The sequence below is a fragment of the Clostridium sp. CMCC3677 genome, from assembly GCF_023845585.1.
Lineage (GTDB): Bacteria > Bacillota > Clostridia > Clostridiales > Clostridiaceae > Clostridium > Clostridium aquiflavi.
In genome coordinates this window covers 1-57671 of record NZ_JAMQHS010000014.1, presented here as the reverse complement: position 1 = coordinate 57671, position 57671 = coordinate 1, and the positions used below count along the sequence as shown (strand labels likewise).

53 protein-coding genes, 1 tRNA gene, 1 rRNA gene and 1 pseudogene (1 of these 56 running past the window's edge) are annotated in these 57671 nt (G+C 26.6%); 7 read left to right on the top strand and 49 right to left on the bottom strand.

What is annotated here, in order from left to right:
- The 17 genes and pseudogenes from atpG to NG901_RS15000 all read right to left on the bottom strand — a co-directional run.
- A protein-coding gene (gene atpG, locus NG901_RS15080) for an ATP synthase F1 subunit gamma (RefSeq protein ID WP_252216353.1) crosses the window boundary here: on the bottom strand, window positions 1–241 show its start. 611 nt of this gene lie to the left of the window's left edge; only the first 241 of its 852 coding nucleotides appear in the window; the start codon lies at window positions 239–241; the stop codon falls past the left edge of the window.
- Between the two features lie 40 nt (window positions 242–281).
- On the bottom strand, window positions 282–1796 hold the full coding sequence (gene atpA, locus NG901_RS15075) for a F0F1 ATP synthase subunit alpha (RefSeq protein WP_252216350.1): 1515 nt from the start codon (window positions 1794–1796) through the stop codon (window positions 282–284).
- A gap of 10 nt (window positions 1797–1806) precedes the next feature.
- Window positions 1807–2346 (bottom strand): F0F1 ATP synthase subunit delta, encoded by a 540-nt coding sequence (locus NG901_RS15070; protein WP_252216347.1) that lies wholly within the window; start codon window positions 2344–2346, stop codon window positions 1807–1809.
- A 2-nt stretch (window positions 2347–2348) separates the two neighbouring features.
- Complete coding sequence (locus NG901_RS15065) at window positions 2349–2828, bottom strand: F0F1 ATP synthase subunit B (protein ID WP_252216345.1); 480 nt, start codon at window positions 2826–2828, stop codon at window positions 2349–2351.
- A 50-nt stretch (window positions 2829–2878) separates the two neighbouring features.
- Window positions 2879–3094, bottom strand: coding sequence for an ATP synthase F0 subunit C (atpE, locus tag NG901_RS15060; RefSeq protein ID WP_017353571.1), 216 nt, complete (start codon window positions 3092–3094; stop codon window positions 2879–2881).
- A gap of 32 nt (window positions 3095–3126) precedes the next feature.
- Complete coding sequence (locus NG901_RS15055; RefSeq protein ID WP_252216342.1) at window positions 3127–3807, bottom strand: F0F1 ATP synthase subunit A; 681 nt, start codon at window positions 3805–3807, stop codon at window positions 3127–3129.
- A gap of 1 nt (window position 3808) precedes the next feature.
- Window positions 3809–4174: a hypothetical protein gene (locus tag NG901_RS15050; protein WP_252216340.1), complete on the bottom strand. Its 366-nt coding sequence runs from the start codon at window positions 4172–4174 to the stop codon at window positions 3809–3811.
- A gap of 982 nt (window positions 4175–5156) precedes the next feature.
- Window positions 5157–6338, bottom strand: a complete 1182-nt coding sequence (locus tag NG901_RS15045) for an acetyl-CoA C-acetyltransferase (protein WP_252216336.1) — start codon at window positions 6336–6338, stop codon at window positions 5157–5159.
- Window positions 6339–6466: 128 nt separating this feature from the next.
- Window positions 6467–7615, bottom strand: a complete 1149-nt coding sequence (gene wecB, locus NG901_RS15040; protein WP_252216334.1) for a non-hydrolyzing UDP-N-acetylglucosamine 2-epimerase — start codon at window positions 7613–7615, stop codon at window positions 6467–6469.
- A 127-nt stretch (window positions 7616–7742) separates the two neighbouring features.
- On the bottom strand, window positions 7743–8237 hold the full coding sequence (locus NG901_RS15035) for a dCMP deaminase family protein (protein ID WP_252216331.1): 495 nt from the start codon (window positions 8235–8237) through the stop codon (window positions 7743–7745).
- Window positions 8238–8348: 111 nt separating this feature from the next.
- A complete protein-coding gene (upp, locus tag NG901_RS15030; protein WP_252216329.1) occupies window positions 8349–8978 on the bottom strand; it encodes a uracil phosphoribosyltransferase in 630 nt (209 codons plus the stop codon).
- Between the two features lie 45 nt (window positions 8979–9023).
- Window positions 9024–9473: a ribose 5-phosphate isomerase B gene (gene rpiB, locus NG901_RS15025; protein ID WP_252216325.1), complete on the bottom strand. Its 450-nt coding sequence runs from the start codon at window positions 9471–9473 to the stop codon at window positions 9024–9026.
- A 123-nt stretch (window positions 9474–9596) separates the two neighbouring features.
- Window positions 9597–10646 (bottom strand): L-threonylcarbamoyladenylate synthase, encoded by a 1050-nt coding sequence (locus NG901_RS15020; RefSeq protein WP_252216324.1) that lies wholly within the window; start codon window positions 10644–10646, stop codon window positions 9597–9599.
- 18 nt (window positions 10647–10664) lie between these two features.
- Window positions 10665–11252 (bottom strand): hypothetical protein, encoded by a 588-nt coding sequence (locus NG901_RS15015; RefSeq protein ID WP_252216388.1) that lies wholly within the window; start codon window positions 11250–11252, stop codon window positions 10665–10667.
- 81 nt (window positions 11253–11333) lie between these two features.
- Window positions 11334–12416: a peptide chain release factor 1 gene (gene prfA, locus NG901_RS15010; RefSeq protein WP_252216321.1), complete on the bottom strand. Its 1083-nt coding sequence runs from the start codon at window positions 12414–12416 to the stop codon at window positions 11334–11336.
- Window positions 12417–12681: 265 nt separating this feature from the next.
- Window positions 12682–14446 (bottom strand): annotated as a pseudogene (prmC, locus tag NG901_RS15005) (peptide chain release factor N(5)-glutamine methyltransferase).
- Window positions 14447–14475: 29 nt separating this feature from the next.
- Entirely contained in the window at window positions 14476–15063 is a 588-nt protein-coding gene (locus NG901_RS15000) for a thymidine kinase (protein WP_252216319.1), read from the bottom strand.
- Window positions 15064–15240: 177 nt separating this feature from the next.
- On the opposite strand from NG901_RS15000, the gene rpmE reads away from it, so the two are divergent.
- Both rpmE and NG901_RS14990 read left to right on the top strand, forming a co-directional pair.
- Complete coding sequence (gene rpmE, locus NG901_RS14995; RefSeq protein ID WP_252216317.1) at window positions 15241–15450, top strand: 50S ribosomal protein L31; 210 nt, start codon at window positions 15241–15243, stop codon at window positions 15448–15450.
- Window positions 15451–15589: 139 nt separating this feature from the next.
- Window positions 15590–16693 (top strand): MGDG synthase family glycosyltransferase, encoded by a 1104-nt coding sequence (locus NG901_RS14990; protein WP_252216316.1) that lies wholly within the window; start codon window positions 15590–15592, stop codon window positions 16691–16693.
- A 47-nt stretch (window positions 16694–16740) separates the two neighbouring features.
- Here the strand turns inward: NG901_RS14990 and rho are convergent, their stop codons facing one another.
- The 13 genes from rho to NG901_RS14925 all read right to left on the bottom strand — a co-directional run bounded on the left by rho (window position 16741) and on the right by NG901_RS14925 (window position 32194).
- Window positions 16741–18273: a transcription termination factor Rho gene (gene rho / locus NG901_RS14985; RefSeq protein WP_252216315.1), complete on the bottom strand. Its 1533-nt coding sequence runs from the start codon at window positions 18271–18273 to the stop codon at window positions 16741–16743.
- 381 nt (window positions 18274–18654) lie between these two features.
- Window positions 18655–20256: a CTP synthase gene (pyrG, locus tag NG901_RS14980; protein WP_252216314.1), complete on the bottom strand. Its 1602-nt coding sequence runs from the start codon at window positions 20254–20256 to the stop codon at window positions 18655–18657.
- A gap of 184 nt (window positions 20257–20440) precedes the next feature.
- Window positions 20441–20740 (bottom strand): hypothetical protein, encoded by a 300-nt coding sequence (locus NG901_RS14975; protein WP_252216313.1) that lies wholly within the window; start codon window positions 20738–20740, stop codon window positions 20441–20443.
- Between the two features lie 130 nt (window positions 20741–20870).
- Window positions 20871–21293 carry a YwiB family protein gene (locus NG901_RS14970; protein ID WP_252216311.1) on the bottom strand — a complete coding sequence of 141 codons (423 nt, stop codon included), beginning with the start codon at window positions 21291–21293 and terminating at the stop codon, window positions 20871–20873.
- A gap of 64 nt (window positions 21294–21357) precedes the next feature.
- Window positions 21358–22350, bottom strand: a complete 993-nt coding sequence (locus NG901_RS14965) for a tRNA 4-thiouridine(8) synthase ThiI (RefSeq protein WP_252216310.1) — start codon at window positions 22348–22350, stop codon at window positions 21358–21360.
- A gap of 30 nt (window positions 22351–22380) precedes the next feature.
- Entirely contained in the window at window positions 22381–23013 is a 633-nt protein-coding gene (spoIIR, locus tag NG901_RS14960; protein ID WP_252216302.1) for a stage II sporulation protein R, read from the bottom strand.
- A gap of 61 nt (window positions 23014–23074) precedes the next feature.
- A complete protein-coding gene (gene ispE, locus NG901_RS14955) occupies window positions 23075–23917 on the bottom strand; it encodes a 4-(cytidine 5'-diphospho)-2-C-methyl-D-erythritol kinase (RefSeq protein WP_252216295.1) in 843 nt (280 codons plus the stop codon).
- 180 nt (window positions 23918–24097) lie between these two features.
- A complete protein-coding gene (cphA, locus tag NG901_RS14950) occupies window positions 24098–26716 on the bottom strand; it encodes a cyanophycin synthetase (protein ID WP_252216284.1) in 2619 nt (872 codons plus the stop codon).
- Window positions 26688–27533: a cyanophycinase gene (locus NG901_RS14945; protein WP_252216279.1), complete on the bottom strand. Its 846-nt coding sequence runs from the start codon at window positions 27531–27533 to the stop codon at window positions 26688–26690. Before NG901_RS14945 ends, cphA begins: the two co-directional genes overlap by 29 nt.
- A gap of 223 nt (window positions 27534–27756) precedes the next feature.
- Window positions 27757–29319 (bottom strand): DUF3794 and LysM peptidoglycan-binding domain-containing protein, encoded by a 1563-nt coding sequence (locus NG901_RS14940; RefSeq protein WP_252216276.1) that lies wholly within the window; start codon window positions 29317–29319, stop codon window positions 27757–27759.
- A gap of 401 nt (window positions 29320–29720) precedes the next feature.
- On the bottom strand, window positions 29721–29963 hold the full coding sequence (locus NG901_RS14935; protein WP_003369318.1) for a Veg family protein: 243 nt from the start codon (window positions 29961–29963) through the stop codon (window positions 29721–29723).
- 188 nt (window positions 29964–30151) lie between these two features.
- On the bottom strand, window positions 30152–31015 hold the full coding sequence (yabG, locus tag NG901_RS14930) for a sporulation peptidase YabG (protein WP_252216273.1): 864 nt from the start codon (window positions 31013–31015) through the stop codon (window positions 30152–30154).
- A 177-nt stretch (window positions 31016–31192) separates the two neighbouring features.
- Window positions 31193–32194 (bottom strand): CotS family spore coat protein, encoded by a 1002-nt coding sequence (locus tag NG901_RS14925; RefSeq protein WP_252216266.1) that lies wholly within the window; start codon window positions 32192–32194, stop codon window positions 31193–31195.
- A 109-nt stretch (window positions 32195–32303) separates the two neighbouring features.
- On the opposite strand from NG901_RS14925, the gene NG901_RS14920 reads away from it, so the two are divergent.
- Window positions 32304–33446, top strand: coding sequence for a glycosyltransferase family 4 protein (locus tag NG901_RS14920; protein ID WP_252216264.1), 1143 nt, complete (start codon window positions 32304–32306; stop codon window positions 33444–33446).
- A 206-nt stretch (window positions 33447–33652) separates the two neighbouring features.
- On the opposite strand, the gene NG901_RS14915 is transcribed toward NG901_RS14920, so the two are convergent.
- The 3 genes from NG901_RS14915 to NG901_RS14905 form a co-directional block, all read right to left on the bottom strand.
- Window positions 33653–34696, bottom strand: a complete 1044-nt coding sequence (locus tag NG901_RS14915; RefSeq protein ID WP_252216261.1) for a CotS family spore coat protein — start codon at window positions 34694–34696, stop codon at window positions 33653–33655.
- Window positions 34697–34789: 93 nt separating this feature from the next.
- Entirely contained in the window at window positions 34790–35515 is a 726-nt protein-coding gene (locus tag NG901_RS14910) for a spore coat protein (protein WP_252216258.1), read from the bottom strand.
- Between the two features lie 19 nt (window positions 35516–35534).
- Window positions 35535–36551 carry a CotS family spore coat protein gene (locus tag NG901_RS14905; RefSeq protein WP_252216255.1) on the bottom strand — a complete coding sequence of 339 codons (1017 nt, stop codon included), beginning with the start codon at window positions 36549–36551 and terminating at the stop codon, window positions 35535–35537.
- A gap of 146 nt (window positions 36552–36697) precedes the next feature.
- Here NG901_RS14905 and NG901_RS14900 point away from each other — a divergent pair, with 146 nt between their 5' ends.
- Window positions 36698–37819: a glycosyltransferase family 4 protein gene (locus NG901_RS14900; RefSeq protein WP_252216252.1), complete on the top strand. Its 1122-nt coding sequence runs from the start codon at window positions 36698–36700 to the stop codon at window positions 37817–37819.
- Window positions 37820–37821: 2 nt separating this feature from the next.
- Here NG901_RS14900 and NG901_RS14895 read toward each other — a convergent pair whose 3' ends face one another.
- The 6 genes from NG901_RS14895 to tsaD form a co-directional block, all read right to left on the bottom strand.
- Window positions 37822–38958 (bottom strand): ABC transporter substrate-binding protein, encoded by a 1137-nt coding sequence (locus NG901_RS14895; RefSeq protein ID WP_252216249.1) that lies wholly within the window; start codon window positions 38956–38958, stop codon window positions 37822–37824.
- 25 nt (window positions 38959–38983) lie between these two features.
- Window positions 38984–40066 (bottom strand): ethanolamine utilization protein EutH, encoded by a 1083-nt coding sequence (gene eutH / locus NG901_RS14890; RefSeq protein WP_252216246.1) that lies wholly within the window; start codon window positions 40064–40066, stop codon window positions 38984–38986.
- A gap of 314 nt (window positions 40067–40380) precedes the next feature.
- Entirely contained in the window at window positions 40381–40797 is a 417-nt protein-coding gene (locus tag NG901_RS14885) for a carboxypeptidase-like regulatory domain-containing protein (protein ID WP_252216243.1), read from the bottom strand.
- A 162-nt stretch (window positions 40798–40959) separates the two neighbouring features.
- Window positions 40960–42147, bottom strand: a complete 1188-nt coding sequence (locus tag NG901_RS14880) for a S1C family serine protease (protein WP_252216240.1) — start codon at window positions 42145–42147, stop codon at window positions 40960–40962.
- Between the two features lie 161 nt (window positions 42148–42308).
- On the bottom strand, window positions 42309–43313 hold the full coding sequence (locus NG901_RS14875; protein ID WP_252216237.1) for an alpha/beta fold hydrolase: 1005 nt from the start codon (window positions 43311–43313) through the stop codon (window positions 42309–42311).
- Window positions 43314–43315: 2 nt separating this feature from the next.
- Window positions 43316–44335, bottom strand: coding sequence for a tRNA (adenosine(37)-N6)-threonylcarbamoyltransferase complex transferase subunit TsaD (tsaD, locus tag NG901_RS14870; RefSeq protein WP_252216234.1), 1020 nt, complete (start codon window positions 44333–44335; stop codon window positions 43316–43318).
- Window positions 44336–44655: 320 nt separating this feature from the next.
- On the opposite strand from tsaD, the gene NG901_RS14865 reads away from it, so the two are divergent.
- The gene (locus NG901_RS14865) at window positions 44656–45273 is read left to right on the top strand and encodes a RusA family crossover junction endodeoxyribonuclease (RefSeq protein WP_252216229.1); all 618 of its coding nucleotides are present in this window, start codon (window positions 44656–44658) and stop codon (window positions 45271–45273) included.
- Window positions 45274–45288: 15 nt separating this feature from the next.
- On the top strand, window positions 45289–45852 hold the full coding sequence (locus tag NG901_RS14860) for a GDSL-type esterase/lipase family protein (protein WP_252216226.1): 564 nt from the start codon (window positions 45289–45291) through the stop codon (window positions 45850–45852).
- Here the strand turns inward: NG901_RS14860 and NG901_RS14855 are convergent.
- Window positions 45849–46805: an NAD(P)/FAD-dependent oxidoreductase gene (locus tag NG901_RS14855; protein WP_252216223.1), complete on the bottom strand. Its 957-nt coding sequence runs from the start codon at window positions 46803–46805 to the stop codon at window positions 45849–45851. The genes NG901_RS14860 and NG901_RS14855 overlap by 4 nt on opposite strands.
- A gap of 30 nt (window positions 46806–46835) precedes the next feature.
- Window positions 46836–47414, bottom strand: a complete 579-nt coding sequence (gene yedF, locus NG901_RS14850) for a sulfurtransferase-like selenium metabolism protein YedF (protein WP_252216221.1) — start codon at window positions 47412–47414, stop codon at window positions 46836–46838.
- 183 nt (window positions 47415–47597) lie between these two features.
- On the opposite strand from yedF, the gene NG901_RS14845 reads away from it, so the two are divergent.
- The gene (locus NG901_RS14845; RefSeq protein ID WP_252216219.1) at window positions 47598–49448 is read left to right on the top strand and encodes an LTA synthase family protein; all 1851 of its coding nucleotides are present in this window, start codon (window positions 47598–47600) and stop codon (window positions 49446–49448) included.
- A gap of 204 nt (window positions 49449–49652) precedes the next feature.
- Here the strand turns inward: NG901_RS14845 and NG901_RS14840 are convergent, their stop codons facing one another.
- From NG901_RS14840 to NG901_RS14805, 8 genes are all read right to left on the bottom strand, one after another.
- Window positions 49653–50996, bottom strand: coding sequence for a TldD/PmbA family protein (locus NG901_RS14840; RefSeq protein ID WP_252216218.1), 1344 nt, complete (start codon window positions 50994–50996; stop codon window positions 49653–49655).
- A gap of 3 nt (window positions 50997–50999) precedes the next feature.
- Entirely contained in the window at window positions 51000–52382 is a 1383-nt protein-coding gene (locus NG901_RS14835) for a TldD/PmbA family protein (protein WP_252216217.1), read from the bottom strand.
- A gap of 269 nt (window positions 52383–52651) precedes the next feature.
- Window positions 52652–54109 carry a hypothetical protein gene (locus NG901_RS14830; protein WP_252216213.1) on the bottom strand — a complete coding sequence of 486 codons (1458 nt, stop codon included), beginning with the start codon at window positions 54107–54109 and terminating at the stop codon, window positions 52652–52654.
- Complete coding sequence (locus NG901_RS14825) at window positions 54106–55503, bottom strand: ATP-binding protein (RefSeq protein WP_252216212.1); 1398 nt, start codon at window positions 55501–55503, stop codon at window positions 54106–54108. The genes NG901_RS14830 and NG901_RS14825 overlap by 4 nt, the downstream gene beginning before the upstream one ends.
- Before the next feature lie 4 nt (window positions 55504–55507).
- Entirely contained in the window at window positions 55508–56197 is a 690-nt protein-coding gene (locus tag NG901_RS14820) for a response regulator transcription factor (protein ID WP_252216211.1), read from the bottom strand.
- 104 nt (window positions 56198–56301) lie between these two features.
- Window positions 56302–57249 (bottom strand): polysaccharide deacetylase family protein, encoded by a 948-nt coding sequence (locus NG901_RS14815; RefSeq protein ID WP_252216209.1) that lies wholly within the window; start codon window positions 57247–57249, stop codon window positions 56302–56304.
- A 183-nt stretch (window positions 57250–57432) separates the two neighbouring features.
- Window positions 57433–57507 (bottom strand) — tRNA-Asn (locus NG901_RS14810).
- Between the two features lie 59 nt (window positions 57508–57566).
- A 23S ribosomal RNA gene (locus tag NG901_RS14805) occupies window positions 57567–57671 on the bottom strand; the annotation flags it as partial.

Sequence of the window (57671 nt, the reverse complement as noted above, 5' to 3'; positions counted from 1 at the left end):
ATAATTTATACTTACTTTTGTTAGATTTAAAATAAATATTATCATCATCTCCTGAAATAGTTGATGCAAGCTTTTCTATAATTTTTTTAGTTTCTTCAAAAAACTTTTTATTTGTCAATAATTCTTTTCTAGTTTTTCTTAACTTAGAAGTGGCAACAAGTCCCATAGCATTAGTTATTTTTCTTGTACTTTCTACTGACTTTATTCTTCGTTTAATTTCTATAAGTCCAGCTGAACCCATACTTTCTACCTCCTAAAGAAGGGCATAGCTTAAAACTAAGCTATGCTTCTTGTAAAAATATCTTTTTAAACTCAACTATCGCTACTTCTAATTTAGCTTTTATTTCATCTGTTAAAACTTTTTCTTCAGCAATTTGTTTTCCTAATTCTCTATAATGAGTATCTACATATTCTAACAATTCTTTTTCAAATTTCTTTATATGTTCTACTTTTATATCAGATAAGAAATCATTAACTGCTGTATATAATATAACAATTTGTTTTTCAACTTCTAAAGGTTTGTACTGATCTTGTTTTAATATTTCTACCAATCTCTTACCTTTTTCAAGTCTCTTTTTAGAATCTTTATCTAAATCTGATCCAAATTGAGCAAATGCTGCTAATTCTCTATATTGTGCAAGTTCTAGTCTTAATGTACCTGTTACTTGCTTCATTGCTTTAATTTGAGCATTACCACCAACTCTTGATACTGATATACCAGCATTAACAGCAGGTCTTTGTCCAGAATTGAATAAATCAGATTCTAAGAATATTTGACCATCTGTAATTGATATAACATTTGTTGGTATATATGCTGTTATGTCTCCAGCTAGAGTTTCTATTATAGGAAGAGCTGTTAGTGATCCTCCACCTTTTTCATCTGATAATTTAGCTGCTCTTTCAAGCAATCTTGAATGAATATAGAAAACATCTCCTGGATAAGCTTCTCTGCCTGGCGGTCTTCTAAGAAGTAATGACATTGTTCTATAAGCTACTGCGTGCTTAGATAAATCATCATAAACTATCAATACATCTTTTCCTTGATTCATGAAGTATTCACCAATACTACATCCTGCATATGGAGCAAGATATTGTAATGGAGCAGAATCTGCTGCTGTTGAACTTACTATTATACTATAATCCATAGCACCCATTTCAGTTAATGTATTAACTATATGTGCAACTGTAGATTGTTTTTGTCCAATAGCTACATAAATACATATTACATCTTTTCCTTTTTGATTTAATATAGTATCTATAACAAGTGCTGTTTTTCCTGTTTGTCTATCGCCTATTATAAGTTCTCTTTGACCTTTACCTATTGGTATCATTGAGTCAATAGCTTTAATTCCTGTTTGTAATGGTTCATTAACAGAACTTCTATCTATGATGCTAGGTGCTTTAACTTCTATAGGTCTAGTTTGATTTGTGTTTATTGGGCCTTTTCCATCAAGTTCTTCACCTAATGAATTAACAACTCTACCTATTAACGCTTCACCTACTGGAACTTCAACTATTTTTCCTGAACCTTTAACAATATCTCCTTCTTTTATACCTTCTTCATTTCCTAAAAGAACACATCCGACATTGTCTTGTTCTAGATTTAAAGCCATTCCATATACATCATTTGGAAATTCTAGTAATTCGCCTTCCATACAGTTATCTAATCCATAAACTCTTGAAACTCCATCTCCGACTTGAATTATAGTACCAGAATCTACTGTTTTTATTTGTTTTTCATATTTTTCTATCTCTTTTTTGATAATAGAAGTTATTTCTTCTGGCTTAATATTCATGGATTCACCTCTATTTCTGTTTAAGCATTAAATCTTTCATTTCTTCTATTTTAGATTTGACAGTATCATCTATTACATCATTACCAACTCTTACATAAACTCCACCTAATAAATTACGATCTACTTCAGTTTCAAATAAAATATTTTTATCATATTTCTTTTGAAAAATATTTCTTAAGTTATCAAGTTCATTTGATAAAAGTGGTATAGCTGTTTTTATAATACCTTTTAATGTATTTTTTCTTTCAAGATCTATCTTTTCCATCTCATTTAATTTTTCTCTAAGATAAAGTATTCTATCTTTTTCAATTAATATAAGAAGAAAAGAAAGTAACTCTTCATCAATCTTGTTTTTAAAAATACTAATAAATGTTTTCTTTTTTTTCTTTGTACTTATTTGAGGATGTTTTATTACTTCATGAAATTCATGATTATTTTCAATAATCTCACAAATTTCTCTTAAATCTTGTAAGTATTCATCCACTTTTCCTTTTTTTTCAGCAACTTGGTAAAGTGCTAATGCATATCGCCTATCTAAGTATTCATACATAGCTACATACCTACCTTAGTAATAAAATCGCTTATAAGTTCTCTATGTTTACTTTCATCTATGTTTTCTTCTAAAGCCTTAATTGAAAGTTCTATAGCTAAATCTACTGCTTGTTTTTTTATTTCATACTCAGCTTTTTCTTTTTCACGTTGTATATCAGTTTTAGCTCTTTCTAATAAAGATTTAGCTTCTTCATTAGCATCTTCTACTATTTCATCATATACTTTATTAGCTTTTACTTTTTGATTTTCGGTAATTTTTTTACCTTCTTCTTTAGCTGATTGCAATATTCTTTGATTTTCTAGTAGATACATTCTTGCTTTTTCTGAGTCTTCATCAACTTTTAATAATTGTTCATCAACAAAATCTTGTCTTTCATTAATTATACCTTTTATTTTGTCCCAGAAAAAATGCTTTAAAATAGCAACTAGAATACAAAAGTTAATTATTGTCATCAAAATTACTGAATAATTAGTTTCCATATCCTTATCTATATCCTCCCTTCGGAGTCAATATAATCAACTCATAAATATTATTTTGTTAATATCATAAATGCAATTATTAATCCATAAATAGCTGTTGCTTCTGCAAGTCCAGCTCCTATGATTAATGCAGTTTGAATTTTACTTGCTGCTTCTGGTTGTCTTGCAATTGCTTCTGTAGCCCTTCCTGTAGCTATACCAATTCCAATACCTGCCCCTAATCCTGTTAATACAGCAATACCTGCTCCGATAACTGCTAAATCCATCGTAATTCCTCCTTAAAATAAATAATTTTTCACTAATGTTCTGCTGTTGTTTTAATATTAATTATAGTTAACATAGTAAATACTAGCATTTGGATTGTTCCATCAAACAAATCAAAATATCCATGGACTATTATTGGTAAACCAATTTGAGCTACCATGCCTATATGTCCTAATGCTTTGTATACTAAATCAACTAAAATTGTCGCTGCTAACATGTTACCAAAAAGTCTGAGTGCTAAAGATACAGGTAACATAACTCTTTCCATAATATTTATAGGTAACATACCTATAAATGGATGTCCAAAACCTTTTAAATATTTGCCTAAGCCATTTCTCTTAATTGCAGTAAAATTAATAACTACAAATGTTGTAATTGCAAGACCAACAGTTACACTTAAGTTTTGTGTTGGCGGTTTTATACCAACTAATCCTGTAAAATTTAATAATAGTAAGTAAATTATCAATGTACCTACATAGGGTACAAACCCTACATAACTTTCTCCCATAGTATTACTAACAAGTGAAGTTACTGTTTCATAAAACTTTTCTAATGCAGCTTGTTTCTTATCTGGCTTTTGTTTTAAATTCCTTGTTAGTAAATATGCCGTTATTGCTACAGCTAGAATTATTATCCATTGAACTATTACTTCTGGAATAATATCTACTGGGAAATCTCCAATTTTAAAGGAAAATACAACCTTACTGGGTTCCACTTTAAACACTTCCTTTCTTACTGTTTATACAGTTAAATGTTAAAAATACATAATGTGAGATAAAGCCACACATATAACAAGAAATGTATTCTACATTTTTTATAAAAGGTAATGATGCTAAAATTACAATACCTATTTTTAATGGTACACTCATAGTTATGTATTTATTTTTATTACTATATCCTAAAAAACTTCTGGTAATATACACATTTATCGTAAAGTTAATTAAAGATACTATAATACCTGCTAAATATATACTTGCATCCTTAAAAGAAAAAAGGATACTTATAATTAAAGATACTAAAAGTCCACCCCTTAAATCTAATTTAATCATATCTTTAAGAAGTTTAATCGGCTCTCTATTCATAACTCTCTCCTCTTGACTTCAATATGAGATATTATATAACCATATCAATGTTTAATAAAATACTATTTATAGTAATAAATTGCTTTTTATTCTCGTAATATGTGTTTATCTTCTATTTCCTTTGGTATATGCAGGTAAATTTCTCATTTAATCAGATTATCTTTAAAAATAAAATAATCAGCATCAGTTCTTGCAATTATCAGAATATTCATTTTTTTGAATATTTTCTTTTTTTTTATGGTATCGTTTTCTGATGTTATTTTACATGAATATACAAGTTTTATTAAACTTTATTCAATTTTTTTGTTGGATTTTTTTGTAATTTTGTAAAACGTTGTCGTTTTTGTTTTTGTACTAATGAATATAAAAAATTTGCTTTATTCAATTTTTTTTTTAATATTCATTGATAAACCCAGTTACAGGCTTATAATCACTTTATTAAGTAGTATTTATAATTATTTAATTCAATATTGTTCTTTACATCTTGCATATATTCTTATTACATATACCATTAAATAGAGCAAAATTTGAAATTTGTAGGAATTCATTCATAACTATTATATTTATGTTATGTAATTTTATTACCTTTTATTATAATAAATTATAATAATTTATTATTACTGTATAAAAAAAACTACACTTATAAATTAACTTTTTATTTGTAAATTACAATCTTTAAATCTTATTTATTAATTTAATTAAAAATTAATAACTAGAATTTTAAAATTATGATTAAAATCCTTAATCTTTCTAAGATAATATGCTTTAAAATACTTATTAAGAACCTTTCATTTAACTTTCCAGTCTCAATTTTCAACTAAACATTTACCTTAACCTAGATTTTATAAACCTTTTAAACTTTAAAAAACGGTATTCTAAAAGTTATCCACAAATTCTTTAATAATATAAATTCCTAAAGAATAAAAAAATTGCTATGATTAATAATCATAGCAATTTTCTTAAGAGTAATTAGTACTACTAATTATAGTCTTTCAACTATAAGAGCAGTTCCCATTCCTCCACCTATACAAAGTGTTGCTAAACCTTTTTTAGCATCTCTTTTTTCCATTTCATGAAGTAATGTAACAAGAATTCTACCACCAGATGCTCCAACTGGATGTCCTAATGCGATAGCTCCTCCGTTAACATTAACTTTTTCCATATCGAATTTTAAATCTCTAGCAACTGCTAAACTTTGAGCTGCAAAAGCTTCATTAGCTTCGATTAAATCCATATCATCTATTGTTAAGTTAGCTTCTTCTAAAGCTTTCTTAGTTGCATGGAATGGTCCATATCCCATTATAGATGGATCTAATCCTTTTGATCCGTAAGAAAGTATTTTAGCTAATGGCTTAACTCCTAATTCTGCTGCTTTTTCAGCACTCATAACAACGAAAGCTGCTGCTCCATCATTTATTCCTGAAGCATTACCTGCTGTTACTGTTCCTTCTTTAATGAAGGCTGGTTTTAATTTAGCTAAAGATTCTTTAGTTGTTCCAAATCTTGGGAATTCATCAGTATCAAATACTTTTGGTTCTCCCTTTCTTTGTGGAATCATAACTGGAACTATTTCATCTTTAAATCTTCCAGTTTCAATTGCTTTTTGAGCTTTTTGTTGAGATGAAGCTGAGAAAGCATCTTGTTCTTCTCTAGTTAATCCCCATTGTTTTGCGATATTTTCAGCAGTAACACCCATATGATAGTTGTTAAATGCATCCCATAATCCATCTTTTATCATAGTATCTGTCATTTTAGCGTCGCCCATTCTTTGGCCCCATCTAGCACCTGGTAATACATATGGTGCTGCTGACATGTTTTCCATACCACCAGCAACTATAACATCAGCATCTCCTGCTTTTATCATTTGAGCTGCTAAACTAACTGCTCTTAATCCTGAACCACAAACTTTGTTGATTGTCATTGATGGAATTTCTACTGGTAATCCTGCTTTAACAGATGATTGTCTAGCTGGATTTTGTCCTAAACCAGCTTGTATAACATTACCCATTATAACTTCTTCAACAGCTTCTGGTTTAATACCAGCTCTGTTTACAGCTTCTTTAATTACAGTTGCTCCTAATTCTACTGCTGGAACAGTTTTTAATGATCCACCAAAGCTTCCAAGAGCTGTTCTTACTGCACTTACAATAACTACTTCTTTCATGTGTAAATCCTCCTAAAAATTATATATGTTTAATATCCTTATCGTTAAATTATTAACATAACATAATTATACATTTATTTTTTTTATTAATCAAGACTTTATTGTTAAATTTTAGACAAAGTTTATATTTATATTTTAAATTCTTCAACTTCTTTTTCACTTAACTCAAAATATCTCAATATAGAATCTACTATTCTAATTGAAGCAACACCATCTCCGTATGGATTTACTGCTTTACTCATACTACTATATGCATCAACATCATTTAATAATTTATTTGCTTCACTAACTATTTTTTCTACATCAGTACCAACTAGTTTAACTGTTCCATATTGTACTGCTTCTGGTCTTTCTGTAACATCTCTTAATACTAATACTGGTTTTCCTAAATGTGGTGCTTCTTCTTGTAATCCACCTGAATCAGTCATAACTAAATATGATTTATTCATTAAATTATGAGTTTCTTTAGTATCTAATGGTGGTAATAAATGAACTCTGTCTAAATTGCCTAATTTTTCAAACACTACATCTTTAACAATTGGATTCAAATGAACTAAATATACTAATTCAACATCTTCATTATTTAAAACGATTTGCTTTAATGAATCACAAATATTATTTATTCCTTCACCCCAATTTTCTCTTCTATGAGCCGTTACCATTATAACTTTTTTATTAAAATCTATTTTCTTTAATTCATCATTTTCAAATTCATAATTTTCCTCTACTGTATACTTCATAGCATCTATAACAGTGTTTCCAGTTATATAAATAATATCTTCTGAAACACCCTCTTTTAATAAATTCTCTTTAGAACTTTTTGTCGGTGCAAAATGTAAATCAGACAAGTTTCCTGTTAGCCTTCTATTCATTTCTTCAGGAAATGGGAAATATTTATTAAACGTTCTAAGTCCAGCTTCTACATGACCAACTTTTATTTGCTTATAAAATGCTGCTAATGCTCCTGCAAAAGTTGTTGTAGTATCTCCATGTACTAATATCATATCCGGCTTTTCTTGTTCAAATATTTCTTCTAATCCCTCTAATACTTTATTTGTTATTCCAGTTAAAGTTTGTCTTGTTTTCATTATATTTAAATCAAAGTCTGGTTTTATATTAAATAACTCTAAAACTTGATCCAACATTTCTCTGTGTTGAGCTGTAACGCACACCTTAGATTCTATTTCTTCTCTTTTTTTTAGCTCTTGAACTAATGGAGCCATTTTTATTGCTTCAGGTCTCGTTCCAAATATAGTTATAACTTTCTTTTTACTCATAGTATTTCCTCCAATCTGCGATAATAGATCTTACATACTTATTTTTTATATATAAAAATCTATTAATTCTTGTTAATATTTTTTGCATTATGTTTGTATATATTCTAAATTTAATCTATATAATTTTTTAATAACCAAAGTCCTCATTTATGTTTAATGAATCATCATTTTTTACCCAATCTTCTACATCTATTTTAATGTAATCTTCTTTATCCTTTCTTATAACAACATAAGAAATTCCGGCATTAATTATAAGTCTTTTACACATAGAACAAGAATTAGCATTTTCCACATATGCTCTTGTCTTAACATCTCTTCCTACTAGATATAATGTTGCTCCAATCATATCTCTTCGTGATGCACTAATTATAGCATTAGCTTCACTATGTACACTTCTACAAAGTTCATAATGTGTTCCTCTAGGGACTTGTAATTTTTCTCTTATGCAACTATTAATATCTATACAGTTCTTTCTTCCTCTTGGAGCTCCGGTATATCCTGTTGATATTATTTCATCATTTTTAACTATTATTGAGCCATAATTTCTTCTTAGGCATGTACCTCTTTCCAATACAGTTTCAGCAATATCTAAATAATAATTCTCTTTGATTGTTCTTTCCATTTTTAATTCTCCTAAAAATAACATTATTTATGTTAATTATAACAGATAAATTTAAAAGGAGTATCTTTAAAATTTTTATTTAAGATACTCCTTTTGTAATAATATAAAATATTATTTAGTTCCGAATAATCTGTCTCCGGCATCGCCTAATCCAGGAACTATATAACCTTTTTCATTTAATTTTTCATCTACAGAAGCTACATATATATCTACATCAGGATGTTTTTGTTGTACTAATTCTATTCCTTCTGGAGCTGAAATTAAACACATTAGTTTTAAATTCTTAGCCCCTTTTTCTTTTAACATAGTTAATGCATCTGCTGCTGAACCACCTGTAGCAAGCATTGGATCTACAACTATAACATCTCTTTCTTCTATATCTTTTGGAAGCTTACAAAAATATTCTACTGGTTGTAATGTTTCTTCATCTCTATATAATCCTATATGACCGATTTTAGCAGCTGGTATTAAACTAAGAACACCATCAACCATTCCAAGACCTGCTCTTAAAATAGGCACTATAGCCATTTTCTTTCCAGAAACAACTCTACATTTTGTTTTACAAACAGGAGTCTCAATTTCTACTTCATCCATATTTATATCTCTTGTTGCTTCATAAGTTAGTAACATTGAGATTTCTTTTACTAATTCCTTAAAATCCTTTGATCCTGTATCCTTACTTCTTACCATCGAAAGCTTATGTAGCACTAATGGATGATTAACTTCAATTACTTTACTCATATTTATCCCTCCAAAATTAAATGTTTAAATATATTAAATTTAATATTATTTACTGTGTTTAGCTTCTATTTCACTAATCTTATCTATTCTCTTTTGATGTCTATCACCTTCAAACTTAGATGATATAAAAGTTTTTACTATGTCTAAAGCAAGACCAGTTCCAACAACCCTTTGACCTAATGTTAATATATTTGCATTATTATGTTGTCTTGTTGCATGTGCACTAAAAGTATCTGAACATAATGCAGCTCTTATACCTGCAACCTTATTAGCAGCAATTCCTATACCTATTCCTGTACCACAAACTAATATTCCAAGTTCGAATTCCTTAGCTACAACAGCTTCTGCTACTGGTAATGCTATATCTGGATAATCGCAAGATTCTGTTGAATGTGTACCAAAATCTTTAACTTCATGTCCTTCACTTTCTAGAAATTTTATAATTTCTTGTTTTAATTCAAATCCACCATGATCGCATCCGATTGCTAATTTCATAATCAAAACCTCCATACTATAATATATCTATTCATAAAAAAAGAAGAAAAAGCAGATTATTAAACTTTATCTTCCTCTTATTTTAAGCAATAATCAAAATCTTATTTATATATTCTTGTAAAATTATACTTCTATAATATCAAATCCAGCGGCTTTATTTAGTCTATTCATAATAGCTATTCCTACACCTTTTTCTTCATAAGCCTCTGCTAATATTACATCTGCACCTAAATCATCGCATTTTCTTAATGATTCAAATAAATTTTGTGCAACCATAAGTAAATTTTCTCTACTGCCTAGTACTACTTTGATTCCTTTATTATATTCTTTTTCATTTTCTTGTATTGTAAGTATACACACCTTTTTATTATTATCTATATAATAATCTACCATTTCTTTCATTTTTTCAATAGTTTTTTTTCTTTCACCTGAAATTATCTTAACTTTAGCTTTAGGTGCATAGTGTCTATATTTCATTCCTGGTGCTTTTGGTTTTAAATCACCAGTACTCTTTTTCATTATAGCTCCATCTATTTCTATTTTATTATCTATCTGTTTTAACATTTCTAAAGTTATTCCACCTGGTCTTAATACTAATGGTGGATTAACTGTACAATCTAATATTGTTGATTCTAATCCTATATCACTTTTATTTCCACCGACTATACAGTCTACTCTACCTGACAAATCTTCTATGCATCTTTCTACATCTGTCGGGCTAGGTCTTCCACTTATATTAGCAGATGGTGCTGCAATAACCGTATTAGACATCTCTATTAATTTTAATGCTATTTCATTATTAGGCATTCTTATTCCTATAGTATCTAAATTTGCACTAGTCATATTAGGAATTATAGACTTCTTCTTTAAAATTAATGTTAATGGACCTGGCCAATATTTGTCTATTAATTTTTGAGCTATTTCTGGTATATCTTCAACTAAATTTTCTATATTTTTTGATGCAACATGAACAATTAAAGGATTATCTTGAGGTCTTCCTTTAGCTATAAAAATTTTTTTAACAGCATCTTCATTTAACGCATCAGAACCTAATCCATATACAGTTTCTGTTGGAAAAGCAACTATGCCACCATTTTTTATTATTTGTGCTGCTTCTTTCATTTTTTCTTCATCATCAATAATATTATTAATTTTTATAATATTGGTATTCAAAATATGTGCCTTCTTTCTTTAAACTATTGTTTGTCCTCGTGCAATCTTTATATTTTGTATACTATAATCAGTATATATAGCTTTAACACAATTTCTATATATGCAGTCTAATAATAAATACTTCTTTAATCCGCCTTTTCTTACTATTTGAAAATAATAGGTTTTATTTGGATTTTTCTCCTGTATCTTATCATATTCCTTTTTTATTTTAGGATGTCTTTTAAGAAAATTAGCATCTACAGTTCTCAATAGACTATTTTTAAATGAGACACTTGTAATAATAATTATTTCCATATCATAATCCGATTTATTAGTATGTACTAAAACAACTTTGTCACATAATATTAACGATGTTGTTGTTAATATTCCTGTTTTAAACGTTAGACGATTATTATTACATCTGTATTCTACCTTATATCCATTTAATTTAATAAGTATAGAAATTACTATTAAAAATTCAATAAAGGTTAAATATATTAAATAAAATACATTTAAAAGATTAGTTATTAATAAAACTGCCGGTAGTGTAGTTGCTAATATTATCATAAATATTATAAATCTTTTTAAAGATGATTTTTCTTTCTTTATAGCAGTATAAATATCTATAACATCACCCCCTATTATTTAAAAGCCTCACATTCTAAAATGTAAGGCTATTAAATAATGTCTGACATTTAAAGCAATGTCTTACATTTCACTATTTCCCATTTTTTGCATTTTTTCTGCTTGATCTGCAGTTATTAATGCATTTATCATTTCTTGAACATCCCCATCTAAGAATGAATCTAATTTATATAATGTTAATCCTATTCTATGGTCAGTAATTCTTCCTTGTGGATAGTTATATGTTCTTATTCTTTCACTTCTATCACCAGTTCCTACTTGGCTCTTTCTATCTGCAGCTATTCCATCTGCTCTTTCTTGTTCTGCTTTTTCAAATAATCTTGATCTAAGAACTTTCATAGCTTTTTCTTTGTTTTTTAATTGAGATTTTTCATCTTGACATGATACAACAAGACCACTAGGTAAATGTGTTATTCTTACAGCTGAGTCTGTAGTATTAACGCATTGTCCACCATGACCAGAAGCTCTAAATACATCTATTCTAACATCTTTGTCTGCTATTTCTATTTCAACATCATCAACTTCTGGTAATACTGCTACTGTTACAGTTGAAGTATGTATTCTTCCACTAGATTCTGTATCTGGAACTCTTTGAACTCTATGTACTCCACTTTCATACTTTAATTTTGAGTATGCTCCATTTCCTTTAATCATAAAGACAACTTCTTTAAAACCACCAATATCAGTTTCATTTAAACTCATTATTTCTGTAGACCATCTTTGTCTTTCAGCGTATCTTGTATACATTCTAAATAAATTGTATGCAAATAAAGCAGCTTCTTCTCCACCTGCTCCACCTCTTATTTCAACAAAAACGTTCTTATCGTCATTTGGATCTTTAGGAAGTAATAATATTTGAATTTCTTTTTCTAATTCTACTTCTCTTTGAGATAAAGATGATATTTCTTCATTAAGCATTTCTTTCATTTCTTTATCGCTTTCTTCGTTTAGCATATCTTTATTAACTTCTAAATCTTCAATTACTTGTTTGTATTCTTTATATGCATTAACAATGATTTCTAGGTCAGATTGTTCTTTGCATAATTTTCTCCATTCATTTTGATTTTGCATAATTGATGGATCACTAATTTTAACTGATAGTTCATCATACTTATTTTCTATAAAGGCTAATTTATCTAATAACATTTAATCACTCCGTAATTCATTTTTACACATATCATATATAAAATATTTTTAATAATATATTTTAATTTCACTTCAAAAATTTCGTTAAATATGGTCTTATTAAATGAAATATTATTTCCTTAAATTCAAGACCACTTAGTATTATAGCATATTTTTAAACTCTTAATCAATAATCAGGTATATATAGAATGTATTCTTTAGTTAATTAAATTTATTATACCCTCTTATATAAAAATAAATTTATAATAATTTTACATTTAAGTTCTTATTTATAATATTTTCCTAGTACTACTCTATCTAATCCTGCTAAATCTTTTATTATTTTTACTTCAATAAAATTCTTTTCTTCCATTAATCCTTTTACATCAGTACCTTGATTATAACCTATTTCAAATGCTAATATTCCGCTTTTATTTAAAACACTTATACTTTCATTTATTATTCTTTTATAAAAATCTAATCCATCTTTTCCACCACTCAAAGCTGTGTGTGGTTCATAATTTTTAACATCTTCCATTAAATCATTTATTTCGCATTCTTCTATATATGGGGGATTAGAAACTATAATATCATATATCTTTGCTTCATTTATGCTTTTATTCAGTAGGTCACTCTTTATAAAACTTGCTCTATCTGAAACATTAAATTTTTCTATATTAATTAATGTAACTTTTTCTGGACTTTCATAATAATCAATTAAATCTACATTAATATCTTTTCTTAAATTAGCTAAAGCTACTCCTATGACACCTGAACCACAGCATAAATCACATATATTTTTGCTATTATTTTCATCTATATATTTTAAAACTTCCTCAACCAATATTTCTGTATCTGCTCTTGGAATAAGTACTCCTGGTTCTACATAAAAATTCATATTCATAAATTCACATTCATTTAATATATATTTAACTGGCATTTTTTCTTTTCTCTTATTAACAAGTTCCATATATATTTTTTCATTTGTTTCATCTATTTTTTCTTCTCTATGCGTTATTAAATATATCTTTTCTTTATTTAATACTTTACCTAATAATAATTCTGCATCTAATCTTGAAGTACTAATTCCACATTCCTTCAAAATAGCAGTTCCTACATTTAATAACTCACCTATATTTTTATTATTCATCATCTTCAATACCTTCCGCTGCTTTAAGTGATGCAATTGCAACTTCTATCTGAGAATCATCTGGCTCCTTTGTAGTTAAGTATTGTAATTTTAATCCTGGCCATGCAATTGCTTTTGCCAAAGAATTGTTATTCTTTCCTAACCATTTTATCAATTCATAAGTAATACCTGTAATTACAGGTATTAATACAATTCTTAATATCAATCTTTCGGTGATACTTCCCCATCCTGTAAAAGAAAATACAATTATACTAACAAACATTATTAAAAATAAAAAATTTGTTCCACATCTAGGATGAAATCTACTACACTTTTTAACATTTTCCACAGTTAACTTATCCTCATGTTCATAACAAAATATAGTTTTATGCTCTGCTCCATGATATTCTAGAACTCTATATATATCGTCTAATTTACTTATAATAAACATATAGCCTATAAGTATAATTATTCTAATAATAGCTTCTATAAAATTTAACAAAACATTAGATATAGTAAAATTTTTAAACAAAGCTGCTATACTAGTTGGCAATAATACAAAAAGAGCTATAGATATCATAAATGAAAATATTAAAGTCATAGCCATGATTAAATCATTTGATTTATCTCCTAATTTTTTATTAATCCATTTTTCAAATTTTGAAGGTTCCTCATCTTCATCAAAAAACGATGCAGAGTAATTTAATGAATTCATTCCAACTTTTAATGAATCAATTAATACAAAAAAACCTCTTAAAAAAGGAATATTTAAAAATTTATATTTTTTAGTTATTGATTCTGTTTTATCCATCTTTATTTCTATATTTCCTCTTGAAGTTCTAACAGCTGTAGCTAAACCTCTGGTACCTCTCATCATGACACCTTCAATAACTGCTTGACCTCCGACATCGCATCTTTTCATATCTCTTCTCCCCAATTATCATTTATTTTTCAATTAATCTTTTTATATTTGTAATAACATTCACCACATAAAGATTCATAATGAACATCATTTTCTTCATCTATTGCCACTTGTTGTCCTTGAAATACAAATTTATCATTAATTTTTCTACCATTTAATATAGCTTTTTTTCCACACGCACATATTGTCTTCATTTCTTCAATGCTATGTGCTAATAATAATAATCTTGTACTACCTTCAAATCCATTCATTTTAAAATCCGTTCTTAATCCATAACATATAATAGGAATATCTAATGTAACAGCAATCTTAAATAACTGATCTATTTGATTTGATTTCATAAATTGTACTTCGTCAACTAATAGACAATCAATTTTTGATTTTTGATTTATATATTCTGATACTAAATCAAAAATATTATCTTTTTCTGAAATCATAATATCTACTTTTTTTTCCACACCAAGTCTAGATACTATTTTATCTCCACCTTTATTATCAACAGATGGCTTTATAATAACTACATTCATTCCCCGTTCTTCATAATTATACGCCACTTGCATTAAATGAGTAGATTTTCCAGAATTCATTGCTCCATACCTAAAATATAATTTGCTCATGCTTAAATACTCCTCTTCTTTTAATTATCTTAATCGATTATAACATTTAATACATATGTAAAAAAGAGCTTTTTACTACCATAAATTTGTATTGACCGTCATATTACGCTATGATATAATTTAATAGCTATTTAATAATAGTAATAATAAGTTAACTTATTGGAAGAGGTGAAAAATATGAAACAAGGCATACATCCAGAATACCACACAGACGCAGTGGTTAAGTGTGCATGTGGAAACACTTTTACAACTGGTTCTGTTAAAGAAGAACTTAAAGTTGAAATATGCTCTAAATGCCACCCATTCTTCACTGGTAAGCAAAAGATCGTTGACGTTGGCGGTAGAGTTGAAAAATTCAACAAAAGATTCAATCTTGATACTAAATAGAACGTTGAGGGAAAGACTTAGTCTTTCCCATTTTCTTTTTATGCATATATAATTAAAAGCTCTATAAAATAATATTTAAAAATTATGTTAAACATGATAAACTACTTGTATGTAATTTAGTAGAAATGAGTGGAATTTAATGAAAAAAGTTTTAATTTTAACAACTTCTACGGGGCAAGGTCATAATCAAGCTGCTGATTCTATATCAGCAACATTTAAAAGCTCTGGATATGAAACTGTTAAATATGATTTCTTATATAAAGGTAGTAAATTTTTAAGTGATTTAATTGTAAAAGGATATGAAATTCTAGCTTGTAAGCTTCCATATTTTTATGGATTATTTTATAAGTTAACAGACACCAAATTTACTAATAAATTATTAAAAATAGTTTTTTTCTTTACTAAAAAGAAGTTATTTAAATTAATAAATGATACTAAACCAGACATAATAGTGGCTACTCATGCATTATCTATAAATATAGTAACAGCATTTAAAAAACAAGGATTGAATATTCCTTATATATTAATAGTTACAGATTTTAAGGCACACTATACTTATATAAGTGATTCTGTAGATGCTTATATTACTGGAAGCAACTACACAAAACACTCTTTAATAAATAAAGGAATAAATCCAGATATAATATATCCTATTGGTATTCCTATTAAGAAGATTTTTTATAATAAAAATAGTTCTCTTAAAAATTTAAATGATGAATATTTTAATTTATTATTAATGAGCGGAAGTCTTGGATTAAATACAATTTCATTAGTTTTAAAAGAATTATTAAAAAATCCTCATAAATTAAGAATAACAGTAGTTTGTGGAAAAAATAAAAAATTAGAAAAATCATTATATGATTATTGTTCTAATAATTCTTATAACAATAAAAAACTACATATTTTAGGATTTACAAAAGATATTCCTACATTAATGGATTATTGCGATATAATAATTTCAAAACCTGGCGGATTAACCGTAACTGAATCTATTGTGAAAAATATTCCTTTAATAATTCCTTTTGCAATTCCTGGTCAAGAGATGGAAAATACAGATTTTTTAGTTAAATCCGGTTACTCTCTTTACGTAAAAGATTTAACTCAATTAAATAATACTGTAAATCATTTAATTGATAATCCTATAGAATTGCAAAATTTAAAAAATAAATTAATGCTACAGTCATCTAACTATAGTGTAGATGAAATTGTAAATATAGCTGAAAATTTAACAAATAAAAAATAAGTAGAATTTTAAAACTTCTACTTATTTTTTACTTAATACATTATTTTTTATCTGTTATTCTGCTTTCTTTTTTCAAACTCTACTTTCTTAAATACATTTATAAACTCTTTATTATCTGCAGTTTTAGATAACATACCTATAAGATTTTCTGTTACATCTTCTATGTTTCCATCTCTATACATAACTTTTCTTATTGTATATGCTACTTCTTGTTCTTCTTTAGAGAATATTAGATCTTCTTTTCTAGTTCCTGATTTATAAATATCAATTGCAGGGAATATTCTTCTCTCTTGTAATTTTCTATCAAGATGAACTTCCATATTTCCTGTTCCCTTGAATTCTTCAAATATCATATCATCCATTCTAGATCCTGTATCTACAAGAGCTGTTGCTAAAATGGTTAAACTTCCACCCTCTTCAATATTTCTTGCAGCTCCAAAGAACTTTTTAGGCATTATTAATGCTCCTGGATCTAATCCACCTGATAAAGTTCTGCCTGTTGGTGTTATAGTTAGGTTGTACGCTCTTGATAATCTAGTTATACTATCCATAAGTATCACAACATCTTTACCTTGTTCAACCATTCTTTTAGCTCTTTCTAATACTATTCTTGACACTTTAGCATGATTTTGAGGCTCTTCATCAAATGTTGAATATATTACTTCTCCATTTATAGATCTCTTCATATCTGTAACTTCTTCCGGTCTTTCATCGATAAGAAGAACTATTAGCTTTATATCAGGATAATTTGTAGATATATTTTGTGCTACTTTTTTTAATAAAGTTGTTTTTCCCGCTTTAGGTGGGGCCACTATAATTCCTCTTTGCCCTTTACCTATAGGGCAGATTATATCCATAAGCCTTGATGATAAATCCTTTTCATCAGAAGTCTCAAGTCTTAATCTTTCTTTAGGGTAAATTGGTGTTAATGTTTCAAAATATTTTCTTCCTATTGCCTTTTCAGGATGTTCACCATTTACCTTTTCAACAAATAAAAGAGCTTTAAATTTTTCTCCTTCTTTTGCTTCTCTTACTTTACCTTGTACTTCATCACCTGTTCTTAAATTAAATCTTCTAATTTGAGAAGGTGAAACATAAATATCTTCACTACTAGTTAAATAATTTTTACATCTTAAAAAACCAAAATTATTATTTTCTAGTATCTCTAAAATCCCCTTAGCACTGTTAGATTCGCTTATCATGTTATTTAATTTTTCTTGTTTTAATGCTGGATTTTCCTCATTACTTTTGATACCAGTCTTATTATCTGTATTATTATTAAAACTATTACTATTATTATTAAAATTACTATTATTACTACTATTATTTGAAGCATTATTAGTAAAAGTAGTGTTATTATTAGTAACATTATTACTAATAAACTTATTATCATTTCTTACTTTTGAAGATATTTTTTCTCTTAAAATAACACCTTCTTTTTCTACTGTATTAGGTGATTTTTTTAATATTTCATCTATCAGTTCATTCTTTTTATATTTTGATATATTCTTTATTTCTAATTTTTTTGCAACATCCTTTAATTCAACTAAAGTCATGCTTTCATATACTTGCTTTGTCAAGCCAGCACCTCCAATTTTAAATTAACAAATAAATTATTGCGATAAAAATCATAATAATTTTATTCATTAGCTTCTTATAAACTAATTTAAATTTCTCATTAATAAAAATGCATACTTAAAATTTTATTATTTATATTTCAATTAACATCAGCTTAGGGAATTCTTTTAAGATTCTAAATCAAGATATGTATAAAATAACACTTTTAAATTCTCTTATAACTTATTATATCCAAATAAATATTGCATTAAACATATTTATATCGCATTTATATATTTAAAGTATTACTAATATTATAATTACTTTTAAGATATTAGTAAATATATAATTATTTTAACATAAAAAAGAGTTTTCTTTTTCAAAAAAGAAAACTCTTTTTTATCTTATCTTTGCTTTATAGCTGCTTCAATAAATCCTGTAAATAAAGGATGTGGTTTATTAGGTCTAGATTTTAATTCCGGATGAAATTGTACAGCTACATACCATGGGTGATTTGTAACTTCAACAATTTCAACTAATCTTCCATCAGGACTAGTTCCAGCTATTTTCATTCCTGATTCAGATATTTGTTGTCTAAATTTATTATTAAATTCATATCTATGTCTATGTCTTTCACTTATAAGTTCAGAATTATAAACTTTATATGAATTACTTTCTATATCTAATTTACAAGGATATTGACCTAATCTCATAGTTCCACCAAGATTTTCAATATCTTTTTGATCATTCATAAGATCTATTACTGGATATTTAGTACATGGATTTATTTCTGAACTATTTGCTCCATCATATCCTAACACATTTCTAGCGTATTCTATAACAGCACATTGCATTCCTAAACAGATTCCAAGAAAAGGTATATTATTTTCTCTAGCATATTTTATAGCTGATATTTTACCTTCTATTCCTCTATCACCAAATCCACCTGGAACTAATATTCCGTCAACACCGCCTAAAACTGCACTTACATCTCCTTGTTCTAGTTCTTCTGCATTAACCCATCTAATTTCTACTTTTGTATTATTCGCATATCCACCATGATTTAATGATTCAACTACTGATATGTATGCATCATGTAATTCTACATATTTACCAACTAATGCAATTTCTATTTTTTCTTTAAGACCTTTAATCTTTTCAACCATTTTAGTCCATTCATAATTGTCTATGTCTCTACATCCTAAATGAAGTTTTTCACAAACTAAATTATCTAATCCTTCTTCATGTAACATTAATGGTACTTCATAAAGATTATCCGCATCTAAGTTTTGAATCACTGAATTTCCATCTATATTACAAAATAATCCTATTTTAGCTTTTATATCATCACTAAGTTCTTTTTCTGTTCTGCAAACTATAATATCAGGTTGTATACCTATAGTTCTCAATTCTTTTACTGAATGTTGAGTAGGTTTTGTTTTTAATTCTCCAGCTTTTCCCAAGTATGGTACTAATGTAACATGAATATAACAAACATTTTCGGCTCCTACTTCACTCTTTATTTGTCTAATAGATTCCAAGAATGGTTGGGATTCAATATCTCCAACTGTTCCGCCTATTTCTGTAATTACTACATCTATGTTTCTTTCTTTTGCTACTTGATATACTTTATCTTTTATAGCATTTGTTATATGAGGAATAACTTGAACTGTTCCACCTAAGTATTCTCCTCTTCTTTCTTTTTCTATAACAGAACTATATATCTTACCAGTTGTAACATTTGAATTTTGAGTTAAACTTTCATCAACGAATCTTTCATAATGACCTAAATCTAAGTCTGTTTCTGCTCCATCATCTGTTACGAAAACTTCCCCATGTTGGTAAGGACTCATTGTTCCTGGGTCTACATTTAAATATGGATCAAATTTTTGAATTGATATATTTAGACCTCTGTTTTTTAATAATCTACCTAATGATGCAGCTGTTATTCCTTTACCTAATGCAGATACAACTCCACCTGTAACAAAAACGTATTTAGTGCTCATATTTATCCTCCCTATGAGAAATTTATTATTTTTTCATTTTTCCTATTGATTATATAATTAATTAGTGATATAATTGAAATTACCCCACTAATTACATAATGGGGTTATTTGTGCTGTAATAATTGCATTGCAACAACATAGATATTATAATAACACACAATTAAATTCATGACTAGACTTTTTTTTATATTTTTTCTATTCTATCTATATTGTCTTGAATTTCAAAATATTTTTTTCTAAAATCTCTATTAATCAATAACTTTTCCTCAGCTGACTTCAAATTATTATTAACACTTTGGGAGGATTTTACTCTTAATATCTCTTTAGCATTTTCTTGTTCTAAGCAACTGTAATTTTTCAAAAGCAATAATAATAAGTATTTATTTTCTCTTTCTTTTAATAATTCTATTAAGTCTTGTTCTCCAATACCGTAGTATTCACAAAGTCCATTAAGTATATTTATATATTTCATTTTACTTATCACAAATATCACCTCCTTATTTAAATTGTTTCCATAAATTTCATATTAATTCAATATATAGATTTTAAAACAATAAAAAATAAAAAAGATAACCCTTGTATAGATTATCTTTTTTTATAAAAACATTTAATATTTATTTATCATTTACCTTTATATCAACTACCAAATTAGTATTCATAGCTACTTGACCTTCTATCCCCATAGAATACTTAACATCAATAGTTCCACCATTTTCATTCACATCTATATCTAAATTTTTAGTATCTACATTCAATTTAAGAATTCCATATGGTGTTTTATATAAAGATGTTGATTTCATTCTTTTTTTAAAGTCCATCTTAGTTGTAGTTGATCCTTTTCTTTCTAATATGAATGAATTATCTCTAATAAAAATTATTGTTTTGGTTCCTTCCATTCCTGATATCTCAGTTTCATCATATTCAACTCTAAATTCATTATCATCTATATAAAATTCGCCAGGTGATATAACTTCTATTAGCTTATTATCATCCATAGAAGCATTGCTTTTAACCGTTATAATAGCCTTCTTTTTCATACTCGTCTCCCTCTTAATATGATATGATATTCAATCATACTATTATGTAAATAACTTTATATTATTATTTGTTTAAATTATAATCTTCTAATTCTTTTTGAGTAACAGAATCTACATTTTTAAATTTATTAAATTCAGTAGATACATTTCCATATTTAACTTCTACAGATTTTTCATCTTTTCCTTTACTATATCTAACTGCAAATCTACAAGCCAAAGTCAAATCTTCTTCCGTTGGATTATTACCTTCTGGAATTATAACCATTGCACCATTAAATTTAGATGTAAGAAATACTAAATCTTCTTTTATTAATAATTTCTTAAACTCTTCCCCTTCCTCTGCTGTTCTAGAAACTATAATTTTAACATTATTAGGAGTAACAAAATGTCTTCCATATTTTAAAAGATTAATTTCTCTTTGTGTAACATCAAATTTTCTATTTACTAATTCTCTAAGTCTAATAGAATAATTAGGTTCTGTTAATTTACATCCACCTGCTGGTGATGGATAATCCTTTATACCCCAACTTTCAGCTAATTCCATTTGAATAGCTCTACTTCTACCAGATATTTTTAGTAATTTTTCTCTATCTACTAAACCATCAATTTCCATTTGAGTAGGATTTAAATTTTGAGCACATAAAGGACGTAGTATTTTATCTGAATACCCAGATTCTTTCTTTACTATATTCAGAGCTTGTCTATTTTGAGACATTGGGCGCTGATTTAAAACTTCACCTGTAATTATGAAGTCAGCATTAAACTTTTCTAATAACTTTCCTGAATAATTCATCATCATTGAGTGACAATCAATACATGGGTTCATATTTTTTCCCCAACCATGTTTAGGATTTCGTACCAAATCAAAATGCTCTTCTGAAAAATCTATAACTTCTAGCTTTATACCTATTTGCTCTGTCATTCTCTTCGCATTTTCTTCATTAAAGAAATATGATTTAAAACAAATCCCTATAACTTCTATACCTTGTTCTTTTATTAACTTTGCTGCTAATATGCTATCAAGTCCTCCTGATATCATAGCTAATGCTTTTGCCATATATTAATCCTCCTATTTATAAAGTAATGTTTATTGATATTTGAATAAATTATCTATTACTTCCACTACTTTAAATTTAATTTTTATATTATCTTTTGAATCCTTTTTGTTAATTTCTTCTTTTATTTTATTTTGAGTTTTTTCGTATTCAATTTTTGCTTTTGACTCATCTACAAAACATAATGGTGGGAACATAACACACCACCAATTTCTTCCTTGTCCACTTCCTATTATAATTCTAAAAGCTTCATAATTTCCTTGTGGCAATACTATATTTCCATAAGATTTTTCCGGAAAATTTTCTCTAGATAATTCAATATTTACATCATAAGCATAATTATTTTCTTTAATTACTTTTTTTGCAATTGATCTTACTTCTTCAACATTATTTTTTATTATTTCTCTAGACTCTTCAAGAGAATCAGATTTATTTAAATAAGGGTATAAGTAATTTATAACCTCATCTCTAACTTTTAATTTTAAACTTTGATCTTCATTTGTATCACTGTTTGCTATAACATGAAATCTTATTAAAGAATTCTTTACTTCTTCATAATTTAACTCTTCAGAACCATTATTATTTACCTTATTAGAACTTGTACATCCTACAATTAATGTAGAAAAAATAATTATAATCACTAAGCAACTTAATACTCTTTTCATAATTTCACACTCCTATACTTGAAATATTTTCCAAATATAGGGATTTTTATTCAATTTATTTTTAAATTGTTCTAGTTATAAATACATCTACATATTTTTCTTTCATCTTTTCATAACACTTTTGGGCTTTTAACATGTCATCAAAGAAACCAAATACAGTTGGACCACTTCCACTCATCATGCTTCCTAAAGCTCCACATGTATTGATTTCCTCTTTTATTGTAGAGATAATCTTATATCTACCTAAAGTAACATTTTCAAGTAAATTTTTCATATTATTTGCTATAAAATCAATATTATTTTTTTTAATATTTGATATTAATTCATTTGTTTTAGGGTGAAAAATAACCTTTGATAAATCAAAAGCCTTATAAACCTCTTTAGTTGATACTCCAAATGGAGGTTTTACCACAACTAAAATTTTATTTCTAAATGGTTTTAATTTAGTAACTTTTTCTCCAATTCCTTCACATAATGCAGTACCACCACAAATACAATACGGTACATCTGCACCCAAATTTAATCCTAAATTCATTAATTCCTGCTGAGATGCATTTATATTAAACATTTTATTCATAATTTTCAAAACCGCAGCTGCATCAGTACTTCCACCTGCCAATCCTGCTGAAACAGGTATATTTTTTTCTATATTTATACAAATCCCACTTTTTATATTATAAGTTTCTTTAAATAAATTAGCCGCTTTATATGCTAAATTTCTTTCATCTGTAGGCACATAAGACTTATTACATTTCAGGCTTATTCCACTCGGAATCTTTTCAACTTGAACTATATCATATAAATCTATGTTTTGCATTATCATTTTTAATAAATGATACCCATCTTCTCTCTTGCCAATTACATCTAAGGAAATATTTATTTTTGCATAAGCCTTAATATTCATTTTTCTTTGCCCCTTCTAAGTACTTTAGGCACTTTAAAGAAAATAATTTCTATTCAGTTATTTAAGTAAAATAAAAAAATATCAAACTAAAATTTCTGAATACTTATGTTCTTTCAAATGCCTTAGTAACATTCTAACATAGGGAAAAAATCCTGTCTAATTAAGAATAAAATATTTCTTTTATAAATTAGATAACTTTAAATCCAAGGAATTATTGGAATTTTTATTATTTATATATTTTACAATTGATTCTAAATCTTCAAAAAACACTACTATTGTATCGCCTTTTTTACTTATCATTAATGCCTTTTCTAAAGCTTTTGTTTCATCTAAACATACATGTATTTTAGCATTTCTATTTTTCCTTAACACACCATTTTTTATTAGTGAAGCAATTTCTCCTTCACTTCTTCCTCTTCTATCTTTATCTTCTTTTATTATTATTTTATCTAAAATTTCAGAACATATTTCGCCTATTTCTATAGCTATATCATCACATCTATCACCAGGAATTCCTATTACCCCAATTAAATCTTTATCTCCTTTGATTTTAGATAAAGATGATAGTACCGCTTTATATCCTTCTATATTGTGACCATAATCTAATATTATTTTTCTATCTTCTATTTCATAAATATTAAATCTTCCATTATTACTATTTAAATCAAAGTTCATTATACCTTTTGAAATCATACAATAATCTACATTAAGGCCTACTAAAGCTCCACATGCAGCCATTATATTTTCTAAATTATATTTTAATAAACCATTATAAGAAAGCGGTACGTCATTTATAGAACATATTAAATATCTTTTATGATTATTTACTACAACTATATTATCATTTTCTATAAAGACAGATATTCCACCATAACTTATATTTTTTTGTATTAATTCATTATCAGCATACTTTGAGAAAAATATTTTATTGGCTTTAATTCTATTAATTATAGTTTTGCTCCATTCATCATCAGCATTTAATATAGTGAATCCATCTTCTTTTACTGCTTCTCCAACTAATGATTTAACAAAGCTTAACTCTTCCATAGAATTAATACCATCTAAACCTAAGTGATCATTAGTTATATTAGTTATCACAGAAATATCTGCAATATCATAAGCTAATCCTTTTCTAATTAATCCGCCTCTTGCGGTTTCTAATACAGCTATATCAACATCCCTATTTAATAATATTGTTTTTGCACTGTTAAACCCTGAATCATCACCTTTATGGATACATCTATTATTAACATATATTCCTTCAGTAGATGTCATTCCTACACTATATCCCATTTGACTTAATACATGGTTTATTAATCTAGTAGTTGTTGTTTTACCATTTGTTCCTGTTACAGATACTATTGGTATATTCTTAGGATCTTCACCATACATCATATTAATTATTGCTTTACCAACATTCCTTTCAATTCCTTTAGACGGAAAATGATGCATTCTTATTCCTGGTGCTGCATTAACCTCCATAATAACACCATTACTTTTAGCTATATCACAAGATATATTATCTACACATAAATCTATTCCACATATATCTAGACCCAATGCTTTGGCTGCATTTATACAATGATTTATATTTTCTTCACATATATCATCTGTACAATCAATAGCTATGCCCCCTGTAGAAATATTAGCATTTTCTCTTAAAAATACTCTTTCATTATCTTTAGGTATATAGCTAAGTGATACATTATTTTTATTTATATATGAAATTAATTGATCATCTATTTTTATTTTAGTTAAAGGTTTTTCATGATCCTCACCTCTTAAAGGATCTTTATTAATATTTTCTATAAGTTCTTTTAAAGTGTCCTTTCCATTTCCTATTACAAAAGGTGGTATTCTTAATGATACTGCCACAACTTTATAATCAACTACACAAACTCTATAATCATTTCCTTTAACATATTTTTCAATTAATATATCTTTGAACTTATTTTTCAAATTATTATATGATTTAATTAATTCATTTTCATTTTTTATGTTTAAATATATTCCATTTCCTTTACTACCATATTGAGGCTTTAGAACTACCGGGTATCCAATTTTTTCAGCACATTTTAATAAATCAATTATATTATAAACTTTTCCACCTAATGCTACTGGTATATTTTGATTTTCTAGTAATTGTTTTGTTAAAAGCTTATCACAAGAAATATCTACTGCAACACAGGTTGTTTTTTCAGATATAGCAGCTTCTATTACTTTTCCTTTTTTTCCATATCCAATTTGATAAAAACCACTATTGCCTAACTGAGTTATAGGCATATTATATTGTTTTGCAGCTTTGCAAATAGCATTTGTACTAGGCCCTATTTCCTCTGAATTTAATATTTCTTTTATTGAATTTATTCTCTCTTCAAAATTTATCGGAGATTGAATTATAAGAGCATTTATTAAATCAACAGATAATCTAAGGCATTCCATAGCTGTTTTAGCATATTCATATTGAAAAATTATATAATATCTATCTCCTTGTATTTCTCTAGCTTTTCCATAAGCTACTTCTATTCCTAATCTATTTTGTAATGCAATTGTTATATGTTCACATATATGTGCTAAGTAAGTGCCTTCTTTAAGTCTTGTAACAAACCCACCATCTTCATCTATACCACATCTATGTGTATGCAATTCTGGTACAAGCTTTAACAAATTAAAATTAAAATTAGGTATATCTTTACTTGGAGTTTCACAATATCCCTGTAAATCTACATCTATTCTTATGCATTTTTTATGAGAATATATGTTTTTTCCTTCATATATCCTTTCCTGTACTACTTTCATTACTTAACTTATCCTCCTCAAAAGGTAACTTTTTTATAAGATCAAATTTTTTACTATTAGTTAAAATATGTAATTTAACATTATACATGCTTAAAATGTCTTCTCCATAAAGTTCTGAGACATTTGTATATGTGATTTCACTTCCATCAATAAAATATACAGCACCTTCACCTATTACTTCTATTTTTCCTTCTTGATTAACTATTATTGCTGTATTTTCATCTATTCCTATACCTAATACTTCTGGATTTTCTGCTATACCAGTTAATAATCTACCAATTCTTCCTCTTTGAGCAAAATGTTGGTCAATTATAACATCCTTTATAAGTCCTAGACCGGGAGCCATTTTTAAAGTACATTTCCTTGGAGATTGTTCATCTGATCCTTCAACTATCATTGTATCGCTCATAACTGATGCTCCAGCTGATGTTCCCACAATAAATATTCCTTTTTTAAAGGCTTCTTTTAAAGCTGAATATATAGGACTTCCTCCAATTAAGCTGGTTATCCTTAATTGATCTCCACCTGTAAAAAATATTAAAGATGAATTTTTAATAAGTTCTACATTTTCCTCATTAAAAGAATCCATTCTTTCACTAATATCTAATACTCTTATATTTTTAACTTTTAATTCTCCAAAAGCTTTTTTATATTTAATCGCTGCTTCTTTAGGAAATTCTGTAGCAATGGTTGCAATTAATAAAACATCCTTATCTTTATCTATTGAAGCACATACTCTTTTTAAAATTTCTTTCTTCCCTTCTTTGTCTTCTCCTCCTCCAATTATTATCAGATTTCCATTTAAATTTTCATTCAAACTTTATCACCTCATATCATGTGCATTAGATATTGTTTCCATCAAAAAAATAATTATTCAAAAAAAAAGAAAAAGGCTCCATTATGCACAATAATGAAGCCTTTTTCTATTATTTCAATCTACATTTCAATATATTGTTTATATTTCAATATATTGATAAACATAAGTTTAATTTTATTTACTTCTATCCCATAAACTTTATATTATAATATGAATATTATTTTTAGAATATAGCTCTTCCAGGAATTATAAGTTTTTTACCACATTCGATATCATCTTGATCTTCTATATCATTTATTTTTATTAAATCGTCTACTGTAGTATTATACTTTTTAGCAAGATCCCATAAAGTATCATCTTCACCTACAACATATATAGTGACACTAGATTTTTTCTCTGGAACTTCCCCTTCTTGCTCTATAACATCACATATAAATTGTTTTTTAACTTCATAGCATATCTTAGCATACAACATTGCAGAAGCCTTTATTGCTATTGTATTTGCTTCTATAGTTGCTTCTAAACTCTCAAGATTGCATTTTATTATTGCCTTCATTCCTTTTTTAGCACCTTGAATGTCTATTATTGAATTAAATGGTATATCTGCTTTTACATTAGCTAAATACTTATCTTGGTCACTTGTTTTATACAACACATCAACTTTTAGAACACCTTCTACAATAATCTTATCATTTTCAACTTGTTTGTCAGATATTAACAATGTTCCATTAGAACAGATTATTTGCTCTGGTATTAAATTATTCTCATTTAATGCTATATTATCCTTAATAATAATTTCTGAACTATTTGTCCCTTGTATAGCACCTAATTCATACTCTTCTTTTTTCAATTCTATTGGAAAATTAGGACAATATGCATCTTTTATTACATCAACATTTTCTTTTGAAAATACCTTTATATTTGCTTTCACTATAAATTCATTATTTATTATTCTTACTTCTCCTAAGTCGTCTTCTTCTAGCATCAAATCATTATTTTGAATATTATATGACACAGAATACATCATATCTGAATTAACGCCTTTTACTTCCTCTTCTTTTGATAAATAAACATCATCTTCAATAGATATTATTTCTTTAGATTCATCGCCTTTATAAAGAATGTTTAATTTACAATAGCAACTTAGATATACTTTATCTTCCAATATTTTTATTTCTTTTTTATGAAGTAATAATGAACATTTTAAGATTTTACTTATTTGAGGTTTGTCCATTCCCACTCTAATATTAGATTTTCCAACTAATTCAACTTCTTCATTTGCACTAATTCTATTAATTTTTTCAGTCTTTTTTAAAATTTCTATATCATCTGTTCCTTCTATATCTTTAACAAATTCAAATTCACTACTCTTATACATCTCCCAATATATTTCAAAAACACCTTGGATAGATATTTTTCTTTCATTCATTATAGTAGCTTCAATATGTTCCACTTTACATTCTAATTCACAAACGATTTTATGTTCTTCTTGGTTCAAATCAATATTGCTACTAAATTTTTCTGTATAGCTAACAGAGTTTACAACCATCCCCTCTTCTCTAGCTAAATACAAAACTGTATATTCAACCATTCCTTCTAAAGCAATTTTATCACCAACAAATTCCTTACTAACTATTACAGGTCTAGCTTCAACAGTTAATATTTCTTGAACATCTGGATGAGTATCTGGAATTAAATATTCTTCTTTTAAAACACAATCTGAATTACTCTCTTTTATTAGTTGTTCAAAACCTATACTTTCTTTTATTGCATCTATTTGTGACATAACATATCCCTCCTATAGAATTTCTACTATTATTTATATAATCATTACTACGATTTTATGAATAAATAATATACTTTTTTCTAAATTATATTTACCAATTAATTTCAGAATTTTTAAATTATTTGTCGTAAAAAATTTTTTTGTGATTTTTATCGATAAATATGTTGACATATATTATATTTTGTCGTATTATTGTAATTGGTTATTGACCATATAACCTCTCATAAATTCTCAATACCCTTTTATACCATAGTTGAAAGATGGAAACCCACCATCTTTCTTTTTTTATGCCTTTAAATAAATTTATTACCTTTTTTATATGAAAAATGCTTTTTCTATAATGCATCACAGTTCAAAAATTCTGTAATTTTAAATGAAAAAAACTTCGATTAAATCGAAGTTTATATTGATTGCGGAAATACCAATTGTACAGTCTTTGTTAATACATCTGAGTAACTATATGTCACAGTCCTTGGGGTGTCAGTCTTTAGTTTTATTACAAATATGCTATCATATACGCTGTCAATTACTCCATCATTAACTAGAATCTTTTTTCTTCCTCCATTAGCTCTTAAGGTTACTTTATCACCTACATGCTTTTCTATGTCTTTTTTTATTGAGGAAATTGTTTTTATTGTTTCCATTTAAACACCCTCTTTCTAATTCAAAATTATACACTGAAAAGAGGTTTTTGTCAAGTAAAATTTATATTTTATCATTTATCTATAGGTTTTGTCAATGTAAATATATTGAATTCTACATTTAAATTTTCTCTTCTTGGTCTTATTATTCAGGTTTAGGTCTTATTTTATTCATTTTTTATAAATTATTTCTAAACGAATGGTGATTTAGGATAACCTTCTCTATATTTACCTCTTGTTTGTAGTCCTCCTATCCCCTTTATACCTGTTATTGTATTCTCTATAACATCTTTAATAGAAACTACTTCATCTATTCTTGTATAGGCTATTTTTTCACAAACAAAAACCGGATCTAAGCAATGAATTAAAACTCTACTTGGAGATGAGGCAAAATTAGCTCCTGCATCAAGCATACATTCATAACAACTTTGACATGCTCCTGCAAATATAACCAATTCATCATAACTAGAATTGTAATCCCTTAATGCTTTAATAGATTCTAAGTAATATTTAGAATTTCTATAATTATTTAAATCCAAATAATTTCTGGAGTCTTTTAATACTCCATCATGACCTGTTAGAACTACTATATCTGGTTTTATTTCTCTTACCAAATCAACTATAATACCAGGTTGTTTACTCTCAGGAACACACCTTCCAACTGCATCTAGTGATAACTGCTTGTATACTTTCAAACAAGTCTCCATATAATCGCTATCACCATCTACATGTAGTATTTTTCCTGGTCTACCAAACATCAATTCATTATCAGGTTTTATCTTTGGTGCTTTATTTGCTTTTTCCCTAAAATCAGTTCTTACAGATAATGCTTTTTTTATTGCATCATTTACTCTTGTATTTAAAATTTTATCTTGTGAAGCCATGAATTTATCATTAACTTCTTCTAAGTCTTCTTCTGAAGAGTCAGCTATAATTCTTATACTTATTCCCTTTAAAATAAATACATTTTTCCCATTTTCATTTCTAATATCTATTATTTTAAATGTAACATCTTTATCATAAGACTTTCTTACCACAATATCTCCTATATCCATTTTTGCTCCTAAATATATTAGTATAATTCATATTATGATGGTAAAATTAAAAGTTTCTTATGTGGTAAAATTAAAGCAAAGTACCTACGCCACACTTCAATAGGCAATTGACAATAAAATAAGTCCTATTAATATAAGAACAACTTATACTAATAGGACTTTTTCCTATCACATTCATTACTCAATAGTATACTCTTTTTTAAATTCATTTAAGAATGATAAGAATTTATCTTTTTCTTCTATTATTGAACTTAGCTTATTAGTAAATGTATTTTGCCCCCAATTAACTTCATTGTAATAATACCTATTTGCCAATCTCCAATATCTTTGTGGAAATTGTAAGTATGCATATAAGACTTTATATTCATCATCTCTAAGTTTAGACACTGAATTATATGATTCAATAATAGCTTTAGCAAAATCAATATTCCAATCTACTCTTTTTAAAACTTTTATCATAAAATTACTTATATCAAAAGTTCTAACTTCTCTCTTGCAATAGTCAAAATCTATTATATGTGACTTTTCATTACTATCTATAATTATATTATGATAAGTAAAATCATGATGACAGAATGTCTTTTCTTGTTCTGCAACCATACACAATTCATAGTAATTTGATTCCTTTAATGTTTGCAAGGCTTGTTTGCCTAATTCCCTGTAGAATTCTACTGATTTTAGATATATCATATCAAAATCATTTTTTATATTTCTTTTTCTTATAATATCTTTCATTTTGTCTAAAGATTTTGTTCTCTTTTCCATTAAATGAGGCCATCTTCCTAAATCACTCTTTAATTTTGAATTTTCTGGTGGATCATATCCCTTAGATGCTTCATGCATATATGCAAGAGTTTGCGCTGCTATTTTCACCTCATCAATATTTCTAAAATCGCACTCTCTGCCTTCTAACCATTCAGATAAAGTATATAAATCCTCATTTACTAGTGCATATGGTTCATCATTAACATTTAAATAATATCTATCTAAATAACCAAAACCATTCTTTATTAAATGTTCTTTTGCACCATATACAAATAATAATTTTTGAGGCCCATAATTTATCCTCTTTAAACATCGTTCTCCCTTGTTAGTCTTAAGATAGTAAACACCCTTATTAGCCTTAATTGTTTCTATCTTAATATCGAACTGTCTTTCTATTTCAAATTCCCTCATCATAGTGCTCACCTCCTTTATAATTTATATGTGCATATTACTTCTTTTATTAACATTTTTTATATTCTTTTAATATAATAAATTAATATAAATTCTTTGAAAGGATTAAATAATGCGAATAGGAATAGATGGCAGAGCTGCGAAATGGTATAGAGGCACTGGTATTGGCACATATACTCATGAATTAATTAGAAGCTTAAATACTATCGATAACACTAATGATTATTTAATATTTATGCCAAAGTGTGATTCTCTAAATAATCTAAACGCTAACTTTTCAATACAAAATGTAGAATCAAGCGATGATTATGATAACTTCTGGGATGAAATTAAAGTTCCTAATATTTTAAATAACTCAGATATGGAAATTTATCATGTACCTCAAAATGGAATTGGAATTTCTAAAAATATTAATTGTAAAAAAGTAATTACATTACATGATATTATTCCACTTAGAATGCCAGAAACAGTTAGTGATAGATATCTTAGAATTTTTAATGATGAATTACCTAGTATATTAGAAAATTGCCAAGGTATAATTACGGTCTCTGAGTTTTCTAAAAACGATATAGCTAACGAATTTAATTTTCCAAAAGAAAATATATATGTTACTCCTCTTGCAGCGGAAGAAATTTATAGACCATTAAGTAAATGTCAATGCAAAAAAATAATTAGTGAAAAATACAATATAGATGATAATTTTATTCTTTATGTAGGTGGATTTAGTCCACGAAAAAACATATTAGGATTAATTGATGCATACTCTAAACTTCCTTATAGCACAATGGAAAAAACTAAGCTTGTTATTGTAGGAAAGAAAGGTCAATCATATTTTAGATATAAAGAACGTGCTGAAAAATTAGGAGTATCATCTAATGTAATATTCACTGGTTTTATTCCTCTTGAAGATATGCCTGTATTTTACAATGCAACTGAAGTTTTAGTTTATCCATCATTTTATGAAGGATTTGGACTTCCTCCGTTAGAGTGTATGGCTTGTGGTACACCTGTTATAGTATCTAATGTTACATCTCTTCCAGAGGTATGTTATGAGTCTGCTCTATTAATAGATCCTCATAATATAGATGAATTGTCTTATGACATCCAAAGAGTGCTAGAAAACAGTGTTTTAAAATTAACTATGGTTAATAAAAGTTTAAAGAGAAGTTCTAAATTCTCATGGAATAAAACTGCTTATGAAACTATAAATGCTTATAAATCAATATTATTTGAAAATAAAATTTCACGAAAGTAAATTGGCATGTCTAATAAAGGTTGATATTGTAATTAAGTTTATGTAATATTCATTTCTTAACTTTGAATTTATATTACATAAAAACTTTCTTACAATATCAATAATATTTTTAAACATATGCACTTAAAAAGCTGTCTCAAGTAATTTTGAGGCAGCTTTTAGTTGTTTTTATTTTAATTGCTCCGTCCACTATGATTGTACATATATCAACATTCTGATAAAACATAACTTTTATATTCTTCTATAAAATCTTTTCTAAATTGCTCATTATTTAATTTTGAATTAAATCTATTTAAATAAACTTCATAATCCCATTTCTTTCTCTTGTAATAATAATCTCTTGATATATTATAAAAATCTCTAGGAAAATATAATAGTATATATAATATTTCCTTTTCTTCTTCCATCAAAGGTAAAACTTCTTCATAAGAATTTATTGCTAATAACATCTTATCAATATCAAATGCAGAATTTTTTATAGATTTTAATATAAAATCTGCTATATCCATTATTCTTAAATCTATAGTTAAAAAATCAAAGTCTATTATACTTACATCCTCTTTTTTTATTAAGAAGTTATGATATGCCAAATCATTATGACATAATGATATGGTTTGTCCATTTTTTCTCAAATCAGTATATTTGCTTTTTGAAAGCAATTCTTTAACAACTATAATATCTTGCAAATATTTATCAACATTATTAATAAATAAATCATCAAATTCGTTCTTATATTTATATTTACTTACTAGTTCTTTTAAAAAGCTAAGTTCATCATATGCCTTCTCAAATTTCCACTCCAATGATTCATCTAAAAAATCTTCATTTAACTTTTTTATTAATTCTTCTCTAATACCACTAGAAGCCTTATGCATTAATGCAATATTCTTAGCACATAATTTTATCTCTAAAGGGTTTGTAAAACATGCTTCTCTTCCGTCTAATAAGTCCATTACAACATAAGTTTTATCTTTCCACTTCTTATATATCGAACCATTTTCAAACTCACTATAAGTTATTATATTATTATACTTATCTTTTATATAATTTAACGATTCATTAATTAAAGTTAATTTTTTTTCATTACAGTCTACTTTTTTTAAAATTTTATTACCATTATCGGTGTATATTATAAATACATTTCTTACTGGACTTATATCGTTTATGTTAATTCCTAATTCATTAAAAAATTCAAAACTCAAATCGTAATCACATAGAGAATTCCTCTCAGCATATCTAATCCTATTCATTTACATCCTCCCTACAAATAAAGAAACAACTCCATTATTGTATCTTCTAGCATTCTTGCTTAGTAAAAATAAAAATATTGTATATATTCACTATCAGATAAATATTTTACTTTCATAATCTATACTATTTTTAAATTGTTTTGAAAATTCTTCATATGTTTTTAACTTTTTATTGACTCTATACTTTTCCCATATTTTTAAAGTATCTCTTGGAAAACTACACAATGCTCTCAAATAATTTATACTGTAATTAGATAAATGTGATTCATATACAAAAACTTTTATCAATTTTTCTTCATCTATACAATTATTTTTTCTTTTAATTCTTTTTATATATTTATATAAATCTTCTTCTACTAAGTTATATGACATATACTTCAGACTTCCTATTTGAATATTTCCATTAAATCTTAAATTTCCTTGATCACTCCTTCCAATACATAATTCTTCTCTATTCATGCTTCTTTCTATAATTCCAAAATAATTATGAGAGTATATATAATTTATTACATCATTTGCTTGGTTTAATAATCTTCTACCATCTGAAATAATTAATTTTTCAAAATCATTCTCTATTCCTCTATTCATTATATTCTCATAATCTCTTTGTAATCTTCTTATTTGAACCTTATAACTCTCAATTTCTTTTCCTATAGTACTCTTAATTCTAATCAAAGATTCATTATTATATCCTAATAAAATTTTTTGGAGATTAACCATTGTTTTTACTTGATCTATAGCTTTTTTATTGGTTATATTTTTATCATATTCAAAATACTTCCCCGCAACATCTATTCCCTTACTATTTAAATATTGCATTATATCTAATTCTTCTATTTTAATCTCCTCCTTTGAAGTAATCCTCTATAAATGCTTCTCTTTCATAACAATCGTCTAAGTATTTATTTAATTTATTAATAAAAAATTCTTCTCCCCAAGATTGTTGTTCCCAATATACTTGTATTCCTAACTGCCAGAAGCATTGTGGAAATCTAATAAATTCTCTCATTAATGGAATTTCTTCTTTTTTCAATTCAATTATATCCTCATAATTTTTTAATATTAAATCTGCTTTTTTATCTTCCCATTTTCCATATTTCATACTTCTTATACAAAGAGATGATAAATCATGTAAATGAGAATCTAGTATACAATAATCAAAATCAATTATATTAATTTCATTATTGTTATCAATTAAAATATTGTGATTTGCATAATCATGATGACAAAATCCTGATTTAAATACTTCTTTCTTCATTATCTCCATATAATTATTTCTTTTTAAACCTTCAATACTTTTTTCTGCTCTTTTTAATTCTTTATCTATATTTTTTAAATATAATAAATCAAAATCTGACTTATTAGCCTTTTGACTTATCCTATTTTTAAAATCTAATATTTCATTAGATCTTGTTTTAAATACATCTTCCCAAGAAAACCAACCTATCCTAGGTTGCATCTTATCATTTATTGTGAAATTCTTACTACACTCATGTAATTCTGCTAATTTATTAGACACCTTAGCCAGTTCAAATGGATTGTCATAATTGCTTACTCTAGATGGTATCCATTCTGTTAAATATGCATATTTTCCATCTAAACTAATATATTCTTTACCATTTTTAGTCCTAATAAATTCAGGAATCTTACTAAATTTATTTTGCTGTAGATGTTTAATTGCAGACAAAATAAAATAAAAGTGTTCAAAATTATACTTTATAATTTTTATAGAATAACCTTTATCTTTTGATATTACCTTATAACTATTTTTAACTTTTTCTAAATTATCTACTTCTATTTCATAATTTTCTTCAATATAATCCTTTATTTTTAATACCATATCATTATTTTTCATAAAATTCCCCAAAAATATTATTCTTTTTATTGTATGTTATTTAATAATTTATTGTGATTTAGTAGATATAAAACAACTAATTTTGTATTCACAAAAACCAAGTTAATTTAATATCTTAGTTATATATGTATGTTAAGAGGTGTTTTATGGAAATTGCTATAGATGCTCGTAGTTCTACATTACATCAGGGGACAGGTATAGGAACTTACACTAACAATCTTATATCTAATATGTTATCTGTAAATTTTGAAGATAATTTCACTTTATTTTGTTCTGGAAAATTTAATAAAGACTTTATTAATAAAAACACAGATATTATATATTCTTCAGGAAAACATTCTAGTTTTTATGAAAAATATTATATTCCAAATATATTAAAAGAAAAGAAGATAGATCTTTATCATATTCCTCAAAATGGAATTGGGTTGGAATATTCTAATGCATATAAAAATGTGGTTACTATACATGACCTAATTCCTTATATAATGCCTGAAACAGTTGGAAAAGGATATTTGGAACGCTTTCTTAAAGATATGCCTGAAATCATTTATAATTCAGATGGTATACTTACAGTTTCTGAATATTCAAAGAAAGATATATTAAAGTTTTTTAATGGTTATCCTGAAGATAAAATATTTGTAACTCCACTTGCAGCTAACTCTAAGTTTAAACTTTTAAATAAAATAAATTGTAAAAATTATTTAAATACAAAATTTAATATAAATCAGCCATTTGCTTTGTATATAGGTGGATTTAGTTCAAGAAAAAATGTTTTAGGAGTTATCAAAGCATATATGAAAACATATAAAGATTTTAAAAAGCCCTATAAATTAGTTTTAGTTGGTGGATTAAAAGATGAGGGTGAAAAATTATTAGATTTTGTTAAAACCAATAATTTAGAAGATAATATTATTTTCCCTGGATATGTAAGCGATGATTTATTGCCTATTTTTTACAATGCATGTGACGTGTTTTTATATCCTTCTTTTTATGAAGGTTTTGGACTGCCTCCATTAGAAGCGATGAGTTGTGGAGCTCCCGTAATATCCTCCATTCTCTCTTCAATTCCTGAGGTAACTTCCAATGATGCAATACTTATTAACCCTTATGATGAAGAATCTTTAAAAAATTCATTGGTTGAAGTCCTGAATAATGATAGTTTGAAAGCTGAATTATCAAAAAAAGGATATAATAGAAGCCTCCAATTTACATGGAGGCAAACAGCAATAAAAACATTAGATGCTTATAAAAAAATTATACAATCTTAAGCTTAATCTAAAAGTTCATTTTTTATTTTAATATATTTATCATATTGTTTCATAATTGGAGCTCTCTCTTCTATGTTGCTCATTACAACGAGAGGGCTTTTTCCTGTGAAATTTTTAATTGTATCTTCTGTTTTTATATTTTTATAAGTATAAAGAAAACTAGAAAAAAACTTTCCTTCTTGAATATAATCCATTGACACTTTCGTATTAGTTATTAAATATGTTATGAATTTTTCTACTAATTCAGCATTTTCTTGCTCATCATCTAAAACTATTAAATTATCTCCTTCTTCACAATAAAATCTATTAGTTCCTAAACTTATGCTTGGGGGATTGATTGCAGTCCATTCACACTCTACATCCAATGCTTTAAGCTCTCTCATTGCATCAATTGAAGATATCCTAGCCAAGAATTTTCCATCACTATTTAAATTTAATATATTATTATTTCTAAGAGTATCTATTCTTTCTTTAACTTCATTTTTTATAACATCTTCTGTCTTGTCCTCATCTATATATTGCATAATAATCAAGCTAACCAAGTCCTCATAATCACTTCCTGTAGCATTTAGAATCTGAACAGTGCCATTGCTTTTGTTATATATATCAACACCTAATTTTATAAAATCATCCCAAGTGTTAATATCATCACTACTATAGCCATACTCTCTTAACATATCAGTTCTTATATATAATACCATTGGTTTGGAGTTTAATGGAACTCCCATTAATTTATCATCTATTCTAACTTGATTTATTCTGGACTTTGAAAAATTTTTAGAATATGTATCTAAAATTTTTTTCATATCCTTATATTTAATATTATTATTTTCATTTAAATTTTCAAATTCTAATCTATTTAATAATAATATATCAGTAGATTTATACTTATTATATTTTTCCTTGTTTAATGTTTCACTATAATCATCAATACTATTAATCTCTATATGAACTTTATTATTATCTTCCATGAATTTATCACTGCATTGCTTTAAGTATTCATATGAATCTTCTTTTACAAAAACATTTATGTACCCCTTAACTTTTGGAGTATTATCATCTTGGATGTAAAGTACACAAGATATAATGATAATTACAGTTACAAAAAAAGTTAAGCAATATTTAAGTATATTTCTCATTATTCACACCTCTAAATATTTAACATTATTTTTTATACTTTTGCTCATATTTTAAATAAGTTAAAGCAAAAAGTACTGCTAATATACCACAAAGTAATTTTATAAAAATATATATAGACAATAACTTTGGAGCTACACTTGATACATACCCCATTTGACCTCCAAGTACATACGCACCTCCAACTGAAAATGCTGTACAAATAATTTTACCTCTATCATCTAGTTTATCGAAATTTGAAAATATAACAATTGCTGAAGCTAAACTTCCAATAAGTGCAGCAATAGAATTCAAATTGATATTAAAAAGTTTACTTATTCTACTTAAAGGTTTGCTTAATGATCTTTTTATTACTTCTAACATCACATATGCACCGCCTAAAAACAGAGCTATTCTTCCAACAATAGTGATTACTTCTTCAATAGGCATAATATTATTTAAAAGCTTTATTCCTGAAATAGAATATACCCCTTGTATGATTAATCCTATTATACTTATAAACATTATCATTTTTCCTAAATATTTAAAAATTATTATTAGTTTTTTGGGTCTAAAAATTATACCTAATGTTAAAATTATTGAGAGTAATATTACAGGAAGTAAGTTATAAATTAAAGTGTACACTTGTACCCTTAACATTATTCCTCCAATAAATAAACCTAAAGGCATTGTTATAATTCCACATAAAATCCCCTTAAATACTATTTCCATCATTTCTTGTTTCACTAAACCTACAGCTAATGGTAAAGTAAAGCTAATAGTACAGCCTAAAATTGATGACATTAATATCCCTGAGAAATTCCCCATAGAATTAGATAATGCTAATTCATTAGATAAATTAAAACCACCCATATCAATTGCTATTAGACTTGCTGGAAATATAGATGCATCTAAAGATAGTTTTTGTGCTATTGGTGTTAAAAAGTTAGTTAAAACCTCAGCTAAAAATGGTGTTAAAGACAATATACCAACCATAGATATAGCAAGCGATCCCATTGTTTTTATGCCTTCTTCAAAGTAACTAGATACTTTTAATTTATCTCCTTCTATATAGTCAATAGCACCAATTAAAAAGAAAAATGCTATAATACTTAATACTATATTATTCATGTTTTTCCTCCATATTTAAATTAAATAACTAAAATCCATAATACTCCTTATTGTATAAATTATTGCTAAGAGTATTTAAATTCTAAACATCTAAGCTTTGTCCCAGTTAATGGTATAAATATTTCAAATTTAGACGTAATAAAAAGTCTATCTAATACTAACAATTCTTTTATATGGAATCAATATTAAGTATAACATAAAAAGTCTCCTTTATTATAAAAGAAGACTTTTTATAAACAAAACTCAACTATAATAATCTATTTTCCTAGCATAATTAATTCTAAGTTAGTTTCTTAATTACAATTAGAAATTATCTATCTGCAATGATGACTATGATTGCTTCCACAGCCACTTGAATTATCTTCTGAATCATCACTTGTACCATTTACGCCTATACAAGATCCTTCATAACAATCAACATCTAGTGGAGCGTATCTAATTGAAACATTATCTTTGTATACTTTTAACATATATCTTTTACCTGGACATAAAGGTCCAAGTAAAAATTGACCGTATTTATCAGTAAAAGTGTGAGTTAATGGAACTGGGGTTTTTTGTCCACATCCAGTAACTTGTAATAATTTAACTACTGCATCAGCTACAGCAGCGCCATTTTCATCTATTACTGTTCCATAAATACAACTTCTTCTATCTTTTGATAATCTAATTACCGCATCAATCTGTTCATTTTCTCTAGGACAAATAGAACATACACTTATTCTTCCGCTCATTATTTTTACCTCCAAAAGTTTATTTATGATAATAAAATATGACTAAAGCTTCCATTTTGTGAATATTTTATACAGTATTTATTTTTTTCTCTTATAAAATAAGTATATATATTAAAAAATGCCATGCTTAATTAAAAAATTAAACATAGCATTTGGAATAAACTAATTAGATTTTTCTTCTAATATAATTTCTAAATCAACATTTTTTCCGTCTCTTACAACCTGAATTTTAACTTTATCTCCTACTTCTTTTCCTGACTTTAATTCTTTTAATTCATTAAATTTTGTAATGTTTTTTCCATCAAATTTAGTTATTACATCTCCAACTTTTACTCCTGATTTTTCTGCTGGTGAAAATTCTTCAACACCTGCTACATATATTCCTTCTGGTAAATCATATCTTTTAGCAAGATTATTATCAATCTCTCTTACTTGTATTCCTAAATTTAATATAGGCTTAGATAATGAATCCATCTTTTCTTTTACTTCATTTATTGGAATTGCAAATCCCATACCTTCAACACTAGTTCCACTTAATTGAGTACCTATTTTCATTGAATTTATTCCTATAACTTGACCTTTAGAATTAACTAATGGTCCACCACTATTACCTGGGTTTATAGCTGCATCTGTTTGTATAAGATTAACACTAGTTCCACTTTCACTTGCTACATTTCTATTTACAGCACTTATAACACCTTGTGTAAGTGTTTGTGCAAACTCCTTTGAAAGAGGTGTTCCAATTGCTATAACTTGATCTCCAGGGAATAAAGCATCAGAATCTCCTAGTTCAGCAACTGCTGGAACCTTAGTTCCATCTTCGACTTTAATCATTGCAACATCTTTTGCTTCATCATAATTTACTACTGTTGCATTAACTTCTTTTCCATCACTTAACGTAACTTTTACCTCATTTGCACCTTTTATAACATGATTATTAGTTAATATATAACCATCCTCATTTATAATAAATCCAGATCCAATTCCCTCAACTTCTTGTGGAAAAAATCCAGAATTTGATAATCCTTTTGTAGATACAATTACAACTGCAGGTGCTACTTTATTAAATGCTTCCGTTGTAGAAAGTGTCCCTGAAGATGTTTCTTGAGTAAATATTGATGGGGAATAATTTTTATATTGTGCAGCAGAAATATTATCTTTAACTAATAAGTACGTTATTCCACTACCGAAAATTCCACCAACTAATGCAATTACTAATGAAGTTGCTACACTGGCAATTGTTTTTTTTCTTTTTTTCTTTTTTTTCTGTATATTATTGTCTATAAAACTCTCATCTGTATATTTAATTTCATTTTCATTTACATCTATAAAATTCTCTTTATTATCCATAATAAATTCCTCCTAAAATTTTTATATTTATCTTACACTCTTAGTATAAAGTTATTTTGTGTCAGAAAAATGTCAATATAAGAATATGGGACATTAATATATGTACTACATATTAATATCCCATATTTTTCATTTATTATTTAATAATCTTAATATTAGTTTTATGAATTAACTTTTTCTATTTTTTTTGCCTTTTTTATTATATTATTAACGCCATCCACAATACTTTGTTGATCATGTAATGCATATGGACTGCTCAATATTGAAGACTTATATACTGTTAATAAAGAATTCTCTATAACTTCATCTGATTCAGAAGTAATGTTATTGCTTATTATATATGTTGGTTTAATTTTTATTATGTTATCAATCTTTGTATTAATATCTTTTTTACATAAGTTTCCTATCTCATCATATATTGCCTTAGTATAATTTTTTTTATTTTTATGTATATTAATTTCTTCTTTTGCTCCATTAGGTAAATCTTCTATATCAATATTGCTTTTTATTAATCCTAATTTGTCACTTAACTCTGTAATATAAAAATAACTTCCTATAAATCTTAATTTAGATTTATAGTACTGCCACTTTATAGATTCTGAATATTCTTTACTGTTCACTAAATCATAAGATAATGGATTTATCAAGACAAGACCTGCTACTAGTTCTGGATATTTTTCTGTAAAATTCATAGAAATTAAACTTCCATATTCTTCACTAACAAATACATATGGTTCGCTAGCACCAGATTTTTTTAATAAATTTTTCAAATCTTCTGCTTGTTCCTCTGGTGTTCTTCGTTCACCAGAATCACTAAATCCATATCCTTTTCTGTTATATACAAATGTTTTAACATCAGCATCACGTTCTAGTTTTTTACAAACTTCATCCCATTGATATATGTTACTCCCAATTCCTCCATCAAAGACTATAGTATATGATCCTGTTCCCTTAATTTTATATTCTAATTTCTTAGTCTCTACTCTAACATATTTTAAACTTGCCTTTAATTTTTCATTTGCAATAAAATTGCTTATGGATTGCACTAAAAAGCCAGTTATAAGAAAAACAATTATGATAATTAATGCTCTTCTTAAAAAATCTAATAAATTAAATTTAGGTGATTTAATTCTTTGAAATCCATTCGAATGAGGCAATAAATTCATATTTAACGTTCTCCCAACTTCAAATTAGGCTTTGCATTTATATCAAAAGAAGAAACATAATTTTTTTCATAATTAAAATATGCTGCACTTCCTATCATAGCTGCATTATCTGTGCATAATACTGGCTCTGGAAATAAAATTTCAATATTTTTTAATGCACCCTCTTTTTTTAGAGTTTCCCTTAAACAAGAATTAGATGCAACACCACCTGCTATAGCTATTTTATTAACATTTTTTTTCTTACAAGTTAAAAATACATTATCTTTTAAAACATCTATAACGGCTTTTTGAAATGAAGCAGCTACATCAGCATTGTTAACTTCAATCCCCTTCATCTTAGCTTTATTCAAATAATTTAATACAGCAGATTTTACTCCACTAAACGAAAAATCTAATGTGTCTTCATGGAACTTAGCTCTTGGGAAAGAAATAGCATTAGGATCTCCTTCTTTTGCTAATTTATCAATTTTAGGACCTCCTGGATATCCAAGTCCTAAAGATCTTGCTACCTTATCGTATGCTTCTCCTACTGCATCATCTCTAGTTTTTCCTATAACTTCAAAATCACAAAAATCATTAACAGAAACTATAAAAGTATGTCCTCCTGATACAACTAAAGATATAAATGGTGGCTCTAAGTCCTTATATTGTATGAAGTTTGCACACATATGACCTTCTATATGATTTACTCCAATTAATGGTTTTTTAGCTGCAAAAGCCAATCCTTTAGCATATTGAAGTCCAACTAAAAGTGCCCCTATTAAGCCTGGTCCATAAGTGACACCTATGGCATCAATATCATCTAAAGAAACACATGCATCCTCTAAAGCTTTTTTCACTACATAATCTACTATTTCAATATGCATTCTAGATGCAACCTCTGGTACCACTCCACCAAATTTTTTATGAGTATCTATTTGTGTAGATATAACGTTAGATAAAACTTCTCTTCCATTAACAACAACTGCTGCTGAAGTTTCATCACAACTTGATTCTATTGCTAAAATTAATTTTTTATCCATAATTAAATACCTCTTTTATTTAATTCAATTACTAAATCTATATTTATTAGTTATATTTTATAAGAGTGTGATATATACATAAGCAAAATAAACTGAGTAATTAAGCTAATATCAATTTTCTTATTGTATATATCAACACATACTTAAAACATATTCTATTATTAAAACATTATGTTCAAATACAGATTAACACAAATATTATACTGTATCTAACATATATTATCAATTTTTGATTATTGTATAAGTTACCATTATACTATATATTTTTATATAGTATAATTATATTTTAATGAAATTTATATAAATATTAAGGAGTTTTTATGACAACCTATGCTAAAGTAATTGTTAATGGTTCACCAATAACAAAATCAAATTTTAAATTACATAATACTAATGGACGTGCTATCTTACCTAGTAATTCTGGTAAATATCATGATAGATATGCTATATATGAGCAAGAAATTGCTCTTATTGCTAGAAGTCAAAATCCAGATATTATATTAGAAGAAAGTTTAATAGCTATACTAAAAGTTTATTATAAAAGTGAAAAACGTCATCCAGACACAATAAATATAACAAAAAGTATATTTGATGGAATAGAAAAAAGTGGTCTTATCATAAATGATGCTCAGATTACTAGAATAATCGTCGAGGAATATTATGATAAAGAAAATCCTCGCTTTGAATTAGAACTATTTGCCGAAAGTGAATATGAAATTAATTATTCCATAAATAAAAAATCAGTTTTAGGTAATCCTAAATTATACTCTCCAATAAAGAAAAACGTATTAAATCCAAATACTAACAAGAATAAAGATATAGAAACTAACAAAAATTTTTGTACAATTTGTAATACTATACTAAAAACAAATGATTACATAAAAGCAGATGGTGGAAAAACACTGATATGTAAAAAATGTTTCAATAAATTATTTTAAAGGTGGGTTTGTTTTATGAATAAACATATAGATATAATATTTTTAGGTGATAGTTTAACTTTTGGATATGGTATTCCTAAAAAAGATTCCTGGGTTTATAAAATTCAAAACAGCCTAAACTTAACCTCACTAAACAAGGGCTGTAATGGTGATACAAGTACAGGAATGCTTACTAGATATTATGAAGATGTAATAAAATATACTCCTAATAAAATATTTATTATGTGTGGTAGCAATGATTTGCTTTTAGGAAGAACTGTAAAATCAATAATTGAAAATATAGAATTAATGATACAAGAAGCTTTAGAAATCAACTCTAATGTTATCATAGGCATTCCACCTTCAATCATAGGAAATATGGCAAATGAATTATTTTCATATTCACCTTTTTATAGCTATGCAGAAAAAAATTTAATTAATTTAAAAGAGGAAATAATTAATTTAACTATTAACTATAACCTCTCTTTTATAGATTTCTATTCAATTACTTTAAATAATAGTGATATATATTTAGATGGAATACATCTTAATTCTTTAGGAAATGACCTTATGTATAAAAATGCTATTTGCTATTTCTAATTTATTTTTTTAATATATTCTGCTGATTTTATTCCACAATTAATACCATCTGTTTCTTCCATTATAAGAGCTAGCTTTCCATAAATTAAATTACCACAAGCAAAAATTCCTTCTTTAGAAGTCTCAAACTCTTTTGTTTCTGGAACAAATGTACTTTTATTAATATCTATTTTTAAATTTTGAGCAAGTTTATTTTCTGGTCTAAATCCAACTGATAAAATTAAAGAATCACATTCTATTTTAGAAGTTACATCTTCTTTTAAATTTAGTACTTTAATTTTATTTATTCTTTTATTACCGTAAATTTCTACAACTCTAGAATTTTCTATAATTTCTATGGAAAATCCATCTATTAAGTTTTCAATTTCTTCATCTATTAATTCTTTGATTTCATCTTCAATTATTATTGCTTCTACACTGCCACCTTCAATTAAAATACGTCTAGCTACTAAAAATCCCCATTTATTTTTAGCAATTATCACTGTTTTCTTGCCTGGAAGATACCCTTCTAAATTAATTAATCTATGTGCAGATCCTAAAGTAAATATTCCTGTTAATCCATGAGTTGGAACCATAACACTTCCTGTATATACTTCTCTTGATCCAGTTGCTAGTATTATTGCTTTTGCATATACTTCTTTACTTCCTTCTATTGAATTAACATAAGTTATTTTTTTATCATCTACTATGTCTATAACATTTGTGTTAAGCTTAATATCTATATTAAATTTTTTTAATTTTTCTTCAATAAAATATACATATTCAGGTCCAGTTACTTTTTCTCCTAAGAGTTTTTCACCAAATGCATTATGAATACATTGATTTAATATTCCTCCTAAGCTATGTTCTCTCTCAAATATTAATATATTTTTTATTCCATTTCTCGCTGCACCTAAAGCAGCAGTCATACCAGCTATTCCTCCACCAATTACAATTAAGTCATATTCTAACATTATATTTCCTCCAAATATACAAATCACATATTATAATTTTACTAAGTTATTAGATTCATTTATTATATCTACTATATCAATCATATCGATAATTTCCGAAAAATTATTAGATATATTTAACTTATAATACTCTAAAGATTTATCATGTACAAATACACTTACACCTTCTTGATATAATAATTTTATATTTTCTAACCATCCAGTATTCTCTGGTAATTCTTCAAACACTTTTACACCTTCATTTAAAAATATAATATTTTTAGGAAGTTTTATAGCATCACTTAATGCATTTAAATAATCATTTAATAGAATTTTTCCTAATTTAGAATCTCCTGTTCCAAACTTATCTGATGTTATTAAAACTGAAAATACAGTTTCATCTATTGCCTCTAAACATCCTCTTTTTTCTATAAATACCTGAACATTTTCATCATTTTCTTCTACATCTACATGATATCCTAAATTCATAGCAAAATTAACTATATTAGAATTATCAGATTGTTTTTCTATAATAACTATTGCTTCACCTTCTCCTATAGAATTGAAATATTTTTTTACCATTCTTATAGTTTTAGGAAAAGACAAACCTCTGCAATCTATTTCTTTCATAAAATTTCTCCCCCTTAGTTTATATTAAGTATAAAATTAAGATAAGATAATTATATCATGTTTAATTTTATATGGGTTGTTTGATTTATGTATTTATGTATAATATAAGATGTTAACTCTTTGATAATAATTATTGTATTAATTTTATCATTTTTTTATTAATTCGTAGATTGAGGTGAATTTATGCATTCTTACAAAAATAAAATTATTAATGTACTTAATAAAAATACACTAAACCAATTAATATTATTTTTATTTCCATTAGTTGCTATAGTACTTAAATGTATATTCTTTCAAGGATTCATTACAGGAATCAATCCTTATAGTTTTGATTATAATGTTGGTTATGAATATGCTAGACCATTCTTAAATTATTATCTAGCTTTCGTCTTAATATTCATAAGTTTTTCACTTTTATTTAAAGGAAAAGCAAGGATAGTATATATTTTCATAATAAACATTTTATTAACTGCAGTTATTGTCTTAGATGTTTGTTATTTCAGAGGATTTTTAACAGTTCCTTCTGTTCTTATTGCTACTCAAACAGCAAATTTAGATAATTTATCTGGTGCAATATATTCTATGTTTAGTCATTTAGACTTTATCTTTATAATAGATTTATTTGTACTAGGAATTTATGTTTACTTTACTAGAAAATATGTATCTGAAATAAATAAAAGAGCAATTAAAACTTTCCTTGTAACTTTTATTATGCCAATATTATTTATAGCTTATGTTCCTTTTAATATACATATTCTAAATAATAAAGATGTTAAGGACGCTTATTTATATGATAATTACGATCCAACAAATACAGCTAGATATTTTTCACCAATAGGATATCATGTATTTGACTTATATACTGTTTATCGTGATTCAAAACCATATAAATTCACAGCTGAAGATGAAAATAATTTAAATAAATTATTTGAAATGAAAAATGAAAACTTACCTAACAATGATTATTTTGGTATATCTAAAGGTAAAAATTTAATTTACATTCAAGTTGAATCTTTAGAAAGCTTTGTTATAAACAAAAGTATTAATGGAAAAGAAATTACCCCTGTATTGAACAAATTAACATCTGATGGTTTCTATTTCCCTAATGTATTTGAACAAGTTAATGAAGGTACAAGCTCTGATAGTGACTTAATGGTTAATACATCTATGCTTCCATTAAGAAGAGGAAGTACTTTCTTTAGATATCCAAATGCTACTTACAACTCTTTACCTAATATATTAGAAGAAGAGGGATATAGTAATATTGCTATACATCCTGATAAAGGATCATTTTGGAATTATTCTGCTGGACTTAAAGGAATAGGATTTGATAAGTTTAATGATTACTATTCATTCAATGCAGATGAAACAATTGGAATGGGAATAAGTGATGGAAGCTACTTTAAGCAAGTTGTTCCAATGTTAAAAGAACAATCTAATCCATTTTATGGTCTAACAGTAACATTAACAAGTCACGGCCCATTTGATATACCAAAAGATTATAGAGAATTAGGACTTGATCCTGAATTAGATGCTAGTGAATTAGGTGGATATTTTGAAAGTTTACACTATACAGATGCTCAAATAGGTAACTTCTTAAAATTACTAGATAGTGAAGGATTATTAGAAAATAGTGTAATAGCTATTATGGGCGATCACACAGGAGTTCATAAATATTATAATAATGGAATTGAAAAGTTATCTAATAAAGAAGATTGGTATTTAGATACTGGTAATCCTGTAGTTCCTCTTGTAATTTATGATACTTCTATAAAAACAGGTAAAACTTTTGATTTATATGGTGGACAAATTGATGTTATGCCAACTTTACTTTATATGCTTGGCATCGATAAAGAAAAATATCAAGACACTGCTTTAGGAAGAAATCTGCTAAATACAAATAAATCATTTTCAATCTTAACAGATGGTACAATAAAAGATCAAAACACCCTTTCTGATGAAGACAAAGAAACATACAAAAAAATATTAGATTTATCAGATAAAATGATAAGGGCAAATTACTTTAAAAAATAATACTCTATATAATTAGGCTATCTTTTTGACACCTATTCAAAACATAGCTAAATAAAAAATAGAAGGACTACAAAATTAGTCCTTCTATTTTTTATGTCTATTCAATAAATCTACTATATTATTAATATCTTTTTAAATAAATGTTAATATTTTAGTATAATTGCATAGTGGCATTGGAATTTACTTTATAAGACAATATATTATTTATTTTCCTGCTATTGATAATTCCTTTATAACAACGCATGGTGAACCTACGCTACTCATAGGGAATTTTAAATCACTTCCTATTTCCTCTACATCTTTAATTAGTGTAAAGAAGTTTCCTGCTACTGTAATTTGTTCTATTGGGAATGTCTTCTTTCCATTTTCAATCATAAATCCCTTAGATGCTAAAGAAAAATCTCCAGTAACGGAGTTAGCACCAGAATGAAGGCCCGCAAATTCAGTTATTATTACTCCGTTATTAACCTCTTTACATATGTCTTCAAAGTTTTTCTTTCCTGGTTTTATATAAAAATTTGTTGGACTAATCCCTACTATTGATGCATAAGATGATTTAAATCCATTACCTGTAGATTTAACATTAGCCTTATGTGCTGTCTTTAAATTATATAATAATGTATTTAGTTTCCCATTAGTTATAACTTCTTTTTTATAAGTTGCAACACCTTCATCATCAAATGCCGTTGTTCCAAGTCCATCTTCAAGATGAGGATCATCTATTAACGTTACTTTATCTGAAGCTATAATTTCTCCTTCTTTACCTTTTAATAAAGATAGTCCTTTTTGTGCTTGTTCAGCATTAAAAATTCCTGAAAAAGTTCCAAGTAATGATACCATAGCTTCATTATTTATAACCACTTTATATTTTCCTGATTCTATGCTTCTTCCACCAATTCTTGAAAGAGCCTCTTCTAGTCCATCTTTAGCTAATTTTTCTGGATTAATATCAGATTCTCCCTTTGCAATAACATATCCCATGCCATCATATTTTTCATTATTATCTTCAATTATTGGAACTACGTAAGCTGTTAAGTGATTTCTTGAAGTTGATAAATCCAAACCCTTTGAATTTAATATTCCATAACTAGATTTTCCATATCCTATTCCGCAGCCACCAAAATTAACGACTTTATCACATTGCTTTTTACATTCACTTTCCATTTCTAAAGCTAATTTTATAAGCTTATCAGGTTTTATATTATCCAATTCATCCTTATAACAATTGATTTCATTATACTGACTATCACCGTCATATATAAATTGAGTATCATCATTTTCTATAACTAAAGCTGCACTTTTAGCATTTTCTATAAGAGTATCTATAGAATTTTCATCTAATATCTCTGTATATGAATATCCCATTTTATCATTTATTTTTCCTCTAAATGATAATCCAAATGAATTGTTTAATTTATATTTTTCAACGTCTCCATCATAAATATTTATACTTAAACTTTCTGCATCAGAATAATATATTTCACATTCATCAAATCCTGATTTTTTAGCTTTACTCATTAATTTCTCTTTAAACAAATTAAATTCCATGTACTATCTACCCCCAACTGTCATTTTCTTAACTCTAATCATAGGTTGACCTACATTAGTTGGAATACTTCCTGAAGAAGAACCACACATTCCTTGAGCTAATTCTAAATTATTACCCACCATATCAATGTCCATAAGAACTTCGCTACCTTTTCCAATAAGACTTGCACCCCTTACTGGTTCCTTAATAACACCATTCTTAACTAAATATCCTTCTTGTACAGCAAAGTTAAATTCTCCAGTTACAGGATTAACTGAGCCTCCGCCTAACTTCTTAGCATATAAACCATCTGAAATTGATTTAATTATCTCCTCTGGGTTATCTGTCCCATTTGCTATATACGTGTTAGTCATTCTTGAAGTCGGTTGATATTTATAACTCTGTCTTCTAGAACTACCAGTTGGTTTCATATTCATTCTTCTACCATTTAATTTATCAATCATATATCCTTTTAATATACCATTTTCAATTAAAATATTTTTTTGAGTTTTATTACCTTCATCATCTATATTAAGTGATCCCCAAGCATTAGGTATTGTACCATCATCTATAGCTGTTACTTTAGTTGATGCTATTTGCTGTCCTAATTTATTAGCAAAAACAGAATTACCTTTAGCAACAGAACTCGCTTCTAATGCATGACCACATGCCTCATGGAATATTACTCCACCAAATCCATTATCTATTGCAACAGCCATATTACCTGCTGGACAATTTTTTGCATGAAGCATTGTATGAGCTATTCTTGCTGCTTCTTTTCCATGATATTCAGGATCTATATTTTCAAACATTTCAATTCCCATATGTCTTCCTGGCCCCTCAAATCCTGTTTGATTCTCTGATCCTTTAGATGCTATAGCATTTATTCCAAGTCGTGTTCTTATTCTTTTGTCTTCTATATATAATCCGTCACTATTAGCGATTAAAATATTTTGTTCCTTATCACCATAGCTTGTTATAACCTGTGAAATTTCACTATTATAATTTTTAGCACTATTATAAGCTAACTTTAAAATATCTATTTTTTTATTATAATTTACATCCTTAGGATAAAACATTATTGGATGTATTGTTTGTATCTTTTTCTCATTTATTATAATATTCTTTTCCTTTTCATTTGCATTCCCTAAAGCTAATGCTGCTCTATAAGCTGTTTCTAATAAAGAATCTAAACTATTATTATTTGTATATGCATATACGCTCTTTAATCCTTTAAAAATTCTAATTCCAATACCATAGTTTCTTCCACCTATAGCATCCTCTACTTTTCCATCTATTAATGATATGGAATTATTTACAGAATCATCTTCAAAAATTTCTGCAAAATCCCCCCCAGTTACTAAGCATCTTGCTAATACCTGTGATACAATGCTTTTTGTTAACATATAAATCCTCCCTCATATTTTCAATCTTTTATATAATAAAACTTCTTATTACAATACAATTACTATAATAATTTAAACTATACTACTCTTATATTCTCATATTATTTACTATAATACTATGCCATATTATAGTAAGTCTATCTTAATTTTAAATTTTACTTTAATAGTTTTTATATATAATTTATATATTATCTCATTTTAGCATTCCTAAGTTCAATTACTCAGTCCACTTTGCTTATGCATATATCAACACACTACTAAAACAGATCCTAATTTAAAAATGGTTTTGCCCAAGTATCAACATAATCTCCTATGCACCATTCAGCCATTATAATTTGATCATTTTTATCCATTTCTATTATATCAAGTGGAACATTGTTTATTTTTGAATTTTGAATTTCATCTATAAGCAAACCTTGTTCAGTTAAAATTAATGCTATTCTTTTGTTAGGAGATGTAAATGCATCTTTAATTCCTGGAAGTTCTCGCTTTAATGTTTTCCATGGAATTAAAAGAGAATCATAATTTACTAACTTCTTATTTTGTTTTAAATTTAAATTATAATCATATCCACTTCCCTCTAATCCATAAGCAGGTGATATTTTACCAATAACAGTCCATTTTCCATTTACTCTTTTAAGAGAAAAATTGCTGTAATTCATATATGGACTATATTTTTGTTTCTCTTCATTAGAAAAATTATTAACAATATTATCATAAGCTTGGTTAAAAGCTTTATTAACATCAATAGTAAATATATCACTTATAACAATTGGTATATTAGACGTTATGTTATCTATTGGTAAAACCTCATATTTAGCATAATCACCATTGAAATTATTACCTTCATATACCTCTGTAGCCACATAATCATTACCAACAAAATTTATACTTATATATCTATTTTTATCTATACTTTCTAAATTTTTATTATCATTATTAATAAAATCTTTATTATTAATTGGCTTAGCATCAAAATATTCATAATAATAATCATTTTTATTTATAAATTTTTTATTTATGTTCCAAATCCCATTCATACGAGGAACTATTAGACCTGATTTATCTCTTATAGGTTGTAATTCTCCATTTTTAAATGAAATATATAATGTCTTATACTCTTCTGTGTTATTTTCTTTATTTTTTGATTTTATGCCTAGATAAACTCCAACTGGATAATCATAATCATTAATTAATTTATTTTCTGCCTTATGTTCTTCATTTTTTGTATCATTTTCTACAACATCATTTATTTCATCAATAAAACTAACATTATACAATGCTCCATTGTAAAATATAAATCCATCTTTATCCGTATTCTCTATAAATTCAAACATTATATTATTATTATTAAAAATTGATATAACTTCATAATTTTCTTTGTCTAGATTAAGATCTCTTATACTATATTTTTCTTCATATGAAATAACATAATCATCTTTAACTAATTTTAATTTGTATGAAATATTTCTATACTCAACATTCTTTAGCTTTATATATTCATTACATATTTCAATATTTTCTCCTACAGAAAATTTTTTATTACTAATAGAATATATATCATTATCTAAAATTTTATAGTCATTTATTTGCCAAACGCCTTTAATACTTAAAGATTTATTTTCTGGTGCTTTAATTTTATAAATTTTATTTTGTGCCACATCATTACACCCTATTATAAAAAAAGATATAAAAACAACTAAAAATATATTTATAAATTTTTTCATAAATCTGTCTCCCTTGTATTAGGAATTGATATAGTAACTCTAGTCATCTTCCCTTCTTCACTTACTATATCTAAATATCCATTGTGAAGATTAACTATTTCTTCACAAATAGATAATCCTATTCCGTTTTGAGATTTTGAATTAGCACCCTTATAGAATTTCTCTTTTATTTTTGGTAAATCACTTTCACTTATTCCACAACCATTATCTTCTACTATTATTTTTAAATCTTTTTCTCCTTGATTAAAAATAACACTAACATTCCCACTTTTATCTACAAACTTAAATGAATTATCTATTAAATTTATTAGAACTTGCTTCATTCTATCTATATCTAAATAATATATTTTGTTATCTAAATTAGATAATACATTAAAGTTAATGCATTCTTTTAAAGCTCTAGGTATCATATAATTTTCTATATATTCTATTAATTCCATTATATTTACCTTTTCTCTCTTTAATTGCATTTTCCCATTTATAAGACGTGAAAAATCTAATAATTCTTCTACCATATTAGATAATCTATCTGTTTCTTTTTCTAATATATTAAAACCTAATTTAAATGTATCTTCATCAGTATTATTATCTTGAAGGGTTATTACCCAGCCTTTTATAGAAGTTAATGGCGTTCTTAATTCATGGGATACAGATGATATAAAATCATCTTTTAACTTTTCTCTTTTTATAATTTCTTCTGCCATATAATCTAATGTATTGGCAAGTTGAGCAACTTCGCCTTCTCCACTTATATTATTTCTAACTTTTAAATTTCCATTAGCCATTTTTTGTGAAATATTAGTTAGCCTTTTTATTGGATTTATAATTTTATTTGATAAAATTAAACTAATAATTATTCCTAAAAGCAATACAAATATAGATATTAACATAAAAAAGAAAAATATACATTTTAATTCATTATTAACCTCTTCTAAAGATATAACATATCTAATTATTCCTATCACTTCATTATCATTTAATAGTGGCTCTGAAACAGACATTACCTTATAATTGCTATAGCTTACATCACCAACATAGCTCCCACTTTCACCATTAATTGCTTTTTTAACATCAGGTTTTTCATGCAAATTATTATCATAAACTCCTATTGAATCCATTAGTAAGTTTCCGTTTTCATCTAATATTTGAACCTCAGCATTACTTTTATTCCAAAATGAATCAACATTATCATATATATTTTCAATCAAACTTGATTTATATAAGTATTTATTATAAAAATTAGTTGCTATTTCTATTTGATTTCTTAGTAAAGTTTCAGCATTATCATAATAATATTTTTTTACAAATGTACCTAAAAGTACATTCATACATATAACAGTAAATAATATCAAAAATATAAAACTTCTAATTAGTGTATTTTTAATACTTTTCATTTTATTATCCTTTCCATCTATATCCCTTACCCCATATTGTCTCTATAAATTCTGGTTCTGACGGATTATCTTCTATCTTAGCTCTTAGGCGTCTAATATTAACGTCTATTAACTTAGGATCACCAAAATAATCATATCCCCATATTAAATTTAAAAGCTCATCTCTTGAAAATGCTTTATTCGGATTTTTTAAAAATAATTTCATGAGTAGATATTCTTTTGGGGTGACATCTATTTCTATGTTATTTTTAAATAATTTTTGCGAATATAAATCTATTATGAATGGTTCCCTAATTAGCTTATCAATATTTTCTTTATCATTATTTTCGTCGCCAATTCGTCTTAATATTGCTTTAATTCTAAGAATTAGTTCTAATGGATTAAATGGTTTTATTATATAATCATCAGCACCATATTCTAATCCCATTATTTTATCCATATCTTGAGTACGCGCTGTAAGCATTATAATTCCTATTTTAGGATACCTTTTTCTCAATTCATCGCATACTTTAAAGCCATCTATACCTGGAAGCATAACATCTAAAATTGCTAAATTAATATTAAATTCTTCTGCTGCCTTAAGCCCATCTTCACCCGTTCCTGCTTCTATCACTTCAAAATTATTTCTTTTTAAATTTATTTTTATAAATCCTCTTATACTTTCTTCATCTTCAACTAATAGAATTTTAATCATAAATAAGTACCTCCTATCTACATTATCCCTATTTATCTTTTTCTTATAATAAAAAAGAGACTTCAAAAGCCTCTTTATATATATTTATGAAAATAACATTAAATTTATTTTATACTTTTAAGTTCATATCCTTGTTCTCTTAGATAATCTATTACTTGTGGTAATGCTTTGGCAGTTTCTTGTTTTCCTGCTGCGTCATGCATCAATATAACTGCTTTTTCTCTTCCAGCAACACTTTTCTTTACTTCTTCTAATAATTCAGAAGCAACTTTTGTTTTTCCTTCTGCATCCTTAGATAATGCATTCCATTCAATATAACTATATCCACCTTCTTTAAGCTTTTCTTTTATTGTATCTTGGCCTTTCCAAGACATAAGACCACCTGGAAATCTAATAGTTTTAGTTACAAAATCTTTTCCTAAAACTTGTCTAAATGTTTCATTATTTTTTTCTATATCACTCATAAAGTTTTCAATACTTACAATTCTATTAGGATATAAGTAATGATAATCATGTGAATATGTGTGACTAGCTACTGCATGTCCATCTTTAACTATCTCTTTTAACAACTCTTTAGTTCTATCGCTTTCATTTATAGATTTTCCTAATGTAAAAAATGTAGCTTTAGCATCTTTATCTTTTAATACTTTTAATACTTCTGGAGTTACACTTTCTGATGGACCATCATCAAAAGTTAAGTATGCAACCTTATGACCATTAGCACCTTCAGGCATCTTACCAATGCTTTGCTCATATAAGTATTTTTCTACAAAAGCTGCTGAATCAGCATTAGGATCTTCTTCTGCAGTTAAATATCCTGAGTTGTCTAATTTATTCTCTTCTACAGGAGTACCCTCTGATTTATTTTCAGTTACAACTTCATTATTATTACTAAGTTCACTTGCATCAGCATTAATACTTTTACTATGCATATATTTAGCTGATAACATTCCAGCTACTACCACAACTAAAACTATTGAAGAAAATAAAATTATTTTCTTTTTTTTATTTCTTCCAGCACTTCTTCTTCTATGATTAATATTATTACTCATTTACTGTTATCCCCCATAATCTTTTTATTTCAATATAGTTTGTCCATTTTTTAAGTTAATCAAATTACTACACGTATAATTATATAATACAGCATTTCTGTTTTTGTTACAAAATTATTACATATATAGATAATTTAAGACAATAAAAAAAAGCCGATCAAATCGACTTTAACAATATCAAATTGGCTCCGCGAAGAGGACTCGAACCTCCAGCCTATCGGTTAACAGCCGAGTGCTCCACCATTGAGCTATCGCGGAATATAATTGAAAGATTGTTCTTTCAAAATTGCACATAAAATGTATATAATAAATATGTATTGGTCAAGCCCTCGACCTATTAGTATCAGTCAGCTAAATATGTTGCCATACTTACACCTCTGACCTATCAACCTTGTAGTCTTCAAGGGGTCTTACTAGCTTAC

Bases quoted from the DNA above. Each gene is read 5' to 3' on its own strand.
- NG901_RS15035 (WP_252216331.1), bottom strand. From the start codon at position 8,237: ATGGAAAGAACAATCAAAGAGAATTATTATTTAGATATTGCTGAAACT.
- NG901_RS14920 (WP_252216264.1), top strand. From the start codon at position 32,304: ATGCGAATAGGAATAGATGGCAGAGCTGCGAAATGGTATAGAGGCACT.
- NG901_RS14970 (WP_252216311.1), bottom strand. From the start codon at position 21,293: ATGAAAAAGAAGGCTATTATAACGGTTAAAAGCAATGCTTCTATGGAT.
- NG901_RS14830 (WP_252216213.1), bottom strand. From the start codon at position 54,109: ATGAAAAAATTTATAAATATATTTTTAGTTGTTTTTATATCTTTTTTT.
- NG901_RS14860 (WP_252216226.1), top strand. From the start codon at position 45,289: ATGAATAAACATATAGATATAATATTTTTAGGTGATAGTTTAACTTTT.
- NG901_RS14825 (WP_252216212.1), bottom strand. From the start codon at position 55,503: ATGAAAAGTATTAAAAATACACTAATTAGAAGTTTTATATTTTTGATA.
- NG901_RS14875 (WP_252216237.1), bottom strand. From the start codon at position 43,313: ATGAATTTATTGCCTCATTCGAATGGATTTCAAAGAATTAAATCACCT.
- cphA (WP_252216284.1), bottom strand. From the start codon at position 26,716: ATGAAAGTAGTACAGGAAAGGATATATGAAGGAAAAAACATATATTCT.
- NG901_RS14855 (WP_252216223.1), bottom strand. From the start codon at position 46,805: ATGTTAGAATATGACTTAATTGTAATTGGTGGAGGAATAGCTGGTATG.
- NG901_RS15070 (WP_252216347.1), bottom strand. From the start codon at position 2,346: ATGTATGAATACTTAGATAGGCGATATGCATTAGCACTTTACCAAGTT.
- NG901_RS14940 (WP_252216276.1), bottom strand. From the start codon at position 29,319: ATGTCACAAATAGATGCAATAAAAGAAAGTATAGGTTTTGAACAACTA.
- NG901_RS14820 (WP_252216211.1), bottom strand. From the start codon at position 56,197: ATGATTAAAATTCTATTAGTTGAAGATGAAGAAAGTATAAGAGGATTT.
- atpE (WP_017353571.1), bottom strand. From the start codon at position 3,094: ATGGATTTAGCAGTTATCGGAGCAGGTATTGCTGTATTAACAGGATTA.
- upp (WP_252216329.1), bottom strand. From the start codon at position 8,978: ATGAGTAAAGTAATTGAAGTTAATCATCCATTAGTGCTACATAAGCTT.
- tsaD (WP_252216234.1), bottom strand. From the start codon at position 44,335: ATGGATAAAAAATTAATTTTAGCAATAGAATCAAGTTGTGATGAAACT.
- NG901_RS14925 (WP_252216266.1), bottom strand. From the start codon at position 32,194: ATGATGAGGGAATTTGAAATAGAAAGACAGTTCGATATTAAGATAGAA.
- NG901_RS14845 (WP_252216219.1), top strand. From the start codon at position 47,598: ATGCATTCTTACAAAAATAAAATTATTAATGTACTTAATAAAAATACA.
- NG901_RS14835 (WP_252216217.1), bottom strand. From the start codon at position 52,382: ATGTTAACAAAAAGCATTGTATCACAGGTATTAGCAAGATGCTTAGTA.
- NG901_RS14895 (WP_252216249.1), bottom strand. From the start codon at position 38,958: ATGAGAAATATACTTAAATATTGCTTAACTTTTTTTGTAACTGTAATT.
- rpiB (WP_252216325.1), bottom strand. From the start codon at position 9,473: ATGAAATTAGCAATCGGATGCGATCATGGTGGATTTGAATTAAAACAA.
- wecB (WP_252216334.1), bottom strand. From the start codon at position 7,615: ATGAGTAAAAAGAAAGTTATAACTATATTTGGAACGAGACCTGAAGCA.
- pyrG (WP_252216314.1), bottom strand. From the start codon at position 20,256: ATGAGCACTAAATACGTTTTTGTTACAGGTGGAGTTGTATCTGCATTA.
- rpmE (WP_252216317.1), top strand. From the start codon at position 15,241: ATGAAACAAGGCATACATCCAGAATACCACACAGACGCAGTGGTTAAG.
- NG901_RS14965 (WP_252216310.1), bottom strand. From the start codon at position 22,350: ATGGCAAAAGCATTAGCTATGATATCAGGAGGACTTGATAGCATATTA.
- NG901_RS14910 (WP_252216258.1), bottom strand. From the start codon at position 35,515: ATGCAATATTTAAATAGTAAGGGAATAGATGTTGCGGGGAAGTATTTT.
- NG901_RS14900 (WP_252216252.1), top strand. From the start codon at position 36,698: ATGGAAATTGCTATAGATGCTCGTAGTTCTACATTACATCAGGGGACA.
- NG901_RS15050 (WP_252216340.1), bottom strand. From the start codon at position 4,174: ATGAATAGAGAGCCGATTAAACTTCTTAAAGATATGATTAAATTAGAT.
- eutH (WP_252216246.1), bottom strand. From the start codon at position 40,066: ATGAATAATATAGTATTAAGTATTATAGCATTTTTCTTTTTAATTGGT.
- NG901_RS14915 (WP_252216261.1), bottom strand. From the start codon at position 34,696: ATGAATAGGATTAGATATGCTGAGAGGAATTCTCTATGTGATTACGAT.
- NG901_RS14905 (WP_252216255.1), bottom strand. From the start codon at position 36,551: ATGAAAAATAATGATATGGTATTAAAAATAAAGGATTATATTGAAGAA.
- spoIIR (WP_252216302.1), bottom strand. From the start codon at position 23,013: ATGAAAAGAGTATTAAGTTGCTTAGTGATTATAATTATTTTTTCTACA.
- NG901_RS15065 (WP_252216345.1), bottom strand. From the start codon at position 2,828: ATGGAAACTAATTATTCAGTAATTTTGATGACAATAATTAACTTTTGT.
- NG901_RS14935 (WP_003369318.1), bottom strand. From the start codon at position 29,963: ATGGAAACAATAAAAACAATTTCCTCAATAAAAAAAGACATAGAAAAG.
- NG901_RS14885 (WP_252216243.1), bottom strand. From the start codon at position 40,797: ATGAGCGGAAGAATAAGTGTATGTTCTATTTGTCCTAGAGAAAATGAA.
- NG901_RS14990 (WP_252216316.1), top strand. From the start codon at position 15,590: ATGAAAAAAGTTTTAATTTTAACAACTTCTACGGGGCAAGGTCATAAT.
- yabG (WP_252216273.1), bottom strand. From the start codon at position 31,015: ATGGATATAGGAGATATTGTGGTAAGAAAGTCTTATGATAAAGATGTT.
- NG901_RS15045 (WP_252216336.1), bottom strand. From the start codon at position 6,338: ATGAAAGAAGTAGTTATTGTAAGTGCAGTAAGAACAGCTCTTGGAAGC.
- NG901_RS14815 (WP_252216209.1), bottom strand. From the start codon at position 57,249: ATGAGTAATAATATTAATCATAGAAGAAGAAGTGCTGGAAGAAATAAA.
- NG901_RS14840 (WP_252216218.1), bottom strand. From the start codon at position 50,996: ATGGAATTTAATTTGTTTAAAGAGAAATTAATGAGTAAAGCTAAAAAA.
- NG901_RS14865 (WP_252216229.1), top strand. From the start codon at position 44,656: ATGACAACCTATGCTAAAGTAATTGTTAATGGTTCACCAATAACAAAA.
- NG901_RS15000 (WP_252216319.1), bottom strand. From the start codon at position 15,063: ATGAGCAAATTATATTTTAGGTATGGAGCAATGAATTCTGGAAAATCT.
- yedF (WP_252216221.1), bottom strand. From the start codon at position 47,414: ATGAAAGAAATAGATTGCAGAGGTTTGTCTTTTCCTAAAACTATAAGA.
- prfA (WP_252216321.1), bottom strand. From the start codon at position 12,416: ATGTTATTAGATAAATTAGCCTTTATAGAAAATAAGTATGATGAACTA.
- atpA (WP_252216350.1), bottom strand. From the start codon at position 1,796: ATGAATATTAAGCCAGAAGAAATAACTTCTATTATCAAAAAAGAGATA.
- ispE (WP_252216295.1), bottom strand. From the start codon at position 23,917: ATGAATATTAAGGCTTATGCAAAAATAAATATTTCCTTAGATGTAATT.
- NG901_RS14880 (WP_252216240.1), bottom strand. From the start codon at position 42,147: ATGGATAATAAAGAGAATTTTATAGATGTAAATGAAAATGAAATTAAA.